The following is a 55,399-nucleotide window of genomic DNA, read 5'->3' as shown; positions in this document are numbered from 1 at the left end:
ACGGGCATCGCTAGCGCCTTCGAACTCGTCGCCGGCGTCCCGCGCTGGCAGACGGGCGTCCTCGTCGGTGGGTTCGTCCTCCTGTACACGAGTTACGGCGGCCTCCCGGCGAGCATCTTCACCGACGCGGTCCAGACGGTGCTGGTCGTCCCGCTGCTCGCGCTCAGTGCCGTCGGCGCCGTCGTCGCCCTCGGCGGCCCCGGGGCCGTCTACGGACAGGTCGTGGCGACGGACCCGACCCTCGTCGACCCGACGTTCTTCACCGGACTCCGCTTCGGCTTCTGGGTCGCGATCGCCATCCTCGGCGCGGAACTCGTCAACCAGACGTGGTGGCAGCGCATCTACGCCGCCCGGGACGCCGAGACGCTGCGGAAGGGGTTCCGCCGGGCCGCGGTCACCAACTTCTGTCTCGTGCTCGTGGCGGGACTGTTCGGCGTGGCCGCCCGCGGCGTGGCCGACATCGTCGTCTCGGGCGAGGGGTACAACGCGAGCATCGCCTTCTTCGTCCTCCTCGGAGAGGCGTTCCCCGAACCGCTCGTCCTCGGCGTCGTCCTCCTCGCGCTGTTGCTCGTGATGAGCACGGCCGACACGCTGTTCAACGCGCTGGCGAGCGTTGTCACGGCGGACCTCCCGCGCGTCCTCGCCGACGCCGACGACCGGACGCTGACGTGGGGGGCACGACTCCTCACCGTCGTCGTCGCCGTCGCTGCCATCCTCGTCAGCCTCCGGGCGCAGAGCGTCCTCCGACTGTTCCTCCTCGCCGACCTCTTCGGCGCGGCGGTGATGGTGCCGCTCCTCTACGGACTCTACTCCCGGCGAGCGACGGGGACGGGGATGCTCGTCGCCAGTCTCGCCGGGCTCGCGGTGGGTCTGGCGTTCTTCCCGGCCCCCATCGTCCGGTCGGTGACGACGGCGCTGCCCGTCGTCGGCCCGCTGCTCCCCCCCGCCGACTTCCTCCCGGCGTTCGTCGGTGCCGCCGGCGTCTCCGCGCTGGTGGCCGTCATCTCCGCCCGGTTCAGCGCCGCGACGTACGACCTAGAGCGACTCGCCACGACCGTCCGGCGGTTCGACACGGGCGCTCCCGAGACAGCCGACGACCCGACCGACTGAGCGACGACGGGGCCGACCCTCCTCCGCGAGCCGTGCTATCACCTGGTGATACAACGTGGTAAACACTTTGTACGGCGACGAGAAACGGGCAGGTATGACGGAGACTCTCTCGGGGAAGATCCGCTCGTGGACCGGCGAGATGGGGCCGGCCTGGGTCGCCGGCGCCATCGCCGCGGGGCCGGCGACGATGGCGTCGGTTATCACGGCGGGGGCGTCGTTCGGCTACGCGCTCCTCTGGGTGGTCGTCGCCTCCGCCCTCTTCGGCGCGACGGCGCAGTACTTCGCGATGCGCCTCGGCCTCCTCACCGAGCGCGGCATCGTCGGCGTCGTTGAGGACCACCTCGGCGAGCGGTGGGCGTGGATTCTCGTCCTCGACGTCGTCCTCGCGGCCGGCCTCGCACAGCTGGTCATCATGAAGGGACTCGCCGACGTCTCCGAGACGGTCACCGGCATCGACGCGCGCGTCTGGGGCGTCGGCTGGGCGCTCGTCCTCGCCGTGGGACTCGCCGGGCGAGGGTACCGCTTCGTCGAACTCGCCGCGAAACTGCTCGTCTCGGGCGTCGTCGTCGCGTTCGTCGCCTCGCTGTTCGTCGTCCCCATCGACCCGGGGGCAGCCGTCTCGGGCCTCGTGCCACGCGTCCCCGCCGGCGTCGACGGTGCGCTCGTCGCCGCGGGAGTGCTCGGCGGGGCGGTCCACATCACGCTCGTGACGATGCACTCGTACACGATGCGTGCGCGCGGGTGGACCCGCGACGACTACGGCCTCGCCGCGTTCGACGTCGGCAGTTCGATGCTCGGCGCGTTCGGCCTCTACAGCCTCGCCATCTTCCTCGTCGCCGCGAGCGTCCTCCACAGTCCGGGCATCGAGGCGAGCGAACTCACGGCGGTGTCGGCCGCCCAGACGCTCGGGCCGCTCGTCGGGCCCGCCGCGAAGTGGCTCTTCCTCGTCGGCCTCTGGGGCGCCGCCGTCTCGACACTCGGCGGGAACACCGTCGTGCCCCCGTTCCTCGTCGCGGACAAACTCGGCTGGGAGACCGACGTCTCCGACGCGAGATACCGGTGGCTCCTCGCGGGCTTCGCCGTCGTCTCGGCGGCCGGCCCGTTCGTCGGCGGGGCGTTCTTCCCGCTCCTCGTGCTGGTGCTCGCGTTCGGCCTCGTCGGCACGCCGTTCGCGCTCGTCGTCGTCCTGGTGCTCCTCAACTCCGACGCGGTGCCGGAGCCGAACTCGCGACTCGCGAACCTCGCGGGCGTCGTCCTCGTCGCCGTCACCGCCACCACGGCCGGGTCGTTCGTCCGGAGCCGTCTGTCGGGCGGTCTCGGGGACCCGATGACGCTCTTCGTCGTCGCGTTCGCCACCGTCCTCACCCTCGCGACAGTACTGCTCGTGGTGCAGTTCGTCCGGACCCGCCCCGCTCGGCGGGCACCCGCGAGTGGGTGACTGATGTCCGACCACGACTCCGACGTCGTCGAGGCGGGGGACGACGCGTCGCGTTCCGTTCCGCTCGCGGGGACGACGCTCGTCCTCGGCCCGTCGAACGTCGGGAAGACGACGCGGACGGCCCGGGCGCTGGAGCGGTGGGTCGCGGCGCACGGCTCCGACGGTGTCGTCGTCCTCGACTTCGCGCCGGAACTCGAACGGGACGGGCGACTCCTCGGCGGCCGACTCGACCGGTTCACCGATCTGCTCGTCGGCGGCGACGACGAGACGGCGTGGAACGACCCGGCCGAGCGCACGGCGGTCCGTCGACCGAACGGGCTCTGGTACGGCGTGCTCGACGCCCACGCGCCCCGCGCGGAGGGTTCGACCGAGGACGCCGCCGTCGCACTCGCCGGAGAAAACGCGGCCGGTGCTGCCCGACTGCTCGAACGCGCCCCGGCCGACCCGCGGGCGGTGTTCGTCAACGACGCCACCATCCCGCTCCAGCACCCGACGGGCGACGCCGACTCTCTCCTGGGGTACTGCGACGGCGCGGCTGTCGCCGTCCTCAATGCGTTCGAGAGCGACGAACTCGGCGTCGACGACGCCATCTCCCGACGGGAGCGTGACGCGCTGGAGACGCTCGTCGCCGGCGCCGACCGGGTCGTCCGACTCGCGTAGCCGCGACGCTCGTGTCGACGGTGAGAACCCGGGACCCGAAAGGGGGGACTCTGGGAGAGAGAGGGGACGAGTCCCGGCAACGTAATGCCGGGTGTGAAGCGACATAAATCCCACGTACGACTTACGTTCCATCGACGCCGAGGCCGGTACGAGCGTACGCCGGTCGGCGGCTCGCGCTCGGGTCCTCTCCCCCGTCGATGTGGTGGCAGTACCGTTCCGTGACGAGTCGCGTCTCAGGTGTACTGTTCGCAGATGCGCCGCAGGCCCTCGCGGAACGAAATCCGCGGCTCCCAGCCGGTCGCCTCCTTCATCTTCGAGATGTCCGCCATCGTGTCGTGGACGTAGACGTACTCCGGGATGGGGTTCTCGACGTAGGTGGGTTCCACGTCCGTCCCTAGCTCCTCGTTCAGCAGGTCGACCACGGTGTTGAAGTCGTAGCTCTCGCCCGTTCCCAGGTTGTAGATGCCGTCGAGTTCGTGCTCCGCGGCGGCGACGAGGCCGCTGACGATGTCGCTGACGTGTGTGAAGTCCCTGGTCTGGGTCCCATCGGCGTATATCTTCGGCGAGCGACCGTTGGCGATGTCGTCGGCGAACTGGGCGAGGATGTTCGCGTACTCGCCCTTGTGTTCCTCGTTGCCGCCGTAGCCCTGGTACACCGAGAAGAAGCGCATGCCGGCCATCGTCATGTCGTAGTGGTGTGAGAAGTACTCGGCGTACCGCTCACGACCCAGCTTCGACGCCTCGTAACCCGTCCGGGTCTCGACGTCCATCTCTTCGGGGGACGGCTCGGTCCGGTCGCCGTAGATAGAAGAGGTCGACGCGTAGACGACCGTATCACAGCCGTCGTCGCGTGCCTGGACCACCGTGTTGACGAACCCCTCGATGTTCACCCGGACGCCCAGCTGGGGGTTTTCCTCGTGCATCGCGTACGACGACAGCGCCGCGAGGTGAAACACCACGTCGACGCCCTCGGTCGGGAGGTCCTCGTCGAGCACGCTCTTGTCGACGTACTCCACCTCGTCGTTCAGGTTCTCCGGCGTCCCCAGATACTCGTCGTCCACTGCGATGACCTCGTTCTCCTCGGCCAGCGTGTTCGCGAGGTTCGAGCCGATGAACCCCGCACCCCCCGTGACCAGAACCGTCTTACCGTCCATACGAGGAGTGTCAGACGAAGGAGTAAAAATGGGACGGTTCGACCGACTCCCACACGGTCGTTCGTGCGCTTTCGTCCGGCGTCGCGGCCGTCACCCGTCCGGTCGCGACCCCTCGGCTGGGCAGTTCGTGCGGGCGGCCGGCGTCGCACGCCTCACTCCTCGGAGACGTGCTCGCTCGCCGCAGGCGCGGGCCGGACCGGGAACTGGACGTGGAGCGTCCCGTCCGCCGCCCGGGCCAGTTCGCCGCCGTTCGTCGTCGTCACCCACCGGAGGACCCAGACTCCGAGGCGGTCGGTGTGTCGCAGCGGCGTCTCCACGCCCGTCTCGACGACGTGCCAGTCCGACTCGGCGAGTCCGCCACAGTCGTCGGACAGCGCGATGTCGACGACGTCACCGTCGACTCGGACGACGACGGACACCCGTCGGTCGTCCGTCGCACACTCGTTGGTGTCGAGCAGCATCGACAGGTAGTCGAGACAGCCGAGCGAGAGGCGCTCGGCGTTGACGTACACCGGGTCCGCCGGCGTCTCGACGGTGACGGTCACGTCCGCGTACCGCTCCCGGAGTCCGGTCGCCACCTCCTCGACGACGGCCGCGACGGGCCTGATCCCGACGCTGCCGGGGTGATCGTCGAACACCTGTTCGATGTGGCTCGTCTCCTCGCTCAGTTCGACGAGGCGACCGACGGACGCGTCGATACGACGGAGCGCCGTCTCGCGGTCGACTTCGGCGTCCCGCGCCAGCGCGTCCCGGTAGCCGTCGAGGATGTTCAACTCGTTGCGGAGGTTGTGACGGAGGAGTCGGTTGAGGACGCCGACGCGCTGCTCGTGGAGCTTCCGAACGGTGATGTCCGTCTGGAAGCCGACGAAGTGCGTCACCTCGCCGTCGTCGTCGTGGATGGGGGCGATGTCGACCTTGTTCCAGAACTGTTCGCCGTCGCGCGTGTAGTTGACCAGGTCGACACTCACCGGTTCGGCCGCGTCGATTGCCTCACGCAACCGCCGGACGGTCGCCTCGTCGGTCCGCGGTCCCTGGAGGAACCGACAGTTGCGGCCGACGACCTCGGAGCGGTCGTACCCCGTCAGCGCGCAGAACGCGTCGTTGACGTAGACGAGCGGGGTGTCGGCCTCGCGAGCGCCGGCGATGGTGACGCCGATGGGCGCCTCCGCCATCGCCCGGTCGCGGACGCGGAGGTCGGCCAGGGCGGCCTCGAGCGCTGCCTCCTGTTCGACCAGCCGGCGGCTCGCCCGTCGCCGCGCGAGGAGGTTCCGCAGGCGCGCCCGGAGGAGGGGTTTCGAGACGGGCGTCCGGACCACCTCGTCGACGACCGACCAGACCGCCGCGTCGAGCGCGTCTCCCTCCGGCGCGAGGAGGACGACCGGGAACCACACGGGGTCGGCAGCCTCGCGCCGCGCGGCGAAGGCGGCTCGATGCGCCGCGAGGTGTCGCCGGTCGACGAGACAGAGGTCCACCGTCCCGTCGAGCGCGTCGGCGTCCGTCGTCGCTGTGACCGTCGCCGCGCCGGCGAGGAACTCCGCGAGCAGTTCGCGGTTCCGGTCCGCAGCGAGGAGCAACAGCGCGTGTGGCGTGTCCTGGCCGTCGGACAGACCATCGCCTAGGTCGAGTGCCCGGACCCGGTTCGTCGTCTCGCCGTCCTCCGAGCCGGTGCGCTCCGTCTCCTCACTGTGCCCGGTGGTACCCTCCCGCCCGGCCTCGGTGTCGGTCGACGGACGGCCGTCCGCTGGCGCGTCCGTCATCGCATCCAGTGGCCGTTCGGGCGACTGGTCTCGGTCATACGCGTTCTTTCCACCCGTCCGTCTCTTCGACGACTTCCGGCATCCCTCCGAGGATACCTCGCAACGACCGCAGCGGCGCGCCGACGCTGAGGCCGTACTCGGTGATTCGGAACTCCCGGAGGGTCCGTTCGTAGTCGCTGGTGCGCTTCTTCAGGACGCCGATGGCCTTCCGAAGTTCTCCGTGGACCTCGAGGTAGCGGAGGAAGAGGATGTTGTCCGCGATGTAGCTGACGCCGCCGTGAGTCGCCCTGAACTCGCCCGTCACGGTCTCCGAGGAGTCGACGAGCAGCGTCGTGACACCGCGGGACCGGAGATACCGACAGAGCGCACCGACCTCGCGGTGGAGCGAGTCGTCGTCCTCGCTGCGGACCGACAGCCGGTAGCCGTCGATGCCGTCGACGAGGACGACTCTCGCGCCTCGTTCCTCGACGTCCGCCCGGACCATCGACGCGAACTCCGCCGGCGACTGGGTGAGCGGCTGGACCTCCTCGACCCTGAGCGTCCCCCGGTCGACCATCGTGTCGACCGGGATGTCGACGGCGGTACACCGGGTGACGAACGTCCGGGTGGTCTCCTCGAACATGTAGATGACCGAGCGTTCGCCACGGCCCGCGGCCTCTTTCATCACCTGCGCCCCGAGCGTCGTCTTGCCGACCCCGCTCGGCCCGTTGATGATGGTGACGGTCCCCCTGGTCAGCCCGCCGCCCAGAAGCTGGTTCAGTTCGGGAATCCCAGTCGATATGGTTTCGTCGGGGAAGTCGACGACGTGGTCGTCCGGAATCAACACCGGGTAGACGGTCATCCCCTCGCCGGTGATGCGGACGCTGTGGGCCCCTCCCTGTGTCTGTGACCCCCGGAACTTCGTGACACGGAGCCGCCGCCCCTCGTCGCCCTGGGTGAGTTCGAGCGTCCCGTCGCTGAGGTACTGGAGGTCGTCGTCGGGGACGTCCGACGTCGACTGCGTGGTGAACAAGAGCGTCACCCCCTGCTCGCGGAGGAAGCGGAGGAGCGAGGAGACCTGCTGGCGGAGCTGGTAGGTGTCGGGCGCGAGGTGCTGCAGTTCCGACATCGGGTCGATGAACATCCGGGTCGGCTCGACGTCGCGAACCGCCTCGACGATAGCCGACCGTAGCGACGACCCCTCCACGTCGTCGGGGGTGAACACGTCGTACTCCTGCCGGTCGACGAACACCTCGGCGCCCGGGCTCAGGTCGAGGAACGTGACGTCCTCGGTGTCGAGACCGACCGCCGCGGCGTTCCGCGCAATCTCCTCTGCTGGCTCTTCGAGGTTGACGTAGAGCGCGCTCCCCTCGCCTGCGGTCAGGAAGTGCAGACCGATAATCGTCTTGCCCGTCCCCGGGTCGCCGCTCACCATGTAGCTCCGACTGGGGATGAGCCCGCCGAACAGCACGTCGTCGAGGCCCGAGACCCCCGTCGAGAGTCGGCCGTCGGGAGGAGATACCATGCATCCGGGAGGAAATCGACCGATATAGCTGTTTGTCCGTATACCGTGTGCTCGGGAGCCGACAGGCCTTCGGACCGTCTCGCTCGTGTCTGTGACCTGCCACGCTCGCGTGTCGTGCGTAACGTTATCATCGTACACGACGATACGAGTCATGGACTTCTGGGACGGGGCGTTCCGACTCGTCACCGCCGCGTTCCTCGTCAGCGTGGCACTCGGTGGGGGGGTGGCCGCGCAGCTAGACACACCGCAACCAGTCTGGGCGGCGGAGACGGAAGCGGCCCTCGAACGCGTCGTCGATGGCCACAACGCGCTGGTCGACGACACTAGCTCGAATCCAGTGAGCGGCCTCGCCGACGACCAGCGAGTCACGCTCGTCGTGACAGCACCCGACGACTCGGTCGCACTGTTCTCGTTCCGCACCGACGCCACCGTCCGAATCGTCGAGTTCCGGGCCGGTCCGCGCGACGACGCGACCCTCCGGATGTTCACCGACCCGGCGACGGTCGACCGTGTCGCCGATGCGCCCGACCGCAACGCGGCGTTCGAGGCCGCACTCAGGGCTGGCGACATCCGTCTGGAGGGCGTGAGTCCGTCGAATCGTGTGTCGGTGGCCCTCCTCGGCCTCGTGCTCTGGGTACTCGCTTCACCGGTGCAGGCGGCCGCAGTCGGGGCCGTCGCCGTCGTCGGTGCCGGCGTCGCCGCCGTCGCCGGCGCGAAGGCCGTCGGCGGCGCTGCCGCCGTGGGAAGCGCCGGAACGGCAGGCGCGTCGACGACCGGCGGTAGCGTCGGGGGGTCGAACGGGCCGTCCGGGACGACTGTCGGGTCGTCGGCCGCGGGCACGCCGGGGGACCCTGTCGCGGACGCTCCCACCGACCCGCTCGCACAGACCGGTGGCCGCACGGTGACCGCCGGCTCTTCGGTCGATCCCGTGAGACTCGCAGACCGGGTGCTGTCGGTCTTCGAGCGCGTGCTGTTCGTCGTCGCCCTCGCGAAGAAACTCGGAGGTCGACTCCGACGGCGGTTCGGGTCCCGGGCCGCGCGGTTCCTCGGCCGGTTCGGGGTCGGTCGTGCGCCGGACGAGCAGGTGGAGTCACCCGCCCTCGAGCGGGTGGGGGGGCTGCGTGCTCGGCGACGGCCGGCCCCGCGACGCCGACGTCGGTGAGGAGACTCGCCAGCGTCGAGGAGTGGCCCGTCTCCACGCCCGGGGTCACAGCGACGCGAGGAGGCCGACGGCCCTAGCTATAGAAATCCGGCCCCGACGCTTCATCCCTCCAGACAGCCGCTTAAGGTTTTTCTCGCCGCTCGTCGTCTACTCGGGTATGGTCGGGTTGAAGCGATGTTACCTCTGCGGCGAACCCTTCGGGCGGGGCGACGACATGGTGAAGTGTGAGCACTGCCACATCTGGTGCCATCGAGTGTGCCTGGCAGAGCGTGAGGAACACCGCTGTCCGCGCTGTGTCGACGACGCGTGGATCAGCGGTGCGGAGTTCTAACCCTACAGGTCGGGTTCGCTCGTAGAACGGTGCTCGAAAGCACGGGACAGTGACTGTCGAGCGACCCGGGCGAGTCGCTGTGCAGACACGTGAGCACGGGCAACGGGACCGCCGAGATACCCTCACGAGTATCTCTTCGACCCAGTTTCCTTCGGAAAAGTGGGACCGCTGAGATACCCTCACGGGCATCTCCTCGTCCCAGTTCTCTCCGAAAACATGGGACCGCTGAGAATCGAACTCGGTTCGTCCGATTCTCATCGGTGTCGTACAGACAGGCGGCGCACGCTCCTCACTCCGTTCGTCGGTGGTGTCGCGAGAACTGAAGTGGGACCGCTGAGAATCGAACTCAAGTCCTGCGGACCCCATCCGCAGAGGATACCACTACCCCACGGTCCCTCGTGGTGCATATCGACGAAAGCCCGTCCCGTGGTTAAACGCTTCGTTTCGGCGGCGGCGCGTGAGGGGGGCACACTCGTCACGCGTGTGACCGACTCAAACCAGGACCCGTTCGAGCGAGACGACCTCACCTCGCTCCGCGTCGGGGTCGCCGACCAGCCGACCGAGACAGACGGCGCTCCCGTCGGGCGTGTAGCAGGCGACGAGCGCGTCGGTCGCGACGTCTCCGGTCCCCGTCTCGACGACGGGGTCGCGGGCCGGTTCGACGCTGATGACACCCGGGGCGTACACGGGCGCACCGGTCGCGACCTGTTCCGCGGCGGAGGGAGCGATGGTGACGTGCGGGAGGTGGACGAGGGCGCGTTCCGCGGGCGCGACCACGTCACGGAGCGCCGACTCGTCGCCTTCGTCGGCGAACGCGACGGCGTCGACGAGGTCGTGCATCGTCACGAGCGAGGCGTCGTCGAACGGCGACGTCTCCGTCCGCCGGAGGTGGCCCATGTGGGCGCCCGTCCCGAGCGCGAGGCCGAGATCGTGACACAGCTTCCGGACGTACGTCCCGGACTCACACCGGATGCGGAGGAGGACCTGTCTGTCGTCGGTGTCGAGTACGTCCAGTTCGTATATCTCCCGCACCCGCAGGCGTCGGGTGACTGCGCTCTTTCGCGGCGGTTTCTGGTACAGCGGGCCCTCGAACTCCGAAATCACCTGCTCCGTGTCCGTCGGGGCGGGACCGTGGAGTTCGAGCACCGCCACGTACTCTTTCACCCCTTCGAGGAACACCTGTGCCATCCGCGTCGCGTCTCCCAGGAGGACCGGGAGACAGCCAGTCACCTTGGGGTCGAGGGTCCCCGCGTGTGCGGCCCGGTCGACGTCGGCGAGGTCACGGACCCACGCCGTGACCTGGTGTGCGGAGGGTCCCGGCGGCTTGTCGAGGTTGACGACGCCGAAACGCAGGAGGGAGTCGAGCGAGCGGTCGTCGGGCGGGGCGCGGTTCGGGGCCATCGGTTCAGAAGTCGTAGATGACGCCGTCGACTGGCGCCTTCCCCTCGTCGGAGTTCGGGTCGTACGAGTCCACGGCGGTGGTCAGCATCCCGAGCACTCCCTCTGGGCTCCACCGCGCGGTGTTGTAGACGAGGTCGTAGATGGAGCGGTCGTCGATGTCGATGTTGTAGTACTCGTCGTAGCGTTTGGCCTCACTGCGCTCGCGGCGGTGAGTCTCCTCGTAGGCTGTCTCGAACGTCTTGTCCTCGCGCTCGGCGATGCGCTCCGCCCGGATGTTCAGCGGGGCGTCGAGCCACACCTTGATGTCGGCGTCGTCGCCCGCGAGCCACCCGGCGAGGCGCGACTCGAGGAGGACGTCGTCGCGCTCTCTGGCGATTTCGTGGAGGCGTCGGTCGAGGTCGCGGTCGATCTGGTCGTCCTTCTCGGCGAGTTCGTTGAACTCGACCGGGGTGAGGCCGCGTTCGGCGGCGAGCGAACGGAAGATGTCGCCGCCCGAGATGTGTTCGAGTTCGAACGCCTCCGCCAGCGCCGCCGCAGTGGTACTCTTCCCACTGCCTGGAGGCCCCGAAACGGTGAGTAACATATCGATATTCCGCCCGGCGTGCTAAAAGAGACTGTCGGTCCCGCGGGCGCTGTCGTGGCCACGCGAGGGGTCGCAGCGGAACGGACGTGACGGACGGTCAGGACGCGGTGGGCGACATGTCGATGTTGAGCCCCTTCCGGATGATCTGAGTGAAGCCCATCGAACAGAGGAAGTACCAGACGATCCACGCCTGGATGGGGCCGAGGACCTGGTCGGTCCACGCGACTTCGCCCATCAGCGGCAGGACGAGGTTCTGCAGGGCGACGTGTGAGTCCGCGTTCGGTCCGATGCCGATGCCCCAGTACATCCAGAGGAACACCGGGATGGTGAGGAACATGATCCACACCATCGGACGGAACTGCTCTTTGAACATGCCCATCTGGTCGCCCATCGCCTCCATCTGCTCCTCCTGGATGCGGTCCAGCGCGTCGTCGTCGCCGGCCTCCTTGGCCTCCTTGCGCCGCTCCTGGATGTCTTTCATCTTCGACTGGTACTCGGACATCTTCTCCATGTCCATGAGGTTCGCCTGCAGGAGCGTCGAGTACAGCCCCGTCGCCAGCGCAAGCACCATCACGACGGCGTAGAAAGGCATCAACGTGGCCAGCGGGCCGAGGAAGACGTCCATCACGCCACCGATGACGTTCCGGAGCGGTGCCCACGAGTAGCCCGCGAACAGGGCGACGGTCACCACCGCCGCGCCCTTGTCGTACTTCGACCACGAGGAGCCTCCCCCGTCGCTGGACGCCGACTTCGATTTGGATTTCGCTTTCGCCTTCGACGACGTCGAAGCCGTCGACGCCTCGCCGTTGAGCCCCCTCCGTACCTCCTCGGGGTCGGCGAGGCGGAAGCCGGCGTTGCCCTCGACGAGGACACCGCGCTCGATGAGTCGCCCCCACTGTCCGCTCGTGAGTTCGCCCTTCACGTCGACCCACGCCACCTCGCCGGCGTCGTCGTCGTCGGCGTGCGCGAGAACGGTCTCGACCGCCTCGCGCATCTCGCCGTCACCGTCGACGAGGTCACGCACCTTCTGCTCTGTCCGTGCCATTGCGCCGTCATAAGCTATGAGCCGTTATGAAGCTTTTACTCTCGGGCGCGCAGGACGCCGTGGCGAACGGGCGGGAGAGCGTGTGGAGGGGGGAGCGCCAGCGGGAGAGCGTGGGGGTGGGAGGGGAAACGTCAGCGAGGGGAGAGTGCGGGTGAGCGGAGGCGCGCCAGCAGGGACGGCGCGTCTCAGCCGCGCAGTCGGCGGCTCAGCGCCGGTCCCTTCCACAGCAGGAGGCCCGAGACGACCAGCAGCGGGAAGGCGACGACCCGCGTGGCGAGGAGCACCCGCGCGTCCTCGCCGAGCGGCGAGTAGAGCACGACGCCGAGCCAACTCGCGAGGACGAGGTGGGCTGAGTGCTGGTGGCGCCGCCGCCACGCGAAGCCGCGTTCAGTCACGCTGTCCTCCCTCACCGCCCCGGTCGTCGCCGGCGGAGCGCGGCCGACGCACCCGGTTCGCCGCGTTGGCGACGGATTCGGTCTCCAGCAGTCGTTCGAGGCGTGTCTCGAACGCCTCGTCCGTCAGTTCGCCGCGAGCGTACCGCGCCCTGAGTGTCCGGAGCGCCTCGTCCTGTCCGGCGGCCGCGGGACTCGTCGTCTCGGCCGAGGCGTTCGTCGCCGACTCCCGGTCCCTGTCGGCGCCGTCGGTTCGGTGCCCGTACGCGACGACGAGGGGGAGGACGCCGCCGAAGCCGACGGGGAAGACGACCCAGAAGTACGAGACGCCGAGCGCCATCGCGCCGAACGCGACGGCGAGAATCGCCAGCGTGGTCAGTCCGATCAGGAGGACCGTCCGACGCTCCCCCGCCGGGGGGCTGGACCAGCCGTCGACCGGTGGTGTCGAAGCTCGCATTTCTGAGCGAACACTCAACGCCGGCCGTAATAACTCTTTTGAGTGAACACTCAGCCACGCCGGTGCGTCGTCGATGTTCCTCCCACGGTCGACCGGTCGGTGGTCAGAGTGGATACCCATATGTGAGCGGAGGCCCCACAGCCGACAGATGAGCGACAGCCCGTCCCCGACGGCCCGTGCGGAGGTCGTCCACGCGGTGAAGAACGCGCTGGCAACGCACGGCTACGCCGGGCTGACGACGAAGAAGGTGGCCGCCGAATCGGAGAAGAGCGAGGCGTTCTTCTTCTACCACTACGACACGAAGGACGACCTGGTCGTCGCCTTCTTAGACTGGGCCATCGAGCGCAACCGCGACCAGCTCTCCCGACTCGACGACGACCCCGTCACGCGCCTCTACGACGCGCTGGACTTCCTCGTGGGCGACCCGAGAGACGACGTCGCCCGCGGCATCAACGTGGCGATGATGGAACTGCTCTCACACGCCCCGCACAACGAACGCTTCCACGAGCGGCTCACGGCCTACGAGACGTCGGTCATCGACCTGTTCGTCGACATCGTCGAGGAGGGCATCGCGCAGGGGCAGTTCGTCGACGTCGACCCCCACGACGTCGCCAGCTACCTCGTCGTGACCGCGAACGGGACTGCCGGCGCGGCGATGGCCCTCGGGATGCACGACGTCGACGCCGGCGTGCGACGCGAACTCGACCGCTACCTCCGGACGAACGTGCTCGCGTCCGACGTCACGCCGCCGGAGGGCGTGCTCGTTCCCTGACCTGCCACACGGTTCGTGCGAGCCCCCGGGCGTGGCGGTCAGCGGAGTCGGGCCCGGTACAACGCAGTCGTCGTGGCCAGCGCGTCGTACGTCGCTGTGGCGTCGGCCAGCGTCTCCGGGACCGTCTCGACCGTCGCGGCCGGCGACGTGATGGCGGCGGTGACGGCTTCACGTCCCCGTTCGGAGAGGGTCACCGGCGTCACCTCGAAGACGACGTCATCCTCGCCGACCTGTTCGACCGGCTCCGCCCACGGGTTGTGTGGACGAGGAACCGGTCACCGTGGACCGTGAACGTCCAGTACGTCTCCCCCTCGAAGCGGAGGGAGTCCTCGTCGACAGTACGCGCGTCTGCTGGAGGGAATCTGCATCTCGCGCTTCGGACCCGGGTCAGAAGAGCGGTCGACCGGTGCGGGCGTTACTCGTCGTCGACGGCGTCGACGATATCGTCGAACACCTCGTCGGGCGTCCCCTCGCCGTCGATTTCGACGAGTTCGCCGCGCTCGCGGTAGTGCTCGACGACGGGTTCTGTGTTCTCGCGGTAGACGCGGAGGCGCTCGCGGACCGTGTCCTCGGTGTCGTCGTCGCGCTGGACGAGTTCGCCTCCACACTCGTCGCAGACGCCGTCCTCCTCGGGCGGGCTGAACTCGACGTGGTAGTTCGTGCCACACTCCGAGCAGATCCGGCGCCCGGTGAGGCGGTCGACGAGTTCCTCCTCGCTCACGTCGAGGAACAGCGCCGCGTCGAGGGCGGTGATGTCCGAGAGGTACTCCGCCTGGTCGAGGTTGCGCGGGTAACCGTCGAGGACGTAGCCATCGGCCGCCTGCAGCGCGGTCTTGACGATCTCGTTGACGACCGCGTCGGGGACGAGTTCGCCCGCCTCCATGTACGCTCGCGGGGTGTCGAACTCGGTGTCCATGTGGGAGATGTCCATGTCCTTGTTGCCGCGGAGCGCGTCGCCGGTCGTGACGTGTTCGAGGTCGAACTCGTCGGCGAGTCGCTTCGACTGGGTACCCTTACCGGCGCCCGGCGCGCCCAGAAGGAGAATGTGCTTGCTCATATCTCCCCCGACCGACTCCGGGCTTAAAGAACTAAAGAATCCGTTCTGCCGCGTCGTCGTGACGAGAGAGCGGCCGACGCGACGACTCACGGACACGAGACGCGTATACGGGCAAACTCAGCTGGTTCTATCGGCGTCTCTCGGACCTCGTCTCGGTTCGTCGGCGTTCTAGCAGCAGCTTCTGCCGCTACCTGCGACGCGAACCGACACGTTCAGCACCCACCGCCTGCGTGAGTGCGGTGTATGCGGTCGTTCCTCGCGTCGCTCCGTGCCGTCGCGCCCGGCGTCGCACTCCTCGTCACGCTCGCGCTCGTCGCTCACGGCGTCGCCGGCGTCGTCGGCACCAGTCCGTTGCTCGTCGCCGTCGCGTTCGGTGCGCTCGTCGGCAACGCCTTCGAACTGCCCGCGCGTTTCGAGGCGGGTACCGGGTTGCACTCGCGGTTCCTCGACGCCGGTATCGTGCTCCTGGGTGCGAACGTCGTGGTGGGCCAACTCCTGGACGCGGGCGCCGTCGTCCTCGGACTCGTCGTCGGCGTCGTCCTCCTCGGACTCCCACTCGGCGAGGTGCTCGGCCGGCGCCTCGGCCTCGACGCGACTCCCTCCTCGCTGCTCGCTGCCGGCGCGAGCGTCTGTGGCGTCTCCGCGGCGACGACCATCGCGGGCATCCTCGACGCCCGTGCGGAGGACCTCACCCCCGTCGTCGCGGCCATCCTCGTCTTCGACGCGGTGACGCTCGCGGCCTTTCCCGTCCTCGGGGGACTGCTGGACCTCTCCGCACGGCAGTTCGGCGTCTGGGCGGGACTGAGTATGTTCAGTACCGGCCCCGTCACCGCCGCCGGGTTCGCGTACGACCCCGTCGCCGGGCGGTGGGCGACCGTCACGAAACTCACTCGTAACGCCTTCCTCGGGGTGGTGGCGCTCGTCTACGTCGTCCGGATCACCCGGCAGACGGGACCGGACCGGGCACGCCTGACTCACCTCCGGGCGGGCATCCCCCCGTTCGTTCTCGGCTTTCTCGTCCTCGCGGCGGCGGCCAGTGCGGGCGTCATCGGCCCGGACCTCGTCGGGCTGGCCGACCGTGGCTCGACGGCGCTCTTCTCGCTCGCGTTCGTCGGCCTCGGCCTGGACATCCGTCTCTCGGCGATGCGACGAGTCGGCGTCTCGCCGCTGGTGGCGCTCCTCGGCCACCTGCTGGTCGTCAGCGTGGTGACGCTCGCGGCCGTCCTCGTGTTCCTCTGAGGTCCGGCGAGTCGACAGCCATTTGGGTCGCTTGCCTGTTGGTCGGAGTGATGAGTCGCCTCCCCCGCCGCTGGCTGGTCGTCCTCGTCGCCGCGCTGGTGATGGGCGGGGGCGGCACCTACCAGTTCGTCTGGTCGTCGGTCAGCGGCGTCGTCGGCGCTCGCTTCGGCGCCTCGGCGCCCGCGCTCGGCACCGTCTTCACCCTGTTCGTCCTCACACAGACGCTCACTCAACTCCCGGCGGGACGCATCCGGGACCGATACGGGCCGCGGAACCTCCTGCTCGTCGCCGCCGTCTGTCTCTTCGTCGGGTACGCCGGCGTCGGCGTCGCCCGCTCGTTCCCGCTCGTCGCCGCCGCGTACGCCGTCGGCGGCGTCGGCTCGGGCATCGCCTACACCGTCGCCGTCAACACGCCCGTGAAGTGGATTCCCGAAGACGGCCGTCGGGGACTGGCTACCGGCCTCGTCACGATGGCGTACAGCGGGACGAGCGTCCTGTTCATCCCGCTCCTCCGCGGGTCGCTCGACGACGCGTTCACCACCACGCTCCTCGCACTGGGTGCGGTGGTCGGCGTCGGTGGCCTGCTCGGCGCGTGGGCCGTCCGCGACCCCGCCCGGTTCGAGACGACTCGCAGAGCCGACACCGACGGGGGGAGAGACGAGTCCGACTCGGAGACGGGAGGCGCTCCCGACTCCCCGAGGCCGGGTGGTTCCGATTCGACGACACCGGACGACTCGGCCCCCGAGAGGGCGGAGCAGGACCCATCCTCCGGTGTCGGCTGGCGCACCGTGGTCCGGACGTGGCAGTTCTGGGTGCTCTACGCGGTGATGGTCGTCGTGAACGGCGTCGGCCTCATGCTCGTCGGCCAGTCCGTCGGCTTCACCACCGGACTCGACCTCTCGGCGTCCGTCGCGACGACAGTCGCCTCGGCTATCGCCCTCGCGGACGGGGCCGGCGTCCTCGTCGTGAGCGGCCTCTCGGACCGCTTCGGCGGCGAGCGGACCGCGGGCGTCTCGCTCGTCCTCTGTGGCGTCTCGCTCGCGGCCGGCGTCTTCGTCGGGGCGCGTGGACTCGCCGCCCCCTTCGTCCTCTGTGTCGCCGCCGCCGCCTTCTTCCGGAGCCCCGTCTTCGGCATCTTCCCGACGCTCGTCGCCGAGTACTACGGCGCGGCGCGCTCCTCGGAGAACTACGCCGCCGTCTACACCGCGAAGGTCCCCGGCGGCGTCGTCGGCGGCACCGTCGCGGGCGCACTCGTCGTGACGCTCGGCTGGTCGCAGTCGTTCTATCTCGGTGCGGGCCTCCTCGTCCTCGCGGGACTCGGGACGCTCGTCCTCCGCCCCGTCAGAGTCGACGCGGCGGGGCGGACGGGGACCACCGCGAACGACTGAGAACCCGGGCCCGCGAACTCACGGGCGGCGCGGTCAGCCCGGCGACGACGACGCCACGCCGGAACGCCATCGGTTTGTGTCCCGGCGTCGTCGGGTCGAGTATGACTCGCTTCGACGCCGACACGCCCGCGGAACGCCGAAAGCTGTTCGCGGAGGCCGTCACGGCACACCGCACCCGGGGTAGCGCCTTCCTCACGGTCGAAGTCGACGCCGACCCCGACGTCGACGGCACCGACGACGACGACCCTCTCCCCGGCCCGTGGGTCCAGTTCTCCGAGAAGACGTTCAACCTCGACGTGACCGACGACGAGCGGGCCCGACTCGAGGCGCTCCTCGAACAGTTCCGCGAGTTCCGCATCGACGAACTCTCCTCGCCGGAAGAGAGCGAAGGGACGAACGTCCGCATCACCGCCCGGTCGGACGCCAACCGCCTCGCGGCGTTCGTCGACCACGTCTTCCAGCACGTCTACGACCGCGACGAGGACTACCGGGCGTGGGTCACGCAGATATAGCGTCCGCGTCTCGGGTGCGACACCGCGCCCCCGGCCGGCGCGCCGCGAACTCGCGACCGGCCCCCGTGAGAACTCGACACACACTGGGTCGGAGGGGAACGACCTAAGACACATGCCCACATAGCGCCCGTCAATGACTCCGAGACCGAGCGACAGACAGTGGCAACTCGTACGACCCGTCGACCCGGGGGGACCAGGGCATGGATGACGAGACACCCCCGTCCGACCTGCTCTCCGCCGCGTTCGTTCCAGTCGCGAGCGTCGAGGACGCCGAAATCACACTCGACGCCGTCCTCGACCGCGTCGCCGCCGCCGGCGGCCGGATGACCGTCGCTCACGTCGTCGAGAAGGCCGGTGGGGCGCCCGACAAGGCCTCGATGGAACAGCGCGAGGGACTCGCCGAGGAGGCGTTCGACCTCGTCCGCGACCGTGCCGCGACCGCGGGCGTCGACGTCGAGACCGAACTCCTCTACGGCACCGACGTCGCCGAGACGCTGGTCGAGGGGGCACACGAGGCCGGCGCGTCGGCAATCGTCTTCACACCCCGCGGCCACAAGTGGTGGTGGGACCTCTTCAGCGAGGACGTCGCGGACGCGCTCGTCCACGAGAGCGACCTCCCCGTGGTGGTGTTGCCGAGTCCGCCCGCGGATGCCGACGACGGAGATGCGGTCACCGGGGACGCAGAAGATGAGTGACGCGGCCTCGCTACGCGGGACGGCTCACGCGGCGGTGAGCGGGGATGTGGATTCGGCCTCTTCGTCACCCTCGGCGGCTCACACGGCGGTGAGCGGGGATGTGGATTCGGCCTCTTCGTCACCCTCGGCGGCTCACACGGCGGTGAGCCAGGATGGGTGACGAAGAACTCGCCAAGGACCTCGGCCCCCTCGCCGCACTGACCATCGGCGTGGGGACCATGATCGGGGCCGGCATCTTCGTCCTCCCCGGCACGGCCATCCAGCAGGCCGGCTCGTTCGCCATCGTCTCGTTCGTCGTCGGCGGGGCCATCGCCCTCCTGACGGCGCTCTCCGCCTCCGAGCTCGGGACGGCGATGCCGCGCTCCGGCGGGGCGTACTTCTACGTCAACCGGGCACTCGGACCGCTCTTCGGCTCCGTCGCCGGGTGGGCGAACTGGATGGGGCTGGCGTTCGCGAGCGCGTTCTACATGGTCGGCTTCGGCCAGTACATCCAGAACATCCTCGGGCTTGGAGTCATCAACCTCGGCATCGTCGCCGTCGACCCGGTCAAACTCGTCGCGCTCGCCGGCGCGGCGCTGTTCGTCTTCGTCAACTACGTCGGCGCGAAGGAGACCGGGAAGCTCCAGAACGTCATCGTCGTCATCCTCGTCGCCATCCTCGCCGTCTTCACGTTCGTCGGCGCGCTCCGCGCGGAGCCGTCGAACCTCCCGCCGAGCAACGGGTTCGGCCCGATGATTACGACGACGGGACTCATCTTCGTCTCCTACCTGGGCTTCGTCCAGATCACCTCCGTCGCCGAAGAGATCAAAGACCCCGACCGGAACCTCCCCCGGGCCGTCATCGGGAGCGTCGTCATCGTGACGCTCATCTACGCGCTCGTGCTCGTCGTGATGAGCGCCGCGGTCGAACAGGGGTACATCGCTCAGCAGGAGGCCGCAGGCAACATCGCCGTCGTCGAGGTCGCACGACTCCTCCTCGGCCCCGTCGGTGCCATCGCCATGCTGTTCGGCGGCCTCCTGGCGACCGCCTCCAGCGCCAACGCGAGCATCCTCGCCTCCTCGCGGATCAACTTCGCGATGGGTCGTGACTCCATCGTCACGCCGTCGCTCAACGAGATTCACCCCCGGTTCGGGACGCCGTACCGTTCCATCGCTATCACGGGTGCGTTCATCCTCGTATTCATCGTCCTCGCGCCCATCAACACGCTGGCGACGATGGGGAGCGTGCTCCATCTGGTCATATACGGGTTGTTGAACATCGCGCTCATCGTGATGCGTGAGGCCGACGCGGCCGAGTACGACCCGTCGTACACCGTCCCGCTCTACCCCATCACGCCCATCGTGGGCTCCATCCTCTCGTTCGCGCTCATCGCGTTCATCGAACCGCGCATCACCGTCGCGTTCAGCGCGGCGTTCGTGGTCTTCGCGGCCGTCTGGTACCTCGGCTACGCACGCTCGCGGACCACGAAACAGGGCGTCCTCTCCGAGTACATCCTGAGCCGCTCCGACGAGATGCCCGAGGCGGCCGTCTCCGCGGCCACGAGCGTCCAGCCCGACGGCGGGCAGTACCGCGTGATGGTGCCGCTGGCGAACCCCGGCCACGAGAAGGACCTCATCACGCTCGCCTCCGCGATCGCCAAACAGCGGGGCGGGACGGTCGTCGCCACCCACATCGTCCAGGTGCCCGACCAGACGGCGCTCGAATCCGCACGCCAGCAGGACGACTTCGACGCCGCCCGCGGCCTCCTCGAACAGGCCCGCCAGGACGCCGAGACGTTCGGCGTGAACGTCGAGACTCACACCATCCTCTCGCACCGCTCGTTCGAGGAAATCTTCGACGCCGCCCGGACGTACGACGCCGACCTCACGGTGATGGGGTGGGGACCAGACGCACACGGGTCGCCCGGCCGCGCCGAGTCGGCCATCGACGAACTCGCTCACTCCCTGCCGTGTGATTTCCTCGTGATGAAGGACCGCGGCTTCGACGCCTCTCGCATCCTCGTCCCGACCGCCGGCGGCCCCGACTCCGACCTCTCCGCGGAGGTGGCGGCGATGCTCCGCGACGAGTACGGCTCGGAGATCGACCTCCTGCACGTCGCCGACGACGTCGCCGCCGGCGAGGCGTTCCTCGCCGAGTGGGCCGACGAGCACGACCTCTCGGACGCGAACCTCGTCGTCGAGAGCGGCGACGTCGAGGCCGCAATCGCTCGACACGCCGAGGACGCGTCGCTGCTCATCATCGGTGCCACGGAGCGTGGCCTGCTCAGCAGGCTGGTCCGTGGGTCGCTCGTCCTCGACGTCCTCTACGAGGTCGACTGCTCCGTCCTCCTCGCCGAGCGGAAGAACAAGCGGAGCCTCCGCGAACGGCTGTTCGGGTAGCCACGCCCCCGGTCTCCTTTCCGTGACTATTTGACCGTGACCTCCCACCCTCCGGTATGTCCCGCTCTTCACGTTCTGCGCCCGAGGGACTCACCGCGGCGAGCGTCGGCCTCGGCGTCGACGCCGAGAGTCGGTACGTCGACGTCGGCGACGCCACCCTGCACACCGTCGTGGCCGGTCCCGAGGACGGCACGCCCGTGCTCCTCCTCCACGGGTTCCCCGAGTGCTGGTACGGCTGGCACCGACAGGTCGAACCCCTCGCCGACGCCGGCTTCCGGGTGCTGCTGCCGGACCAGCGCGGCTACAACCTCAGCTCCAAACCGGGCGACGTCGACGCGTACGGCATCGACTACCTCGCGGGCGACGTGGCCGGTCTCCTCTCGGCGCTCGGCCACGACGAGGCGCGCGTGGTCGGTCACGACTGGGGTGCCGCCGTCGCGTGGTGGACGGCGCTGCACCACCCCGACCGGGTGTCACGGCTAGTCGCCGCGAACGTCCCGCACCCGACAGTGTTCCGCCGCAACCTCACGCGGAACCCGCGCCAGCAACTGAAGTCGTGGTACGTCCTCTTCTTCCAGCTGCCGTCGGTGCCCGAGCGCCTCGCGCGCCTGAACGACTGGGCGCTTCCCACCCGTGCCCTGCGCGACTCCGCGCGGCCGGGAACGTTCTCGGCTCGGGACGTAGAGCGCTACCGGACCGCGTGGTCCCAGCCGGGCGCGTACGCGGCGATGGTGAACTGGTACCGCGCCATCGTCCGCGAACGACCGGAGCCGAGGACGACACGGGTCGGCGTCCCGACGCGCATCCTCTGGGGGGCCGGCGACCAGTTCCTCGAACGGCAGATGGCCGAGGAGAGCCTCGACTTCTGCGACGACGGGTCGCTCCGGTACTTCGAGGAGGCTACCCACTGGGTCCAGCACGAGGAACCCGAGGCCGTCGCGGCGGAACTCGTCGCGTTCTGTGCGGGCGACGAATGAGAACGCTCAACAGTTCGCCCGGCGAACGGCGTTCGTGTTCGAGCGCCTCGCTGGTGACGACGCCTCCGTCCTGGCCGACCGGGGATTCCAGGTGGTCCTGCTCGCGAGCGTCGCCTCCCCGCTCGGCGCGAGCGTCGTCTCGCCGATTCTCGACTCGCTGACTGGCCCGCTCGGCGTCAGCGAGGCACGCGTCGGTCTGCTCATGGCCGTCTTCACCGCGCCCAGCATCCTGTTGATTCCCGTCGTCGGCGTCGTCTCCGACCGCCACGGCCGCAAACCCGTCCTCGCGACGGGACTCGCGCTGTTCGGACTCGCCGGTGTCGCCATCTCGCTGACGACGGACTTCACCACCGCGCTCGCCCTCCGACTGCTCCAGGGGGTCGGCTACGCCGGCATCGCACCGGTCCTCATCGCCAGCGTCGGCGACCTCTACCGGGGCCCCCGAGAGGCGACCGCACAGGGACTCCGGTTCACGACCGTCGGTGCCTCGCTGACGGTGTTTCCGCTCCTCTCGGGACTCCTCGTCGGGGTGGCCTGGCAGGCTCCCTTCTTCCTCTACGCCGTCGCGCTCGTCGCGAGCCTCGTCGTGGTGGTGGCGTTCGAAGAGCCGGGTCGAGGACGCCGGACCGACGGTGGCGGGGACGGCTGGAGCGTGAGCGCGCTCGTCGAACTCGCTCGCCGGCCGGCCGTCGCGGCGACGCTCGCCGGCCGGGCCGTCCCGTCGTTCCTCTGGTTCGTCTTCCTCACGCACAACTCGCTGCTCGTCGTCAGAGTGCTCGGTGGGACGGCCGCGCAGGCCGGTGTGGTCGTCGCGCTCGCCAGCGCCGCCTCCTCACTCGGCGGGACGCAGGTCGGTCGACTCACCGCTCGCTTCGACTCGCGGCGGCTGCCACTGCTCGGGTCGCTCGTGGCACTCGCCGTCGGGGTCGCGGCGGTCGGCAGCGCCCCGTCCGTCGTCGGCGTCGGCGTCGCCGCACTCGTCGCCGGGACGGGGTTCGGCGTCGTCCTCACGCTGTACCGGAGCACGCTCTCCGCAGTCGCTACGGACGACGTTCGTGGCGGCCTCGTCAGCGCCGGCGAGTCCATCGGACGGGTCGGGAGTACCGCCGCGCCGGTCGTGCTCGGTGTCGCAGTCGCCGCGACGAGGGCGGACGTCGGGTTCGCGGCCGCGGTCCGCCTGTCGACGGTGGCGTCGGCCGTGCTCGTGACCGTCGTCGGCGTCGGTGCGGTGGTCCTCGCGACGCGCGGTGACACCCGTGAACCCAGTCCGTAACTATAGTTCACTATTGTCGGGTTCGGTCGAATACCGACCAAACTTAGTGAGATTCATATCCCTCGGGTGACGAGTCGGCGATGGCGTAGGAGACGGACACCCACTGTTGGTCCACGGGGATACCGGGAGACCTGCGCCCTTCATGAGCGAAGCAGGACGAGGGCGGGACACCCCCCGCTCTCGGCCATCTCCTTAGACCACGAGGGCGTCGACTCGCTCCCGGAGAGCGCCACGACTTTGACCACCGCCCCGTCAGTGGAGCCATGGACGCGGACCTCGGCAAAGTCGACGCGGCGTTCTTCTCCGAGTACCTCTACCCGAACCTCGGAGCCGACCGCGACGACGTGACGCTCGGGCCGACCCACGGCGTCGACTTCGGCGTCGTCGACGTCGGCGACACGGCGCTCGTCGTCGCCACCGACCCCGTCTCGGTCCTCCCGCGACTGGGCTTCGACCGCGCCGCGCGCTTCGCGCTCGACATCGTCCTCGCGGACGTCGCCGTCTCGGGCCTCGCACCCACGCACCTCACCGTCTCGCTGTCGCTCCCGCCCGACTTCGGCGACGACGACTTCGCCACCTTCTGGGAGGCGTGGAGCGACGAGGCCCGGGACCTGGGCGTCGCAATCGCCGCGGGCCACACCGCCCGCTACTCGGACAGTTCGTTCCCCTGGGTCGGCGCCGCGACTGCACTCGCGGTCGGCGATCACGACGACGTGGTCCGGCCCGACGGCGCCCGTCCGGGCGACGACCTCCTCGTCACGAAGGGGCCGGCCGTGGAGGCGACGGGGTTGCTCACGTCGCTGTTCCCCGACGAGGTGCCGCTCTCGGGCGACGCCCTCGACACCGCGCAGTCCCGTCTCGACGAGGCGGGTGCGGTCCGCGACGCACGGGCGGTCGGCGAGGCCGCTCGCGGCGGGGTCCACGCGATGCACGACGCGACCGAGGGCGGCCTGCTGGGTGCGTTCTTCGAGATGGCCGGTGCCGCGGGCGTCCGGTTCGACGTCGACACCTCGCGGGTGCCGTGGCGTCCCGGGGTGCGGGAGGCGGCCGACGCGCTCGGGTTCGACCCGTGGACCGCCACCACCGCCGGAACGCTCGTCGTCGCCGTCGACCCGACGCGCACGGACGAGGTTGTCGACGCCCTCGAGCGACGGGGGACGCCCGTCGGCGTCGCCGGGACTGTCCTCGACGGGGAGGGGGTCACCCTCGATGGCGAGTGGGCGGCGCAGCCACAGGGGGACTCCTCGTGGCCGGTGTACGCCGCGCTCGCCGAGCGGGCGGGCGCGGACGACCGACAGACATAGACCGTTCCCGGGTCTGCGCTCGCCTACACCCTCCATGCCCTCCCTCTCACGCAGGACGTTCCTCGCCGGCCTCGCGGGCGTCGGGTCGACCACGCTCGCGGGGTGTGCGTCGCTCCCGCCCGGTCCGACCGACGGACTCACGCTCGCCCGGACGCGCCGCATCGGAGTCCCCGAGACGAGTCGGCCGTACCGCACGCCGACCGAGGCGCACGTGCTGGCGACGCGGGCGCACCTCGACGACCTGGTCACCGCGGCCGAACCGCTGTTCGCCGCCCTCCCCGACGGCACTCTCGGCGACCACACCGACCTGGACCTCCGACTCGGAATCCGCGAGGCCCGCGGCCTGCTGACCGAGACGGCCGACGACCCCGCGAGCGCAGACGCGTACGGCTCGTACCTCGCGGACGTCCCGTACGCGGGCGGTGCACTGGGCTTTCTCCAGTCGTGGCACGGTCACACCGACTTCGAGACCGAGCGCAACCGTCTCCGCCGGATGCGCGGAGCGATTGCCGAGACGGCGAGCGTGTTCGACTACCGCTGTGCCGACCCGCGTCGGCTACTGGCCGGTGTCGGCTGGGCCGAGCGGTGGCTGTACTTCGCCGACGTCGCCGACGTCGGGCCGCAAGAGTTCCCGGACGTCGATGGGCGCGTCGAACTGGCCGACCGAGTGGGACGGCTCCGCCACCACGCAGCGAAGATGCGCCGTGACCTCCGCTCGGGCCGGTACGTCTACCGGGCGTACGACGCCACCCGGTCGAAAGACCCCGACCCGTTCGCCGACGCGCTGGCGTCCAACCGCCAGACGGTGCGGGAGCGTCTCCGCTCCGTCGCTGTCGATCGCGAGACGGTCGAGCGACGTGCCGAGGCGGCCGACGACCCCGCGCTGGAGACGTTCTGGCACCGGGCCGCCCGTGGGGCGAGCGAGGCGACGGTGGCACGGTCCCGCGCCGAGCGCCACCTCGAGCGGGGCCGCGGCGTGCTGGCCGCCATCTCCGTCGCACGGGCCGTCTGCGGGTTCGAGGGGTATCGCGCGGCGGCAGCGACCGGCGAGGACGTCGCCACCGACCCCGCACCGGCACGCCTGTTCGACGCGAAGCGCCGGGCAGTCCGGGCGCTCGAATCGGCCCGCCGCGACGACGACCCGTTCCGTTCCTGGCTCCTCGACGTCCCGGCCGGCCTCGTTCGACAGGGCGACGGTTCGTTCGAGAACGACCTGCTCGACAGCGACGCCCAGCGACGGGCGTCCGCGCTCGCGTACTACCGTCGTGCCGCGGGTGCGGCGACGGCCGGCGGCGAGGTAGCCGAGACGCTGGAACGGCGGTGACCCCTCACTCGACGCCCGGTCACCCGTCGGTCCCGTCGAACGCGAACCCTCCTCGGAGCACGTCCGCCACCCGGCCGAGCGCGGCGTCGGCGACATCGACGTCGGCGGCGAGGCTCAGGAACCCGTGCGGCATCGCCGGTTCGTGGTCGTGTCGGGTCGGAACGCCGGCCTCGGTGAGTGCCGCCGCGTAGGCCGCCCCCTCGTCACGGAGCGGGTCGAACCCGGCCGTCACGACGAGCGCGGGCGGGAGACCGGCGAGGGAGTCGGTGCGGAGGGGTGAAACGAACGGGTTGTGTCGGTCGACCGGCGAGCGGAGGTACGTCTCGTACGCCCAGGCGATGTCGCGGCGGGTGAGCAACGGCCCGTCCGCGCGGTCGTCGAGCGAGGTGGCCTCGAGGCCGCTGTCGAGCATCGGATACAGCAGGAGCTGTCCCTCGACGTCGACGTCCAGACCGCCGAACTCCCGTGCGTACAGGCAGGTGGACGCGGTCAGGTTGCCGCCGGCACTCGTGCCACCGACCGCTACCCGGGTCGGGTCGGCACCGAGCGCCGCCCCGTGTTCGCCGACCCACGCCACGGCGGTCACGCAGTCGTCCAGTCCGGCGGGGAACGGGTGTTCGGGCGCGAGGCGGTAGTCGACGCTCACGACGACCCGCCGGGCACGGCGGGCGAGGCGGCGACAGACCTCGTCGATGGAGTCGAGCGTCCCCAGCGCCCACAGGCCGCCGTGGAAGAAACAGAGCGCGGGGAGCGTCTCACCCGGTGCGGGGTGGTAGACTCGAAGGGGGAGGTCGCCGTCCGGTCCGTCGATGGCGACGTCGGAGACGCGTTCGACCGTCGGCGGGTCGGTCGGTCCGAACAGTTCGTCCTCGAGACGGCGGGCGCTCTCGACGGAGAGCGCCGACCACCCGGGGAGGCCGAGGCTGGCCGCCTCGTCGACGACCTGTCGAACCTGAGGGTCGAGTTCGTCGGCCGCCCCGGCGTCGGTGTCGGCGTCGGTCATACGGGGTGCGTGCGCCGAACCGACAAAACAGCCACGGCGTCGAACGACCGTGTCGCGTGTGGACGGTGACTCGGCCCCACACTGACTCGGCAGCGTACCACCCGCACGTCGTGCGGTCAGTCCCGGCCGCTTCACACCGCCCGGGCCACCGTTCAAATACGAAGCCGCGGCCACGGGGACCTGTGACGTAACGCGGACCGCACGGTGGGACGCGGGTGTCCGGCACGACACCGTGCGGCCGACGAGTGCCGGCTGTTCGCCCGCTCCGACGGGTAGTGACGCGGCCGTCACCCCGGTCTAACACCAAGCTACTTCGGCGTTGCCGCCGCAGACGGGTCATGGACGAGTCCTCCCTCGCCGACGCTCGCGAGCGCGACGCGGCGGACCCGCTCGCCGACCTCAGAGACCGGTTCTATCTCACCGACGACCTGTACATGGACGGCAACTCGCTCGGCCTCCTCTCCGAAGACGCCGAGGAAGCCCTCGATAGAGTGGTGAGCGAGTGGCGTGACCTCGCCATCCGCGGGTGGACCGACGCCGACCCCGACTGGTTCACCTACGGCGAGCGACTCGGCGCCCGCGTCGCACCACTCGTCGGCGCTCGCGAGTCCGAGGTGGTCGTCGCCAACTCGACGACGGTGAACATTCACACCCTCGTCGGGACGTTCTACGACCCCGACCGAGGGTCGAAGATAGTCGTCGACGCGCTCGACTTCCCGACCGACCACTACGCCATCCGCGCACAACTCCGCGCCCGCGGCGTCGACCCAGACGAGGCGCTCCGGGTCGTCGAGAGCCGCGACGGGCGCACTATCGCCCGCGAGGACGTCCTCGACGCTATCGACGACGACGTCGGCACGGTGTTTCTCCCGTCCGTGCTCTACCGCTCGGGGCAGCTCTTCGACGTCGCGGCCATCACCGAGGCAGCACACGACGCTGGCGCGCTGGCGGGCTTCGACCTCGCACACTCCGTCGGAGTCGTCCCGCACGCGCTCGCCGACGCTGGCGTCGACTTCGCCGTCTGGTGCCACTACAAGTACCTCAACGCCGGTCCCGGGGCCATCGCGGGGCTGTACGTGAACGAGCGACACTTCGGCGTGACGCCGCACCTCGCGGGGTGGTGGGGGAACAACAAGGAGACGCAGTTCGACATGGCGATGGCGTACGACCCGGCGCCGAACGCGGGCGCGTTCCAAATCGGGACCGTCCCCGTCCTGGCCGCGGCCCCACTCGACGGCGCACTGGACGTCCTCGACGACGCCGGCGGGGTCGGCGCCGCCCGCGAGAAGTCGCTGGCGCTCACCGACTACCTCGTCGACCTCGTGGACGCACGACTCCCGGCGTGTGACGTCGGTACGCCGCGCGCGCACGAAGAACGGGGTGGGCACGTCGCCATCGAACATCCCGAGGCGGCGCGCGTGTCGGAGGCGCTCCGTGACCGTGGGGTCGTCGTCGACTACCGCCCGCCGAACGTCGTCCGCGTCTGTCCCGCGCCGCTGTACACGCGCTTCGAGGACGTCTGGCACGTCGTCGACCACCTCGAATCGGTGCTCGACGAGCGCGTCTACGAGGACTACTCGGTCGGCGGCGGCGTGACGTGAGCGGCGCCTCGACGGCCCTCACCAGTCGAGGACGCGCCGGTTCCGCCAGAACCGACCCGAGGGAGCGCCGGGTCTGAAGCGACAGAGCAACACCGGCGTCTCTGCCCCCTCTTCGACCGACTTCGACGCCTCCTCGCCGCCCATATCGGTCCGGACCCAGCCCGGACAGACCGCGTTGGCGACGAGGCCGTCGTCGCCGTACTCGCCGTCGAGGTAGACGGTAAGTCCGTTCAGACCGGTCTTCGAGATGCGGTAGCCGGGCGACCCGCCGCTCTGTCCCTCGCCGAGCGCGCCCATCCCCGACGAGAGGTTGACGACGCGACCGCCGTCGGTCTGCAAGAGGAGCGGCACCGCGTGCTTGCAGAGCAGCATCGGGCCGCGGAGGTTGACCGCGAGTGCTCGGTCGAGTTCCTGCGTGGACGCGGCGACGATGTCGCCGTCCGCGTCCATGACGCCCGCGTTGTTCACGAGGACGTCGAGCCGCGCCTGTTCCTCGAAGATGCCGTCGACTGCGGCCTCGACGTCGCCCTCCTGGGTCACGTCGAGGAGGACGCGCTCTGTCCCCTCGGGAACCTCGTTGTCGATGCTCCGACTCCCCGCGTAGACCGTCGCGCCGAGGTCACGCAGTTGCCGGGCGATTTCGGCGCCGATCCCCCGATTGGCACCCGTCACGAGCGCGACTTGCCCGTCGAGCGAGTCGTACAGCGGGGGGTCGTTCACGTCACCGACGTCTCCGTCACTCATACCGGGTCGGTCGGGGCCGGCAGGCAAAGGCGTTTCACTCCACGTCCGGTCGGCCGTCACGACACTCCGTGGCGGGGGCGGCTACGCCACTTCGACACGCAACGGGTCGAACCCGTCGCCGGTCCACCGCCACGCGTCGATGCGCGACTCGGGGAGGGAGACGATACAGTAGACGAACCCCGTCCAGGTCGCGTCGGACTCGTCGGTCGCGCTCGGTCGGGGCGGCCCCCGTGGGTGGGAGTGGTAGAAGCCGAGGTGGTCGCCGGCGTCCTCCACCCGTTCGATGGCGTCGACCGTCGCAGCCGGGTCGAGTTCGTACCGCGTCTCCGGCGTCGACGAGACGTTCGGGACGGGTTCGGCGCGCGTCACTCGCCCGTCCGCTCCGCCGAGGACGCCACACACCTCTGCGGGCGCACCCACTCGCGCGTGGTCGAGCAGGCGCTCGGCGAGCGCCGACTCGAAGACGAGGTCGGGGTCAGGCGAAGTCACGCCGCATCGCGATTTCGAACCACGGACAGAGTCGGAGCTGTCGGTACCACGCGGGGTGGTCGTGGAGGTGGTCGTAGTCGACCCAGAGCATCCCGCCGATTTCCTCCTCGTCGGGGTCGAGTGTCGTCTCCTCGAGCGTCACCTTCAGCACCGCACACACCTCCCACTCGAGGCCGGCGTTCTCGTAGTAACGTTTGTACTCGAACTTGTCCGTGACGCGCAGGTCGTCGTACTGGTCCGGAGTGACGCCGAGTTCCTCCTCGAGGCGCTGTCTCGTCGCGTCCTTCTGGCTCTGTCCCTCGACCGGGTGGGAGGCGACCGTCCCGTCCCAGTGGGTGTCCCAGAGGCGTTTGGTCGGCGCGCGCTGTGCCAGGAGGATGCGTCCCTCGTCGTCGAAGACGAGACAGGTGAACGCGCGGTGGCGGACGCCGTCGCCCGTGTGGGCTTCGAGCCGGTTGACGAGTCCCTGCGACTCGTCGTTCTCGTCGACGGCGATGACCTCCTGCCGTGCGTTCTTGTGAGGCGTCTCCGCCCCGGCACCCGCGGCGGACTCGGCCGATTCGGTCTCGGGGTCCGACTCCGTGGAGGCGGACCGACCCTCGTCGGTACTCATACACGTGTTGTGCGGAGAGGGGGGTCAAGGCCTCTTCGGTGCGCGGCGAGGCCGGCCGCCGGTGCGAGTCGGTCGACGCGCGCTGCCGCCTCACCCGTTGCTCTCTGACTCGCAGAATCAACGCTGATATTCGAGGGCGAACGGTTATGTCAGGTGCTGCCCTGCTCCGAGTATGGTACTCCGACACCGCGCTGTCCACCGACTCACCGGTCTCATGGTCCGCTGGGGAATGCTCGACCACCCGTACGGACAGGAGTACGTCAGAGAACGCTACACGGTGACTGGCCGCCGCCGCTCCGACTCGGCGTTCGAGTCGGGCCGTGACACCCCACGACTCGGGGCGGGTCTCGTCGTCGCCGCACTGGTCCTCGCGAGTCTCTTGGCGACCGGTCTTCTGGTCTCGTTCTAGCCGAGACGCTCGTCGAGGATGAGCCGCGTCTTGGTGCTCTTCACCTCGTCTAGCTCTCGCGCACGCGTGATGAGGTCGTTGACGGCGGCGGTGTCCGCCGTGTCGACGATGAGGACGATGTCCTGCTCACCCGACACCTGCCAGACGAAGTCGACATCGTCCCACTCGGCCATCCGCTTCGACACCTCGCTCGTGTTCACGTCCACCGCCACCGACACCTCCACCATCGCCTTGATGTTCCCCGTGCGCGTGGCGACGGTGAACCGTTCGATGACGCCCTCGTTCGTCATCCGGTCGACGCGGTTCCGCACCGTGCCCTCCGACGTCCCGACGCGGTCGGCGATCTCGGTGTACGGCGTCCGGGCGTCCCGTCGGAGGATCGAGAGGATCTCGTGGTCGAGGTCGTCCATACCGGGGGTAAGACCGTGTCACCTCTTACCGATTACGAATTTCGTAACTCGGCTTCGAAAGCAAGGCTTATTATGCTCTCCTACATGTGATTCTCGTAATGTCGGACGCCTATCTGGCACTGGAGGACGGTCGCGTCTTCGAGGCGCGTGGCCGTGTTCCGGGGCGCACCCGTGGCGAGCTAGTGTTCACGACCGCATACACCGGTTACGAGGAGAGCCTGACCGACCCGTCGTACGAGGAGCAGGTCCTCACCTTCTCGTACCCACTCATCGGTAACTACGGCGTCCGAACCGAACGGTTCGAGTCCTCGCGGGTCCACCCGCGCGCCGCCATCGCTCGCGAGTTCACCGACGAGGTCGTCGAGTGGCTGGACGACGAGTCGGTGCCGGCCATCGACCATCTCGACACGCGCGAGGTCGTCACCAGCGTCCGCGACCAGGGCGCGATGAAGTGCGGTATCGCCGTCGGCGACGACGTCACGCCCGAGGACGCGAAGGCGGAACTGGAGCAGTGCAAGGGGATGTCCGAACACGTCGACATCGGCAAGCAGGTCAGTACGCCCGAGCCGAAGTTCTTCGCGGGTGAAGAGGGTGGCTCCGATGTGACGGTCGCCCTCGTCGACTGCGGTGCGAAGGGGTCAATCACGGACTCGCTCGTCGCCCGCGGCGCGGACGTCCACCTCCTCCCGTACGACGCTTCGGTAGAACAGGTCGCAGCGACCGACGCGGACGTGCTGTTCGTCTCGAACGGCCCCGGCGACCCCGAGAACTTCGAGGCGGCGCAGGCGCTCGTCGAGCACTTCGCCGGCGACCTCCCCATCGCGGGCATCTGCCTCGGTCAGCAGGTCGTCGCCAACGCGTTCGGCGGCGCGACGGAGAAGATGACGTTCGGGCACCGCGGCGTCAACCAGCCGGTGCTCGACCTGGAGAGCCAGAAGGTCGTCATGACCACGCAGAACCACGGCTACACCGTCGCCGACCCGGGCAACCTGGAGGTGACACAGGTGAACGTCAATGACGACACCGCCGAGGGTCTCGAACACGAGGAGATGAACGTCCTCACCCGGCAGTACCACCCCGAGGCCAACCCCGGCCCGCACGACTCGCTCGGCTTCTTCGACGACGTGCTCGCGATGGCCGCGGACCAGAAGAAGCCCGCGCTCGCGGACTGATCCGCGCTCCGCGTCGTATCCCCTTCGCTCCGTTCTTCGTGTTCTCGCTCGGCCCAGAGCGACGGCCTTCGACGTCGAACGCGACAGACACCGACACTCCTGTTCGGAGTCGTACGTCAGCGGCGAGTAGTGTGCTGTGGCACCACCCCGCATATTGATGTGAGGACGGGCCGTCTTCGGCCACGCTCGCCATGCACGTCGAATTCGAACACCTGACCGTCGAGACGGAGGGACAGATCGCCCACGTCACCCTCGACCGAACCGAGCGGCTGAACGCCTTCCACTACGACGGCGTCCGGGACCTCGACGCCGTCTCGCAGTTGCTCGCCGACGAGGAGGACCTTCGACTGGTGACCATCCAGGGTGCCGGCCGGGCGTTCTGCACCGGCATCGACCTGAAGGACCTCTCGGCCGACGAAATCGACATGAGCTACCACCGCCCGTGGGAACGGGCACTCCGTCGGTTCGAGACGATGGAGCCGCTCGTTCTCTGTCTCATCCACGGCTACGCGCTCGGGGGTGGGCTCCAGCTGGCGCTCGCCTGTGACGTCCGCGTCTGCACCCACTCGGCCGAGATGGGGCTGCCGGCCATCAACGAGAGCATCATCCCGGGGCTCGGCACCCTCCGGCTCCCACGCTACATCGGTCTCGGGCGGGCGAAGAAGATGGTCATCCTCGGGAACAACGTCGACGGCGACGAGGCCGAACGCATCGGACTGGTCGACCACCTCGTCGACGAGGAGACGATGCAGGAGGAGTTCGACGATCTCGTCGAGCGGTACATGCGGGTCAACTCACAGGGGGCGCGTCTCTCGAAGCAGGCGATGCTGACCTGTTTCGACCAGGACTTCGACGCGTTCCTCGACCGCTACCTCGACCTCCAGACGGAGGCGATGACCGGCGAGGACTTCGAGGAGGCGACGGCCGCCTACCGCGAGGACCGTCAGCCCGAGTGGCAGTAGGATGCGCGAGACGGCCCGCCCCGACGACGCGCGCGCGCCGACGGTCGAGGGGCTCTCACAGACGGACCTCGCAGTCGAGACGTACCGGGTGGTCGCGCCGGACGGCACCGTCGATGCCGAGGCGGTGCCAGACCTCTCCGACGAGCAGTTTCGCGACCTCTACCGGTGGATGGTCCTCCAGCGGACGTTCGACGACCGCATGACGAAACTCCAGCGTCGAGGACAGCTAGGGACGTACGCGTCGGGTCGCGGTCAGGAGGCCAGCATCGTCGGGAGCGCGTTCGCCCTCGACGACCGCGACTGGATCTTCCCGTACGGACGGGAGGCGGGTGCGCTGCTGATGCACGGGCTGTCGATGCGGGACCTCGTCATGTACTGGCGGGGCATCGAGGACGCCTCGCGCATGGAGGGGGCGAACGTCTTCGGCGTCGCCATCGCCATCGGCTCGCACGTCCCGCTCGCGACGGGGAAGGCCTGGGGAATGCAACTGGACGGCGACGACACCGTCGCGTTCGCCAACCTCGGCGACGGTGCCACCTCGACGGGCGCGTTCCACGAGGGGCTCAACCTCGCAGGCGTCCTCTCCGTCCCCGCGGTGTTCTTCTGCCAGAACAACCAGTACGCCATCTCCCTGCCGTTCGAGGAGCAGACCGGGGCCGACACCGTCGCCCAGAAGGCGCTCGCCTACGGCGTCGACGGCATCCGGGTCGACGGGAACGACGTCCTCGCCGTCTACAACGCGGTGGCGACGGCGCGGCGGCGGGCGCTCGAAGGGCGCCCGACGCTGGTCGAGGCCGTGACGTACCGGCGGGCGGCCCACACGACGAGCGACGACCCCTCCCGCTACCGCGAGGACGAGGAGGTCGACGAGTGGGCCGACCGCGACCCGCTCGACCGCTACCGCGAGTTCCTCGCCGGCCGTGACCTCCTCTCCGACGTCGACGAGGAGGCGGTGCAGGCGGACGTCGACGACCTGTTCGACGAGGCCGTCGCCGCGGCCGACGACTACCCCCACCGGGACGTGGAGGAGGTGTTCGCGCACCTCTACGCGGAGCCGACACCCGAACTCGAACGCCAGTTGCGGTGGTACCGCGAGTTCCTCGAGACGCACCCCGAGATGAGCGAGTACATCCACCAGCGGGAGCGTGGATGATGAAGGCGACCATCGTCGAGGCGGTCAACGACGCGCTCCACACGGAGCTGGCTCGCGACGACCGGACGCTCGTCTTCGGTGAGGACGTCGCGCGGTCCGGGGGCGTCTTCCGCGCCACGGACGGACTCCTCGACGCGTTCGGCGCGCAGCGCGTCCGCGACATGCCGCTCTCGGAGATCGCTATCGTCGGGGCCGCCGTCGGCCTCGCGACCCACGGCTACCGACCCATCGCCGAGATACAGTTCTCGGGCTTCCTCCCGCCCGCGTTCGACCAGCTCGTCTCGAACGCCAGTCGCATCCGCTGGCGCACTCGCGGGCGACTCACGGCCCCGATGGTCGTCCGGACGCCGTACGGCGCGGGCGTCCGGGCGCTCGAACACCACTCAGAGAGCCTCGAAGCCGCCTACGCGCACGTCCCGGGTCTGAAGGTGGTCGTCCCGTCGACGCCGTACGACACGAAGGGGCTGCTCGCCGCCGCGATTCGCGACCCCGACCCCGTGCTGTTCATGGAACCGAAACGCGTCTACCGGTCGTTCCGCGCGGAGATTCCCGACGAAGCCTACACGGTCCCGCTCGGGGAGGCCGCGGTCAGGCGGGAGGGGACGGACGTGACTGTCGTCTCGTGGGGGGCGACGATGCATCCGACGCTGGAGGCCGTCGACGCCGTCGACGCGAGCGTCGAGGTGGTCGACCTCCGCTCTGTCTCGCCGTTCGACCGCGAGACGGTCGTGGAGTCGGTCAAGAAGACCGGTCGCTGTGTCGTCGTCCACGAGGCGGCGAAGTCGGGGGGCTTCGGCGCGGAGGTGGCGGCGACTGTCGCCGAGGAGGCGCTCGTCTACCTCGAAGCCCCGCTCCGACGAGTCACCGGGTTCGACACGCCGGTCCCCCTGCTGGCGATGGAGGACTACTACCTGCCGCACCCGCCGCGCATCGCGGCGGCCATCGAAGAGACGGTCGAGTTCTGAACGACGCGAGGGCTCGACTCAGGCGAACCGCGTCTCGTCAGTCAGGTCCGCCGCCAGCACGAAGTCGGGTTCCTCGGCGACGGCGACCCGGGCGGCGGCGACGTCGCTGACGTGGCGGGCCGTCTCGGGGACCAGCACGCGGGTTCGGTCGGCACCGCGCTCCCCGGCGTCCCGTGCGATTGCACGCAGGAGCGACTCGCACGCCTCGGGGCCGTCCCACGCGGCGACGCCGTACTCGGCGAGCCGAACCGACTCGCCGTCGTCGCCCACGACGTCTGTCTCCCGCGTCCGGAACGCCACGCCGCGCGTCCCCCGTCGGGCGAGGACGAACAGGCCGTCGTCGGCCGCCGCCTCCTGCAGGGTCTCGCGCGTGAGTTCGCACAGCGCCCACGACTCGGTCGTCGAGAGCGTGAGGCCCCCCAGATGCGACCGCGCGTCGCTGTCGGTCCAGAACCGCCACGCCGCCGCGGGGTCCGCACTCTCGGTGAACTCGGGCGTCGCCGTCTCGTCGGGCGTCGGGTGTGCCCACCGGAACTCCGTGACGGCCTCGAAGCCGTTCGCACGGGCGTGTCCGAGACCCATCACGTTCCACGAGAACACCATCCCGCGGGCGACGGTGGCCCCCTGCTCGCGCGCCCACGTCTGTGCCGCCCGACTGAGCGTCGACCCGACCTCCGCTCCACGGACGTCGGCATCGACGCGCAGTCCCTGGGTCCACGCCTCGTCGACGGAGAGCAACACCGCCTGAATCAGGCCGACGACGCGACCGTCCGTCTCTGCGACGAACGTCCGCTGGTCGGGACCGTCGGTCCGGACCCACTCGTCGAACACCCGCGGGATGTAGTCGCCCACCTCGCGGTCGGCCCAGGTGTCACGCGTGAACGACTCGACGGCCGCCGCGTCGCTCGCGCGTGCCTGTCTGACGGTCACCGACGCGTTCATGCACACGTACTCCACACCCGCAGCGTGCGCTGGCGGTCGGTGTTGGCCACGGTGCGGTCATCCGGCCGGGCGGAGCGAGGAGGTGAACCAGTCACGTCCGTGGGTGAGCAACGAGCGGACTTATATCGTGTACCCGTCTCCCGATCCGCCTCCCGCGTTCGCGGCGCAGTCAGGACTCGCTCGCGTCTGTGTCTCCGTCCCCGTCCGCCTTCGCCTCGTTCAGTAGCCGCCGACAGGTCGACACGGAGTACGTCACGCCGAACCGGTCGGCGACGTAGTCGCGGACGAGGCCGGCGGTCCACGTCTCCTCGCCGAGACCGACCGCCGTGGGCGGGTCGCGCAGGGCGGCGTACAGCGCCGCTCGCTGTGTGGGGTCGAGCTTTCGCGGTCGACCGGGCCGTTTCGCGTCGGAGACGGCCGCCTCGATGGGCCGGTCGTCGAACCGGGAGAGCCAGTTGTAGATGGTCCGCCGCTGGACGCCGTACCACGTGGCGAGTTCGGTCTGCGTCACGCCGTGCTTGTAGGCGATGGCCGTGATGAGTCGCTGAGTGGGTTTCTTCTCCTCGACGCGCTCGAGCGCCCGCTGGAGGTCGGCGACTGAGACGTCCTCGAGGTGTCCCATGCGTGCTCTGGCCCGGCCGAGGAAAAAGTTCTGCCGCCGCGTACCCCTGTCGCTCCGGCCGACCGCTACTCCCAGGGGACCGACCGTTCCTGGAGTTCGCCGACGAGGTTCTCGCCCATCGCCGCCCGCGGGTCGTCGTGGTTCGCCAGCGCCCACATCAGCTTCACCTTCGCCGTCCCCGGGAGCGTGTCGCCGCACTCGACGACGCCGGCGTCGAGGAGGTCACGGCCGGTGTCGTAGACGCGGTCACACACCCGCCCGTCGAGACACTGACTCGTCATCGCCACGACGGTGCCGTCGTCGACCAGTTCGCCCAGCGTGGGGATGAGGTCGGTGTGGACGTGGCCGAGGCCCGTCCCCTCGACGACGAGGCCGTCGAGGCCCGAGTCGCGGAGGAAGTCGGCGTACCGGTCGAGGTCCATCCCGGGCGTGAACTTCAGGAGGTCGACGTCCTCGTTCAGCGCCTCGGCGAGCGAGAGGTCCCGCTCGCCGCGGGCAGTGTACGGGCGCCGCCACTCGATCTCCTCCGTCTCGTAGTCGATTTCGCCGAGCGGCCGCGCGCCGACAGTCTCGAAGGCGTCGCGCCGCGAGGTGTGGTTCTTCCTGACCCTGGTGCCGAGGTGCAGCGCACACGTCGTGTCGGACTGGGAGGCGTGCATGCAGACGAGCACCTCCGCGCAGTCGCTCTTCGCCGCCTCGACCGCACAGACCGCGTTCATCACGTTGTCCGACGAGGGCCTGTCCGCCGAGCGCTGACTCCCCGTGAAGACGATGGGGACGGGCGTGTCGAGCATCAGCGCCATCGCCGCCGCCGAGAACTGCATCGTGTCCGTGCCGTGCATCACGACGACGCCGTCCGCGCCGGCTTCGATTTCGTCCCGGATGGCCCGCGCCAGTTGCTGCCAGATGCCCGGCTCCATGTTCTCCGAGAGGATGTTGGCGACGACGCGCCCGCGGTAGTTCGCCCGGCCCGCCAGGTCGGGGACGGCCCGGAGGACGTCCTCGGCGTCGAACTGCGCCGTCACCGCGCCCGTCCGGTAGTCCACGGTCGAGGCGATGGTCCCGCCCGTCGAGATGAGCGACACCGTGGGGAGGTCGTCGTCGAACTCGATTTCGGACACCGAGTCGCCGTCCTGTGCGCTCTCGATGTCGTGGACGTCGCGTTCGAGGATGTCGACGTCCGCCTCGTCCCTGTCGATGCCGACGTTGTACCCGCCGTCGAGTTTGACGACGAGGTGCTCGCTCGTCGAGGAGGGCAGGAGGACGCCCTCGTTCGTCGTGCCCGCGCGCGTGACGCGGACGCGGTCTCCGGGGTTCATACGCCCGGGTTTCGCGGCGGCGGACTTGAATCCCGGCCTTCCGGTCGGCGGAAGGCTCGTGCGCCGTACCCGTCTCGACGTGACGAGCCTGTGAGCGTGTCACCTACGACTACGACTGGTTCGGGGTCTTTCTCCCGGTCACGACCTCGTACGGGAGCATCATCTCCTGATCCTCGTGTTCGAGGATGTGGCAGTGCCAGACGTACCGCCCGGTAAAGTTGCCGAACTGTGTGATGATTGCCACCGCCTCGTGCGGATCGACTCTGACCGTGTCCTTGTCGCCTGCGTAGTTCTCTGGAATCGGCTTCTTGTCACCGAGATACTCCGTGACTGATGGGTCATCGTCTCGGTAACGAGCCTGGATGAAGCCATCGTGGTCCGGGTCGTCTTCCTCGTAATCTGCACCCGAGTTGAACTGCCGGATCTCGTGGACTTGGAACTCGACGAGGTGCAGGTGAATGGGGTGTGTGTCCCCCGTCGTGTTCGCCAGCCACCAGACCTCCGTCGTCCCGAGCTGTGGCTTCACCACCGCGCTCTCGTCGTCCCACAGCGAGTCGTTGAGGAAGTGGGTGTCGATCCCGTCGTGTTCGCCCGTGTCGAGGGTGTGGTACCGCGTCTCTCGTACATTCTGGGCGCGGAACTCCGGTCCGGACGGGAGTCTGAGAGCCGTCGGGTTGGCGCTCGTGTCGGGCTCCGCGAGCGACTTCGTCACCCTGAACTGCATAATCTCCGGAAGTCCAGGGAAGTCCTCGGTGTCCACCGAGCCGCTGTCCTCCCCGGCGTAGGGCATCTCGGCGTAGTTCTTGAGGGTGAACGTCTCACCCTCGTGGCCCGAGAAGTCGACGACGACATCACCCCGCTCGGCCGGCGCGAGGACGAGATACTCGAGGGAATCGTTCGGAATCGTGACCGTGTTCGGCAGGAACCCCAGGTCGACGCCGATCTGGTGAACGGGCAGCGCCTCGCTGTCGGTGTTCCGCTCCAGCCTGAGACTGAACGTCCGCCCGTTCGAGCCGTTCAGGAACCGGAACCGGTACGTCCGTGGTTCGACTTCGAGGTGGGGCCACACCTTTCCGTTGACGACTGACGTGTCGCCCGCGAACTCGGGCGCGAACGTCTCCGGGTAGTACAGGTCGCCCGACCCGTCGTCTTTGAACGTCCGGTCCTGGACGAGGATCGGAACCTCGTAGTCGCCGCTCGGGAGGTTCAGTCGTTCCTCTCGTGCGTCGCGGATGAGGTAGAAGCCGGCGAGTCCCGCGTAGACGTTCAGCCGCGTGATGCCGAGCGCGTGGTCGTGATACCACAGGGTCGCCGCCGGCTGACGGTTCGTGTAGTCGTACACGGCCTTCTCCCAGAACGGACCCTTCACTTCACCTCCCGGTGACTCCCACGCCTCGGGATAGCCGTCGCTCGCCGCTTCGACGTGCAGGCCGTGCGCGTGAGTCACGGTCCTGATCTCGGGGAACTGCGCGGGTTCCTCGCCGGGCGGCCAGTCGTAGTCGTCAGCCGTCGTTCCGTGGACCCGGCCGTCCACCCCGAGGAGGTGTCCGTCGACGGTTGCCAACGGCGAGTTGTCGAACCGAACCTTGATCGGTTCGTTTCTCTGGGCCTCGATGGTCTTACCGGGGAACAGCCCGTCGTAGCCCCACAGTGTCGTCTCGGGAAGATCTCTGTGTAACTTCTGAGAGAACTGTTCCAGCGGTATCTCGTAGTAGTCACTGCCGTCTATCGTCCCGTCGGGCTCGCGCACCGCCGGAATCGGAAGCGAGTCAACGTACTTCTCCAGCGATGGTGAACTCGCCGCTGCCACCCGCTGCGCTCCCATCGGTAGCGTCGACGCCACCCCCAGGGCGCCGGCCGCTTTCAGCACCGCCCGCCGCGTCGTTCGCCCCACTGTTCCCCTCTCTTGTTGCTTGTTGTTCTCTGACACGGCCCACATACCAACGTGTTCCTGGCAAATAGTTGTTATTTTTACTTACACTGTTATCTTGTGTGTATATTACGATACTCACAGTTCCGTCTCCGTGGCATCAATTGATACAAATCCCTGACTGGGTCGTTTCCCGTCTTGTGCGATACATCACCCTCTTCGCCGTGGGAAAGTCTCTTACCTGTGAAAGCTCAGCCGACACAACCCTAAACACAACCGTCCGCACTAACCGTGGTCACAAGAGCCATACCCCGGGCGCACCCACACCCACTCATGCAACGGAGCGACGAGTCCGAGCAGTCGGTCGACGACCTGCTCGCTGAAGTCGAAGGACTGACCGAGGGCGACGCTCGATCCGAGGCGCGTCGTCAGTCAGCTGATCGCGGCTCGTCCGACGCCTCGGCGGCGTCGACCAGCCGACAGTCGTCGCTCCGCGCTCGACTCGGCGGGCTCTTCTCGCTCCGGACGTTCCTCGTCGCGCTGGTACTCTCCGTCGTCGCCGTCGTCGCCGGCGGCCTCGTCCCGCTCGTCGGATTCGTGGGTCGGCTGGTCGGCCTGTTCGTCGTCGCGTTCGCCATCGGCCTCGTGGGACGGGAGCGCCACTACGTCGAGGTCGGTCTCGCGGGCGCGCTCGCGTCCGGGATGGGGTTCGTCGTCGGTACGCTCACCTCGGCGTTCTTCCCCTTCGCGGTCCGCCTGCTCTCGGAGTACGGCGTCGCAATCGCGGGCGTCGGTGCCGGCGTCGGCGCGCTCGCGGCGCTCGTCGGCCACTACTTCGGGCGGGACCTCCGCGACGGTGTCACCCGCGACCTGTGACTACTCCGTGAGGTACCACTCGTCGTGTCGTTCTTCGAGGAGGCCGCGCTCCGCGAGCGCACCGAGCGCGCGTTCGACGGCCGCGGGTGGCGCGTCCACCTCGCTGGCAACGCTCTCTGCGGTCCGCTCGCCCGTGGCGACGGCGGCGAGCACCTCCGCGTAGAAGCGCGAGTCCGAGTCCGCCCCGATTCGGTCGTTGAGCCGGTCCAGCACGTCGGTGAGACGGCCGTGGACGTAGCGCTGGGCGAGCGAGAGTTCGTTTTCGAGGTCCTCGAGCGTCGCGAGTTCGCGGGCGAGGGTCCCGAGCGAGTCGTCCGAGTCGGTCGGGACGTCGATGGAGACGTGCGGGCACCGCCCCGACATGTCGAGACTCGGGCTCGCCGGATAGGCGCTCTTCGCTCCGAAGCCGTAGCGAGAGACGTTCACCTCCAGGCGGATGTCGCGGGAGATGTGGAAGTACTTCCGTCGCTGGTCGTCCGTCCGTGACTCGACGAGGCCGGCGTCTTCGAGTTTGCGGAGGTGGTCGATGACCGCCTTCGGCGAGACGCCGAGGTACTCGCTTATCTCGGTCACGTAGCAGGGCTTGTGGGCCAGAAGCTGGAGGATGCGCCGACGGTTCTCGTTCCCGAGGAGGTCTAGAAGAACCGCGGAGTCCATTACTCGGTCGTAGGCGACTGAAGCTGAAAAGGTTGACTCAATCGCTGTCCGGGGCGGACGGACCGCCGGACGGCGGGCGAACCGGGCTCAGGCCGGTTCGAGCCGGTCGAAGACGCGAGCGGCGAGCGCCACCGCGCCGACCGACAGGGCGACGGTGAGTGCTGGCAGGACGAGGCCGGGTTCGTACCGGAGCGGCGGATAGTAGCCGAAGCCGTAGTCGAAGACGTCGTTCGCGAGGAGGGCGACGAGCGAGAACGCGAGCGCCCCGCGCGTCGTCTTCCCGTAGTGGGGGATGAGGAACGCCTCGACGACGAACCCCAGGTGGGTGAACATGATGCCCCAGTAGTCCCACAGCGCCGCCGCAGAGAAGCCGACGTACAGTTCGGGCCGGAGGTTCAGCGCGACGGCGGTCCACAGGCCGTACTTGACGAGCCAGACGAACGCGAGCGTGTGGAGATACGCCAGCGGGCGGTTGACCGGCGCCTCCCGGACCGGACGGCCGACGTTCGGGAGAAGCGTCGCGAACGAGAGCGTCGCCAGGGCCAGCGCCGCCGGGGAGTCGCCGAAGAGCGGGTAGAGGAACGTGGGGAGGTCCGCGAGCGAGGGCTCGGAGTGGACGTAGAAGCTCACGCCGACCAGGAAGGCGCTCGCGTTCAGCGCGAGGAACGTCACGAGACTGGGGCCGTTCCCCAGATACTCCTGGACGTATCGCTCGGGGACGAGGTCCGTCGCCATCGGTTCGACTCTCGGACCCACCGGAAAAAACCGTGCCGTTCTCGTCGCCCTACTGCAACGCGTCGAGCGCCCGTGCCGCCCGCCGGTCGGCCGTCTCCGCTCTCCGGGCCGCGATACGCGCTGCGGGCTGGGGGGCGTCCTCGCGCCCTCCGAACGACGACAGCCGTTCGAGGACCGCTCGAAGCGCCCGGAGCGCCTCGGCCGTCGCCGCGTCGTCGTTCGCGAGCGCCGACTCGTTCGCCGCCTGCGCCTGCGAGACGGCCTCGTCGAGCGCCGACCGGAGCGCGTCCCGGGACGCCGTCCCGCGCCGACCGGTGGCAGACGGGTCGGGCGTCGGTGTCGGCGTCTCCGTCTCCGTCGGTGTCGACGTCGACGTCGACGTGGCCGTCGGCGTCGCGTCGGGTGTCGCTGTCGACTCGGGTCCGGCCGTCGGCGTGGCCGTTCTGTCGTCCTCGTCTTCCGGTTCCTCCTCGCTCGACTGGACCTCGAGTTCGATGGTCGCGTCGGCGTCGGCATCGGCGCCGGTGCCACTGGCCGGCGTCGCCGTGCCGTTCGGTGACGGCGTCGACGTCGTTCGTTCGTCCCCGTCGCCCCCGTCGCTCCGGCCCGTCTCGGCCTCCCCGTCGTCGGGTCCCCGGGCGGTGTCGCCTCCGCCCCCTCCACGGTCGAGGAGGCGCTCGACCGTCTCTCGCGTCTCGATCAGATGCTCCACGAGGAACCGGGTGATTCCGGAGACGCCGGTCCGGGCCTTCGCCACCTCGGCGGCGTTCTGGTTCGGCCCGGGGTTGACCCGTTCGACGCTCGTCTCCCCCCGTTCGTCGGTGACCTCCACGGTGTAGCCGCCCGCCCGGTGGACGTAGACGCCCGCCCGTCCCTCGCTCTCGACCGGCGGCGCGTCGAAGACGCGGCCGGCGGCGTCGTCCTCGACACGGACCCGGCGAGCACCGCCGCGTTCCGCCGCGTCGACTTCGAGTTTCACCGCGTCCTCGCTGGGCACGAGGCCGATTCGGCCGTCGGCACCGACACGTACGGCCTCGTCGGGTCCCGCCGCCCCGTCCGGCGTGTTGCGCTCCGTCGTCGACTCCGCCTGGGTCACTGTCGCCGGCTCCGTCTCCGTCTCCGTCGCTGTCGCCGTCGTCGTCCCCGCTCCGGTCGTCGTCCCAGCCCCCGTGTCGGTCGTGGCCGACCCGCCACCGACCCGCACCTGCTGGGCGTACGGCGCGTAGCCCGGACCGTTGACCGTGAGAGTGTGGTCGCCGGACGGGACGTCGACGAAGGCGGCCACACCGGCGAACGTCGGCGCGGCCGTCGGGTCTGACGCCAGTCGGACGACGGCCTCGACGGGCGGCGTGGTGAGCGTGACGCCGACGTCGACGTCGTCGCTCGGCCGGAGTTCCGCGATACGACCGACGACGGTCTCCCCCCACGAACCGGCGTCGACGTCGTACCGCTCGCGGATGGCCTCGCGGTGGGACCCGTCGGTCACGTCCGCGAGCGGGTCGCGGTACCGCGACTGGGTCCACGGCGTCGACGTCGTCGTGATGTGTGACGAGAGGGCGTCCTCGACGAACCCCGGAACGGCGAACTGGAAGCTCAACTGCGGGCCGGTGAACGCGGCGATGTCCTCTACCTCGGCCGTCGGGACGAGCGCGTAGTACTCGTCCGCCTCGGCGTCTGCCGCCCGCGACTCGGGTTCGAACACCGCACCCCGCTCCCGCGTGGGCAGGTCGGTCGGCGGCGTCGAGCGGTCGGTGAACGACCCCACGGTCAGGTCCGTCGGGACGAGGTCCTCGGCGGCGACGTTCGGGAGGTCCGGGTGGTCGGTGAGCGGCGCCCCGTCGAGTTCCGGGACGACGTACGGGAGGCGGAAGCCCTCGTCGCGCGGGAGGCCGTACGCGAGCGGGAGGCCCTCCTCGCCCGACGCGACGGCGAGGACGCCGTTGGTGACGTCGGCCGTGAGGCCGCCGGTCGGGACGCGCTGGAACGTGTCGCGGCGCTCGTTCATCCCCAGCGCCGAGGAGTGCGAGCCGACCTCGCTGATGATGGCCGGGGTCGACTCGGGGTCGAGGTACTCGTTGTTCGGCACCCGCCGCGAGTGCGCGCGGGCGGCGTACAGCACCGGGTCGCCCGACTGGCGGTCGACGAACGCCTGGAGGAGTTCCCAGTCGTGCCAGTGGAAGTTGACCGAGAACTGGTCGAACGCGGAGTAGAGCCAGTACTGCACGACGACGAGGCGCTCGGTGTACTCGCGGACGTGGTAGAACACCGTCGGGTCCGGGGCCATCGTCTCGCGCGCCGCGGCCGTGTACCCGTCGAGCGCGTCGAAGCCGTCGACGACCGTCTCGCCGTCCCGCTCGGTTGTGTACGGCCGCGGGTCGGTCGGGAACCACCGCTCGCGCCGCCCGAAGTACAGCGTCGGGGCGAACCGCTCGGCCAGTCGGCGGGCCTCGTCCTCGGCCACCGGGGTGGTCTGCCGCGGACTCGTGTCGGTGGTCGCCCCGTCGCCGCCTCCGTCGCCGCCTCCGTCGCTGCCGTCGGTCCCGCCGAACCCGACGGCACCGACTCCGACGGCACCGGCGACGGCGGCACCGGCGACGAGCGCGCGGCGGCTGACGGGCAGACGGGACTCCGAATCGGCGTCGGTGTCGGGGGGCGGCGAGACGTCGTCACCCGGCCCCTCACCGTCGTGGTTCTCGGGTTCGGAGGGCATCGGTAGCACGCGGGTTAGCGTCCGTCCACAAGTCTCTGTTGGCTCCGGTCGGCGACTCCGGCGAGTCGCGGCCGCTCGTCTCCGCCAAACGACACGTAATTAGGCGTCGGTGGCGACCACTCGGGTATGCAGGCAGCGCTCGTTGTGCTCGACGGCTGGGGACTCGGTGACCACGACCGACGCGACGCAGTGAAGGCGGCGTCGACGCCGAACTTCGACCGGTTCGCCGAGGCCGGTGCGTACACGACGCTCGACGTCTCCGGGCGGCGGGTCGGCCTCCCCGACGGGCAGATGGGCAACAGCGAGGTTGGCCACCTCAACATCGGCGCCGGCCGCGTCGTCAAACAGGCCTACACTCGTATCGAGGACGCCATCGCCGAGGGGACGTTCGCGGAGAACGAGGCGCTCACGACGGCGTTCGACCACGCCGAGGAGACCGGAGGGCGGGTCCACTTCATGGGTCTCGTCTCCGACGGCGGTGTCCACTCCGAGCAGGGTCATCTCCACGCGCTCGTCGACATCGCCGCCGACCACGGCATCGAGGCGGTCACCCACGCGTTCATGGACGGGCGCGACACCGACCCCCACGGGGGGCGGCACTACCTCGCCGACCTGGAAGCTCACGTCGCCGACCGTGGAACGGGCGACGTGGCGACCGTCTCCGGGCGGTACTACGCGATGGACCGCGACCAGAACTGGGAGCGGACGAAACGCGCGTACGATGCCATCGTCGAGCGCGAGGCCGAGCACACGGCGACGACGGCCGTGGAGGCGGTCGAAGTGTCGTACGACCGCGGCGACACCGACGAGTTCGTCGAACCGACGCTCGTCGAGGGCGGCCCCGCACTCGAAGACGGCGACGCGGTAATCTTCTTCAACTTCCGTCCGGACCGCGCACGCCAACTGGTGCGGATGCTCGCCGACCTCGACCCCGTCTGGGAGTTCGACACCCATCCCCCCGACGTCGAACTCGTCACGATGACCGAGTACGACCAGACGTTCGACTTCCCCGTCGCGTTCCCGCCGCAGGAACCCGAGGACACGCTGGGCGAGGTGCTCTCGGAAGCGGGCAAGACACAGCTCCGACTCGCCGAGTCCGAGAAGTACGCCCACGTCACCTACTTCCTCAACGGGGGGAGAGAGGTGGAGTTCGAGGGCGAGAAACGCGAGATCATCGAGTCGCCGGACGTCCCGACCTACGACCAACAGCCCGAGATGAGCGCCGAGGCGGTCACCGACACGGCAGTCGAGACCATCGAACGCGACGACCCCGACGTCCTCGTGTTGAACTACGCCAACCCCGATATGGTCGGGCACACCGGCGACTTCGACGCCGCCGTCGCCGCCGTTGAGGCCGTCGACGAGCAACTCGGCCGACTCGTCGAGGCCGTTCGAGCCGCCGGCGGGCACGTCCTCGTCACGGCCGACCACGGCAACGCCGACGACATGGGCACGCCGGACCAACCACACACGGCGCACACGACCAGCCCGGTTCCCCTGGTGTACCTCGCCCCCGACGGCTCCGACGGCGGGCGCTCGTTGAGAGCCGGCGGGTCGCTCTGTGACCTCGCCCCGACCCTGCTGGAACTCGTCGACGTCGACCAGCCGGCGACGATGACTGGCGAGTCGCTCCTCGAGTAGGTGTCTGCGCCGTCGAGCCCTTCTCGGCGCCGTCGAACCCCACGAGCTACGCGACCGAGAGCGAACGCGACTCGCTCGTGACCCGGACCACGGACGGCGATCGGGCTGCACGGGGCTTGTCCAGGCAAGCCGGTTCCTGATGCGCCGACGGTCGCTACCGGGTCTACGATGGCAGAACGAACGAGCTACGATACCGAGACCAGTCGCGGCGAGACGGCCGACTTCCTGCGGACGATCGCCGACGAACTCGACGGTGAATCCCAGGTCGTGACGGTCGAAGTGGGGAACAAACGAGTCGAACTGTCGCCGCCCGAGACCGTCGACGCGTCGGTCGAGGTGACCGAGCGATCACGCGTCCTCCGGAAGGACGTCGAGGAGCTGAACCTGAACTTCCGGTGGAATCCGGTGACGAACACCGTCGAGACGAATCGTCGCACGAACGGCTCAGCCGAGACGGAGTCGGAGTCGGACCGGCAGGCCGAGACCGAGGCGACGGTGGAGCGATGACGACGGCGCTCCTCGACGCGTTCGCGGGGACGGTCCTCCAGGCGTCCACTGACGTCGAGGCCGTCGCGAGCGCGGTGTTCGTCTTCCTCGTGAGTTTCCTCGTCGGGACGGCCGCCATCCACGTCGGCGCGCAGTTCATCATCGACCGCGACACGGGCTACCGCCGCGCGGCACTGACGGCACTCCTCGGCGCACTCGTCTACTCGGTCGTCGGCTTCTTCCTGGGCTGGATTCCGCTGCTCGGCCCGGTGCTCATGCTGCTGGCGTGGGTCTTCGTCGTGAACTTCCAGTACCCCGGCGGCTGGGGCACCGCAGCCGGCATCGGCGTGACGGCGTGGGGGGTCGCACTCATCCTGCTGTTCGCGCTCGCCCAGGTCGGACTGGTCACCTCGGACGCGTTCGGCGTCCCGGGTATCTGACACCGCTCACGACCGACCGTCTCACTCCGCGTCGACGTCCGGGACTGGTTCTTCACGTCCGAAGGCCACGCGGTACAGTGGCCCGGCGAGGAGCAGGACCGCCGCGAGCCCACACGCCGCGACGAGTCGCCAGTCGACGGCTCCGAGCGACGCCTCGGCCAGCGAGTCGAGCGACGAACCCGCGAGGATGCCGACGACCATCCAGGGGAGTTCGCCGACGGCCGTGCCGAGGAGGAACGTCCGGAGGGAGACGCCGGAGACGCCCGCGGCGACGGAGACGACGTCCGACGGGGCGGGCAGGAGGCGCGAGGCGACCACGCTCCGGAGGTCACCGGCCTCGTAGACGACGCGTTCGCCGGCGGCAGCGACCCACGACTCCCGGCGCAGTCGACGGGCGACGAGAAAGGGCGGGACGCTCGTGAACGTGATGAGCGCGAGCGCGTACGGCCCCCCGACTAGTCCGTACCCGTAGCCCGCGGCGACAGCGAGAAGCGTCGTCGGCCAGGCGACGAGCGGGCGGAGGCAGGCGACGACGAAGAGCGCGAGGCCGAACCGGAGCGGGTCGGCGGCGAGCCACGCCAGCCACCGGAGGGCGGGCCCGGGTGCCGCGAGGACGGCCGCGGCGACCACCGCAAGGAGCGCGAGTCCGAAGACGAGCCGTGACCGTCGCATACGCGGTCCGTCTCTACGGCTGGGTATACGTCTTGTGTTCAGCCCGGGCCTCGGTGTCGCAGTCACCTCGCCGGGTCCCACCGCTCGCGTTCGACGGGCCGACGGTTCGACCGGCCACCCTTGCCTCACAAGCCCGTCGCTTATGGCTCCACGTCGACCGATATCCGCCGTATGACAGCGACTTCCGAGCGACTGGACGCGGCGGTGAGTCGCCGATGAGCGACGTCGGCTACACACTCTCGAGCGAGGAGTTCGGGCCGAACGAACTGGTCGATCTGGCCTCGCGCGCGGAGACGACCGGGTTCGACTTCCTCGGCATCTCCGACCACTTCCACCCGTGGCTCGAAGCACAGGGTGAGTCGTCGTTCGTCTGGAGCACACTCGGCGGCGTCGCCCGGGCCACGGACGACATCGACGTCGGCGTCGGCGTCACCTGTCCGACGTTCCGTATCCATCCGGTGAACGTCGCACACGCGGTGGCGACGGTGGCGTCGATGTTCGAGGACCGGCGGTTCTCCTTCGGTGTCGGCACGGGCGAACTGCTGAACGAACACGTCACGGGCGACCACTGGCCGCCCCACCACGTCAGACTGGAGATGCTGCGAGAGGCGGTCGACCTGATTCGACAGCTGTGGGGGCCCGGGCAGACGAACCACCACGGCACACACTACACGGTCGAGAACGCCCGGATATTCACCCGTCCCGACGAGTTCCCGCCCATCTGCGTGTCGGCGTTCGGCGAGCAGACCGCCCGGGCGGCGGCCGAGTTCGGCGACGGGTTCTGGTCGGTCGGTCCGCAGGGTGACCTCCTCGACGCCTACCGGGAGAACGACGGCGACGGGGAGGCGATTACCCAGGTACACGTCTGCTACGCCGAGACGGAAGCGGAGGCCGTCTCGACCGCCCACGAGTACTGGGCGAACTCGGCGCTCCCGGGCGAACTCGCACAGGTCCTGCCGACCACCGCCCACTTCGAGCAGGCGACCCAGGCGGTCACCGAGGCGGATATCCGCGAGGGGTCCATCGTTACGGACCCCGACCCGGAGGCACACGTCCAGGCCATCCAGTCGTGTCTCGACGCCGGCTACGACACGGTGTACGTCCACCAGATCGGCGAGGACCAGGCGTCGTTCTTCGAGTTCTACGAGGAGGCGGTCCTCCCGACGTTCGACTGAGGGCGCGGAACGTTTATCGATGGCCACCCTGAACTGAGCGACGTGACCGAGCGAACCGACCGGGTCGAACTCGCGCTCGACCTGCTCGCACACCTCGAGACCGACGAACTCGCCCTCGCCGACGTCGTCGACCGCATCGAGACGGTGACGACCGACCCCTCTCTCACCCGCGAGATACTCGACACGGCGGAGATGCGCGGCATCATCGACCGCGACGGCGCGCGGGTCCGGACCCGCCGGGGGGGCACGTTCGTCCGCTTCGACAGTCAGGTCGTGACGCGGGAGGGGAAGTTCGAGTGCCGCCGCTGTGGGGCGGGGCTCTCCACGGGCCACTTCGTCCAGTTCGACGCGGGCGAACTCGGGCCGTTCGGCTCCTCGTGCGTTCGAAAGGTGCTCGGACGGGAGTGAGCCGGGTCAGAGCCGCCGGCGGAGTTCGGCGATGAGCCGTTCGAGGAGTTCCTCCTGCCGAGCGATGCGTTCGTTCTGTGCTTCGACGGTCTCGCGGAGCGCCTCAACCTCGGCGACGAGCGCGGCGAGTTCGTCGTCGCCGGCCTCGTCCGGTGTCACCGCGAGGTCGGCCGGTTCGTCGCCGGGGGGGCCGAGGAGGTCACCCGTCCCGATGGCGTCGAGCCCAGTCGACTCGCCGGCCGCCGTCGCGCTCGTCTCGTCTCCCGGTGGCGCCGACGCGTCGGCGGACGACCCCTCTCCGCGAGCCTCCGCCGACCCGGCCTCGTCCGTCGGGGCCGGGGACACGCTGTCGACGTCCGTCGTGTCCGTCGCGGACGCACTATCGGCGTCCGTCGTGCCCGTCGCGGACGCGCTGTCGACCCCGCCGACGTCAGTCGACCCGCCGTCGCCCCCTGCAGCGTCCCCCGCGGAGTCGGCGCGTTCGCTCGGCGTCGCCGAGAGCGGCGTCGGTCCCTCCCCGAACGACATCGTGGCGGACGGCGACTCCTCGTCGTCGACGGTGAACCGTTCGCGGAGCGTCTCGAGGCTGTCGGCGTCGTGGTGCGTCAGGAGCGCCTCGGTGAGGCGCTCGCTCACCTCCCGGGAACGGTCGCTCGGCGCCTTGAACCGCTCTTGTCGGCCGTCGTGGGTGAGGACGAGCGTCGTCGCGACGTTCCCCTCCTCGACGGCGAAGTCGGTAACGTCCGCGAAGTGGTACTCATCGAAGTCCTCGTCCCACACGGCGCTCCCGACGTGTTTCACGAGGCGGTCGCTCGTGACGACGAGCGTCAACTCGGAGAAGCGGAACGTCTCCTTCACCGTCTCGCCGGGGTCGGTGACGCCCGAGGCGTTGAGCGTACCGGCGAGCACCGGATGCAACGCCCGGTCGAGGGCCTTCGACGGGACGGTGAAGGAGCGCTCGCCGTCGAGTCCGTAGTCGAGTGTGATGCTCGCCTTGCGGCGACCGCTGGAGACGTCGATGCGCTCCGCACCGTGGGGGAACTCCTCGACCGATTCGTCCGAGAGCAGCGAGTCGGCGCGGTACAGCAGCGTCCGCGTCGGCGTGACGAACAGGGCATCGTCGCCGAGAGAGACGCGTGCGGCGACCGACTCGTCGCCGAGCGCCGACTGGACGATGTCCGGGTGTGACATGGCTCTCACGTCCCGGCCGTCCAGCATAAATCCGCGGATGAGTTTATCACTCTTGACACGACGGACACGAGCGTGGCCCGGATGCGGCCGCCATCGGCGCGTGATGACACGCGTCTCACCAGTGACGGATAGGAAGGTTGAAGGGCAGGACCGCAATACAGCAGTGTGAGGCCGGGTGGCTTAGCTGGACATAGCGCCGCACTCATAGGGTTCTGAGATTCGGTGCGGTACCGCCTTGGAAGCCTCCGTCAGCCTTACGGGGCCTGCCGAGCCTCGGACCTGGGCCATGCGGAGATCGCGGGTTCGGAGCCCGCCCCGGCCACTCTTCGGACGAAACCGAACGTGAGTGAGTGTCGAGTTTCCACGGAAGGGGCGTGGAGCGGGCGGAGAGCCCGGGACGGTCAGTTCCCCCGGAGCGCCTGTACAGGGTCGAGCGTCGCCGCCTTCCACGCGGGATACGCGCCGCTGACCAGGCTCGACCCGACGCCGAAGGCGACGGCGACCGTGAGGTAGAAGACGCTGAGCGTGTCGAACGCCAGCGGGTCCCCGAGGAACAGTTCGTTGACTCCCAGTCCGACGAGAACGCTCACGACGGCCCCGACGGTGCCACCGACGATGCCGAGGATGCCCGCCTCGGTCAGGAGAATACGTAGCACCGCCCGCTTCTCGAAGCCGACCGCCCGGAGCACCCCGATCTCCTCGCGGCGTTCCACCGTCGACATGAGCATCACGTTGAGGATACTCGTCCCGGCGACGACGAGCGACACCGCGCCGATGCCGACGAGGAAGAGGTTCAGCTGGAGGAAGAGCTGGTCGACCTGTTCGGCGAGACGGCCGAACTCGAACACCTGGACGCGCTCCTGGCGGCCATTCATCGTCTCTCGGATGCGCTCGGCCGTCTCGTTCGCCTCGGCCGTCGACGCCGACAGAACGACGACCTGCGCGTAGGTGTCCTCGTCGAACCGCTCGGGCGGGAGGAGGACGGCGTCGTCCGGGTCGACGACGACGGCCTGGCCGGTCTCGTCGAGGACGGCGACGACCCGGTAGGTCTGCTCGTCGACCGTCAGCGCGTCGCCGGCGCGGATACCTTCGTCGCGGGCGAGCTGGTCCCCGACGACAGCGCCACTGCGCCACTGGTCGGGGACGAACCCCTGTCGGACGTCGTACAGCGCGTTCGGGTCGGCGAGGCCGTATACCGTTCGGTTCTGGGTCTCCCCACGATAGCCCACCTCCCGACTGTCGCGCTTGACGGCGACGAGTTCCGCCCCGCCGGCAGCCCGACGGATCTCTCGGAGCTGCGTCTCGGTGAAGTTCTGTCTCCCGAGGTCCTCGCCGGGGACGACCATCACGTCGTTGCCGATGGCCCCGATGTTCTCCATCTGCGAGCGCTGGAACGCCGAGCCGAACATCCCGAGCGAGGCGATGGCCACGACGCCGATGGCGATGCCGAGCGCCGCGAGCAGCGAGCGCGTCTTCGTCCGCGTCAGGTTGCGCCCGGCCAGCGAGAGCACGGGGAAGCGGTCGGCGAACGTCGGCGTTCCGTCCGGTACGGCCTCCGGGTCGCCCTCACGAGACATGCTGTGTCTCCCGTGAAGACTCGCCGAGTCGGCCGTCGACGAGTTCGACGACACGGTCGGCGTGGTCGGTCACGAGTCGGTCGTGCGTGACAGCGATGACGCTGACCCCCTCTTCGGTGATGTCCTGAAACTCCCGGAGAATCTGCGTACCGGTCGCCTGGTCGAGATTCCCTGTCGGCTCGTCGGCGAGCAGGACGCCGGGGTCGTTGACGAGCGACCGGGCGATAGCGACGCGCTGTTGCTGCCCGCCCGAGAGCTGTGGGGGTCGGTGCTCGGTCCGGTCGCCGAGGCCGAACTGCGTCAGCAACTCGACCGCCCGGCGGTTCCGTTCGGCGGCGGACCCGACGAACAGCCGCGGGAGCGCGACGTTCTCGCGGGCCGTCAGCGTCGGGATGAGGTAGAACTGCTGGAAGATGAAGCCGATGGTCTCGCGTCTGAGTGCCGTCCGCTCCGCGTCCGAGAGCGTGCTCGTGTCCACCTGGTCGACGAGGACCGTCCCCTCCGAGGGCGTATCGAGGAGGCCGAGCACGTTGAGGAGTGTCGACTTGCCCGACCCCGACGGGCCGACGACGGCGACGAACTCGCCGGACTCGACGCGGAAGTCGACGTGCGAGAGCGCGGTCACGACCTCCGCACCGACGTCGTACCGCCGGGTGACGTCCTGTGCCTCAAGCAGCACGGCGACGCCTCCACAGGAACACGCCGGCGACGACCACTGCGAGGACGGCCCCGAGCCCGACGAGTGGGAACCCGGAGCCACCCTGTTCGGGTGTCTCCGGCGGGTCGTACGTGGCCTCGACCGTCCGCGTCCGCTCGTCGCCGTCGACGAGGTAGGTCACTTCGAGCGGAATCGTGGTCTCGTTGTCGGCGTCGACCCGGGCGTTCAGCGCGAACGACGCGAAGTCGCTCGCGTCGACGGCGCCGACGAAGTACTCCGTTCCGGGGTCGACCGGGCCGACCGCGTCGCCGGAGCGGACGCGGACGGTGACAGCCTGCACGTCGGTCGTGCCGACGTTGCTCGCCGTCCCGGTGATACGGACCGTCCCGGCGTCCGTCCGTGCGACCTCGATGCCGGTGAGGTCGATCCGTCCGGGGACGAACACCCCGCGCACCGTCCGTGTGGCCTCGTGGCGCTCGCCGGCGACTTCGTACGCCGCACGGACGGTGAGTTCGGGACCGACCGCGGCGAGGTCGGTCACGTTCAGCCGGACCGTCTCGGTGTCACGCGGCCCGACCCGGTCGACGAGGGCCGTCGAGAGCGTCGCGTCCCCACTCGCGCCGGTGACGGCGACGTCCTCGACCCGCGTGTTGCCGAGGTTGACGACGGTGACTTCGACGGCCGGGTCGCCACCTCTGACCGTCGCCACGTCGAGTCGGATGTCGCGTTCCAGGGGGTCGACGGCGTAGCGGAACGTCTCCTCCGTGGTCCGTCGCTCGCCGCTGGCGTCGGTGTACGTGAGGCGCGCGGTGAGTCGCTGGCCGCCGGCGCGCGTCGGTGTCACGTCGAAGGTGTAGTTCGTCTCCGCGCCGCCGTCGAGGGCCGACCGGACGCGCCGTTGGCGGTCGATACGCACGTTCTCACCGGTCAGTTCGAGCTGGACGTTACGGACGGCGGTCGTGAGTCCGTTCGCCACCGTGAGGTTCACCCGCGACTCGGCCCCGACGACGCCGTCTTCGAACTCGGCGTCGAGCTGTGGGCGCTGTGGTTCGACGACCTGGACGGTGACGGGGTACGTCACGCGGACGGCCCGGCCCGTCGCGGTCTGTCCGTAGACGAGGACGCGAAGCGTGTGCCAGCCGGGTTCGTCGACGGTCGCCGGCAGGCCGACCTCCATCGACGTCCCGGGCGACAGGACGCCGAGGTCGTCCGCGCTCGACCACCCCGCCGGCCCGCGTCCGGGGACCTCGACGGCGACTTCGTTGACGGTGAACGGCCCGGCGGCACCAGCCTGGTTCCGGACCGTCGCGCGGACCTCGAAGGTGTCGCCGGCGGCCGGCGTGGTCGGGGTGTGTGTCGCGTTCGTCACGACGACCGAGGACGACTGCGCGGCGGCCGGTGGCGCGAGCGCGGCGAGGCTACACGAGAGGAGGAAAACGACGAGGGCAGTGGCTCCGACGGCGGAGCGGCGGTTCGGGGACATCGTAGCTGGTCGATGCACTCCCGGCGGGGGTATATCTATTTCTCTCCGAACACGACGAGACCACTGTGAGATGGTGGCATCGTCCGTCGAGTCGGGGACTCGCGGCCACGGACGCGCTCTTTGCACGTGACTCACCGGTGGTCGTCACGTGACGACCGACCGGTGGTTCCAGTGACCTCCCTGTAGATACGCGACCCATCAAGACACAGTTTGTCTGGGAGGTAGTCGAAGGTGGACGAGTGACAGATAAAAACGTGTCGGAGGTTGTATGACGTTGCCGACCCCCCGTGCCGTCGTCGCTGGACTCCTCGCCGCCCACTCTGCGTGACGTGTGGCACCCCTCCCCACGGAACCTTTATGATAGTTCGTGAAAGTCGTTCGAGTGAACGACGATGCCCGAAGTACGCGTACGCGACTGATTCTCCTCTCCCTCCCGGCGCGCATCGTCACCAGACCGTCCCGTTCCGATCCCCCACGAATGAGCACAACACCCCACCCGACCG

54 protein-coding genes and 2 tRNA genes (1 of these 56 cut by a window edge) are annotated in these 55,399 nt (G+C 69.4%); 28 read left to right on the top strand and 28 right to left on the bottom strand.

What is annotated here, in order from left to right:
• The 3 genes from ACESK5_RS01935 to ACESK5_RS01925 all read left to right on the top strand — a co-directional run.
• Window positions 1–1,110 carry the 3' portion of a sodium:proline symporter gene (locus tag ACESK5_RS01935; protein WP_372909858.1) on the top strand. Its footprint begins 429 nt before the window's first position, so only the last 1,110 of its 1,539 coding nucleotides appear in the window; its start codon lies off the left edge, out of view; the stop codon is at window positions 1,108–1,110.
• 139 nt (window positions 1,111–1,249) lie between these two features.
• Window positions 1,250–2,548 carry an NRAMP family divalent metal transporter gene (locus ACESK5_RS01930; RefSeq protein WP_372909876.1) on the top strand — a complete coding sequence of 433 codons (1,299 nt, stop codon included), beginning with the start codon at window positions 1,250–1,252 and terminating at the stop codon, window positions 2,546–2,548.
• A 3-nt stretch (window positions 2,549–2,551) separates the two neighbouring features.
• Window positions 2,552–3,208 (top strand): hypothetical protein, encoded by a 657-nt coding sequence (locus ACESK5_RS01925; protein ID WP_372909857.1) that lies wholly within the window; start codon window positions 2,552–2,554, stop codon window positions 3,206–3,208.
• A 233-nt stretch (window positions 3,209–3,441) separates the two neighbouring features.
• Here ACESK5_RS01925 and ACESK5_RS01920 read toward each other — a convergent pair whose 3' ends face one another.
• The 3 genes from ACESK5_RS01920 to ACESK5_RS01910 all read right to left on the bottom strand — a co-directional run bounded on the left by ACESK5_RS01920 (window position 3,442) and on the right by ACESK5_RS01910 (window position 7,623).
• Window positions 3,442–4,362 carry an NAD-dependent epimerase/dehydratase family protein gene (locus tag ACESK5_RS01920; RefSeq protein ID WP_372909856.1) on the bottom strand — a complete coding sequence of 307 codons (921 nt, stop codon included), beginning with the start codon at window positions 4,360–4,362 and terminating at the stop codon, window positions 3,442–3,444.
• Window positions 4,363–4,514: 152 nt separating this feature from the next.
• Window positions 4,515–6,119, bottom strand: coding sequence for a PAS domain-containing protein (locus ACESK5_RS01915; RefSeq protein WP_372909855.1), 1,605 nt, complete (start codon window positions 6,117–6,119; stop codon window positions 4,515–4,517).
• A 34-nt stretch (window positions 6,120–6,153) separates the two neighbouring features.
• Complete coding sequence (locus ACESK5_RS01910) at window positions 6,154–7,623, bottom strand: ATPase domain-containing protein (RefSeq protein ID WP_372909854.1); 1,470 nt, start codon at window positions 7,621–7,623, stop codon at window positions 6,154–6,156.
• A 151-nt stretch (window positions 7,624–7,774) separates the two neighbouring features.
• On the opposite strand from ACESK5_RS01910, the gene ACESK5_RS01905 reads away from it, so the two are divergent.
• Together ACESK5_RS01905 and ACESK5_RS01900 are read left to right on the top strand one after the other, a co-directional pair.
• Window positions 7,775–8,785 carry a hypothetical protein gene (locus ACESK5_RS01905; RefSeq protein ID WP_372909853.1) on the top strand — a complete coding sequence of 337 codons (1,011 nt, stop codon included), beginning with the start codon at window positions 7,775–7,777 and terminating at the stop codon, window positions 8,783–8,785.
• Between the two features lie 157 nt (window positions 8,786–8,942).
• Entirely contained in the window at window positions 8,943–9,116 is a 174-nt protein-coding gene (locus ACESK5_RS01900; RefSeq protein WP_372909852.1) for a hypothetical protein, read from the top strand.
• A gap of 325 nt (window positions 9,117–9,441) precedes the next feature.
• Here the strand turns inward: ACESK5_RS01900 and ACESK5_RS01895 are convergent.
• From ACESK5_RS01895 to ACESK5_RS01870, 6 genes are all read right to left on the bottom strand, one after another.
• Window positions 9,442–9,512 (bottom strand) — tRNA-Pro (locus ACESK5_RS01895).
• 96 nt (window positions 9,513–9,608) lie between these two features.
• Entirely contained in the window at window positions 9,609–10,517 is a 909-nt protein-coding gene (locus ACESK5_RS01890) for an RNA-guided pseudouridylation complex pseudouridine synthase subunit Cbf5 (RefSeq protein WP_372909851.1), read from the bottom strand.
• 4 nt (window positions 10,518–10,521) lie between these two features.
• Window positions 10,522–11,100 (bottom strand): (d)CMP kinase, encoded by a 579-nt coding sequence (gene cmk / locus ACESK5_RS01885; protein WP_372909850.1) that lies wholly within the window; start codon window positions 11,098–11,100, stop codon window positions 10,522–10,524.
• A 97-nt stretch (window positions 11,101–11,197) separates the two neighbouring features.
• Entirely contained in the window at window positions 11,198–12,145 is a 948-nt protein-coding gene (locus ACESK5_RS01880; protein WP_372909849.1) for a DUF106 domain-containing protein, read from the bottom strand.
• A gap of 185 nt (window positions 12,146–12,330) precedes the next feature.
• Window positions 12,331–12,540 (bottom strand): hypothetical protein, encoded by a 210-nt coding sequence (locus ACESK5_RS01875; protein ID WP_372909848.1) that lies wholly within the window; start codon window positions 12,538–12,540, stop codon window positions 12,331–12,333.
• Window positions 12,533–12,994 carry an SHOCT domain-containing protein gene (locus ACESK5_RS01870; RefSeq protein ID WP_372909847.1) on the bottom strand — a complete coding sequence of 154 codons (462 nt, stop codon included), beginning with the start codon at window positions 12,992–12,994 and terminating at the stop codon, window positions 12,533–12,535. The genes ACESK5_RS01875 and ACESK5_RS01870 overlap by 8 nt, the downstream gene beginning before the upstream one ends.
• Window positions 12,995–13,142: 148 nt before the next feature.
• Between ACESK5_RS01870 and ACESK5_RS01865 the strand changes: the two genes are divergently transcribed.
• Complete coding sequence (locus tag ACESK5_RS01865) at window positions 13,143–13,766, top strand: TetR/AcrR family transcriptional regulator (RefSeq protein ID WP_372909846.1); 624 nt, start codon at window positions 13,143–13,145, stop codon at window positions 13,764–13,766.
• 38 nt (window positions 13,767–13,804) lie between these two features.
• On the opposite strand, the gene ACESK5_RS01860 is transcribed toward ACESK5_RS01865, so the two are convergent.
• A complete protein-coding gene (locus ACESK5_RS01860; RefSeq protein ID WP_372909845.1) occupies window positions 13,805–13,960 on the bottom strand; it encodes a hypothetical protein in 156 nt (51 codons plus the stop codon).
• 221 nt (window positions 13,961–14,181) lie between these two features.
• Window positions 14,182–14,823, bottom strand: a complete 642-nt coding sequence (locus ACESK5_RS01855; RefSeq protein ID WP_372909844.1) for an adenylate kinase — start codon at window positions 14,821–14,823, stop codon at window positions 14,182–14,184.
• 243 nt (window positions 14,824–15,066) lie between these two features.
• Between ACESK5_RS01855 and ACESK5_RS01850 the strand changes: the two genes are divergently transcribed.
• From ACESK5_RS01850 to ACESK5_RS01810, 9 genes are all read left to right on the top strand, one after another.
• Entirely contained in the window at window positions 15,067–16,062 is a 996-nt protein-coding gene (locus ACESK5_RS01850; RefSeq protein ID WP_372909843.1) for a YeiH family protein, read from the top strand.
• A 50-nt stretch (window positions 16,063–16,112) separates the two neighbouring features.
• The gene (locus tag ACESK5_RS01845; RefSeq protein ID WP_372909842.1) at window positions 16,113–17,450 is read left to right on the top strand and encodes an MFS transporter; all 1,338 of its coding nucleotides are present in this window, start codon (window positions 16,113–16,115) and stop codon (window positions 17,448–17,450) included.
• Between the two features lie 101 nt (window positions 17,451–17,551).
• Window positions 17,552–17,962: a hypothetical protein gene (locus tag ACESK5_RS01840; protein ID WP_372909841.1), complete on the top strand. Its 411-nt coding sequence runs from the start codon at window positions 17,552–17,554 to the stop codon at window positions 17,960–17,962.
• A 200-nt stretch (window positions 17,963–18,162) separates the two neighbouring features.
• Window positions 18,163–18,657, top strand: coding sequence for a universal stress protein (locus ACESK5_RS01835; protein WP_372909840.1), 495 nt, complete (start codon window positions 18,163–18,165; stop codon window positions 18,655–18,657).
• A gap of 152 nt (window positions 18,658–18,809) precedes the next feature.
• Window positions 18,810–21,035: an amino acid permease gene (locus ACESK5_RS01830; RefSeq protein ID WP_372909839.1), complete on the top strand. Its 2,226-nt coding sequence runs from the start codon at window positions 18,810–18,812 to the stop codon at window positions 21,033–21,035.
• A 56-nt stretch (window positions 21,036–21,091) separates the two neighbouring features.
• On the top strand, window positions 21,092–22,012 hold the full coding sequence (locus ACESK5_RS01825) for an alpha/beta fold hydrolase (RefSeq protein ID WP_372909838.1): 921 nt from the start codon (window positions 21,092–21,094) through the stop codon (window positions 22,010–22,012).
• Between the two features lie 34 nt (window positions 22,013–22,046).
• A complete protein-coding gene (locus ACESK5_RS01820) occupies window positions 22,047–23,285 on the top strand; it encodes an MFS transporter (RefSeq protein ID WP_372909837.1) in 1,239 nt (412 codons plus the stop codon).
• A 263-nt stretch (window positions 23,286–23,548) separates the two neighbouring features.
• Window positions 23,549–24,589 carry an AIR synthase family protein gene (locus ACESK5_RS01815; protein ID WP_372909836.1) on the top strand — a complete coding sequence of 347 codons (1,041 nt, stop codon included), beginning with the start codon at window positions 23,549–23,551 and terminating at the stop codon, window positions 24,587–24,589.
• Between the two features lie 34 nt (window positions 24,590–24,623).
• On the top strand, window positions 24,624–25,913 hold the full coding sequence (locus ACESK5_RS01810; RefSeq protein ID WP_372909835.1) for a hypothetical protein: 1,290 nt from the start codon (window positions 24,624–24,626) through the stop codon (window positions 25,911–25,913).
• A gap of 19 nt (window positions 25,914–25,932) precedes the next feature.
• On the opposite strand, the gene ACESK5_RS01805 is transcribed toward ACESK5_RS01810, so the two are convergent.
• Entirely contained in the window at window positions 25,933–26,916 is a 984-nt protein-coding gene (locus tag ACESK5_RS01805) for an alpha/beta hydrolase (RefSeq protein ID WP_372909834.1), read from the bottom strand.
• Window positions 26,917–27,254: 338 nt separating this feature from the next.
• Between ACESK5_RS01805 and kynU the strand changes: the two genes are divergently transcribed.
• A complete protein-coding gene (gene kynU / locus ACESK5_RS01800) occupies window positions 27,255–28,517 on the top strand; it encodes a kynureninase (protein WP_372909833.1) in 1,263 nt (420 codons plus the stop codon).
• An 18-nt stretch (window positions 28,518–28,535) separates the two neighbouring features.
• Here the strand turns inward: kynU and ACESK5_RS01795 are convergent, their stop codons facing one another.
• The 3 genes from ACESK5_RS01795 to ACESK5_RS01785 form a co-directional block, all read right to left on the bottom strand.
• On the bottom strand, window positions 28,536–29,261 hold the full coding sequence (locus tag ACESK5_RS01795; RefSeq protein ID WP_372909832.1) for an SDR family NAD(P)-dependent oxidoreductase: 726 nt from the start codon (window positions 29,259–29,261) through the stop codon (window positions 28,536–28,538).
• Between the two features lie 81 nt (window positions 29,262–29,342).
• A complete protein-coding gene (locus tag ACESK5_RS01790) occupies window positions 29,343–29,750 on the bottom strand; it encodes a desampylase (protein WP_372909831.1) in 408 nt (135 codons plus the stop codon).
• Window positions 29,737–30,363 carry an NUDIX domain-containing protein gene (locus tag ACESK5_RS01785; protein WP_372909830.1) on the bottom strand — a complete coding sequence of 209 codons (627 nt, stop codon included), beginning with the start codon at window positions 30,361–30,363 and terminating at the stop codon, window positions 29,737–29,739. The genes ACESK5_RS01790 and ACESK5_RS01785 overlap by 14 nt, the downstream gene beginning before the upstream one ends.
• Window positions 30,364–30,535: 172 nt before the next feature.
• On the opposite strand from ACESK5_RS01785, the gene ACESK5_RS01780 reads away from it, so the two are divergent.
• Complete coding sequence (locus tag ACESK5_RS01780; RefSeq protein WP_372909829.1) at window positions 30,536–30,772, top strand: hypothetical protein; 237 nt, start codon at window positions 30,536–30,538, stop codon at window positions 30,770–30,772.
• On the opposite strand, the gene ACESK5_RS01775 is transcribed toward ACESK5_RS01780, so the two are convergent.
• Complete coding sequence (locus ACESK5_RS01775; RefSeq protein ID WP_372909828.1) at window positions 30,769–31,182, bottom strand: Lrp/AsnC family transcriptional regulator; 414 nt, start codon at window positions 31,180–31,182, stop codon at window positions 30,769–30,771. The two genes, ACESK5_RS01780 and ACESK5_RS01775, sit on opposite strands and share 4 nt — an antisense overlap.
• Before the next feature lie 98 nt (window positions 31,183–31,280).
• Between ACESK5_RS01775 and carA the strand changes: the two genes are divergently transcribed.
• From carA to ACESK5_RS01755, 4 genes are all read left to right on the top strand, one after another.
• A complete protein-coding gene (gene carA, locus ACESK5_RS01770) occupies window positions 31,281–32,354 on the top strand; it encodes a glutamine-hydrolyzing carbamoyl-phosphate synthase small subunit (protein WP_372909827.1) in 1,074 nt (357 codons plus the stop codon).
• Between the two features lie 191 nt (window positions 32,355–32,545).
• Complete coding sequence (locus ACESK5_RS01765) at window positions 32,546–33,316, top strand: enoyl-CoA hydratase/isomerase family protein (RefSeq protein WP_372909826.1); 771 nt, start codon at window positions 32,546–32,548, stop codon at window positions 33,314–33,316.
• A gap of 1 nt (window position 33,317) precedes the next feature.
• Complete coding sequence (gene pdhA / locus ACESK5_RS01760; RefSeq protein WP_372909825.1) at window positions 33,318–34,469, top strand: pyruvate dehydrogenase (acetyl-transferring) E1 component subunit alpha; 1,152 nt, start codon at window positions 33,318–33,320, stop codon at window positions 34,467–34,469.
• The gene (locus ACESK5_RS01755; protein WP_372909875.1) at window positions 34,469–35,434 is read left to right on the top strand and encodes an alpha-ketoacid dehydrogenase subunit beta; all 966 of its coding nucleotides are present in this window, start codon (window positions 34,469–34,471) and stop codon (window positions 35,432–35,434) included. The genes pdhA and ACESK5_RS01755 overlap by 1 nt, the downstream gene beginning before the upstream one ends.
• An 18-nt stretch (window positions 35,435–35,452) precedes the next feature.
• Here ACESK5_RS01755 and ACESK5_RS01750 read toward each other — a convergent pair whose 3' ends face one another.
• From ACESK5_RS01750 to ACESK5_RS01735, 4 genes are all read right to left on the bottom strand, one after another.
• Window positions 35,453–36,376, bottom strand: coding sequence for an N-acetyltransferase family protein (locus tag ACESK5_RS01750; RefSeq protein ID WP_372909824.1), 924 nt, complete (start codon window positions 36,374–36,376; stop codon window positions 35,453–35,455).
• Window positions 36,377–36,545: 169 nt separating this feature from the next.
• The gene (locus ACESK5_RS01745; RefSeq protein ID WP_372909822.1) at window positions 36,546–36,998 is read right to left on the bottom strand and encodes a helix-turn-helix domain-containing protein; all 453 of its coding nucleotides are present in this window, start codon (window positions 36,996–36,998) and stop codon (window positions 36,546–36,548) included.
• 65 nt (window positions 36,999–37,063) lie between these two features.
• Window positions 37,064–38,317 carry a Glu-tRNA(Gln) amidotransferase subunit GatD gene (gene gatD / locus ACESK5_RS01740; RefSeq protein ID WP_372909821.1) on the bottom strand — a complete coding sequence of 418 codons (1,254 nt, stop codon included), beginning with the start codon at window positions 38,315–38,317 and terminating at the stop codon, window positions 37,064–37,066.
• A gap of 109 nt (window positions 38,318–38,426) precedes the next feature.
• Complete coding sequence (locus tag ACESK5_RS01735) at window positions 38,427–40,247, bottom strand: multicopper oxidase family protein (RefSeq protein ID WP_372909820.1); 1,821 nt, start codon at window positions 40,245–40,247, stop codon at window positions 38,427–38,429.
• 273 nt (window positions 40,248–40,520) lie between these two features.
• On the opposite strand from ACESK5_RS01735, the gene ACESK5_RS01730 reads away from it, so the two are divergent.
• Window positions 40,521–41,063 (top strand): hypothetical protein, encoded by a 543-nt coding sequence (locus ACESK5_RS01730; protein WP_372909819.1) that lies wholly within the window; start codon window positions 40,521–40,523, stop codon window positions 41,061–41,063.
• Here the strand turns inward: ACESK5_RS01730 and ACESK5_RS01725 are convergent, their stop codons facing one another.
• The 3 genes from ACESK5_RS01725 to ACESK5_RS01715 form a co-directional block, all read right to left on the bottom strand.
• Complete coding sequence (locus ACESK5_RS01725; protein ID WP_372909818.1) at window positions 41,064–41,720, bottom strand: metalloregulator ArsR/SmtB family transcription factor; 657 nt, start codon at window positions 41,718–41,720, stop codon at window positions 41,064–41,066.
• Between the two features lie 87 nt (window positions 41,721–41,807).
• Window positions 41,808–42,455, bottom strand: coding sequence for a DUF1405 domain-containing protein (locus tag ACESK5_RS01720; RefSeq protein WP_372909817.1), 648 nt, complete (start codon window positions 42,453–42,455; stop codon window positions 41,808–41,810).
• 49 nt (window positions 42,456–42,504) lie between these two features.
• The gene (locus ACESK5_RS01715; protein ID WP_372909816.1) at window positions 42,505–45,165 is read right to left on the bottom strand and encodes a hypothetical protein; all 2,661 of its coding nucleotides are present in this window, start codon (window positions 45,163–45,165) and stop codon (window positions 42,505–42,507) included.
• A 126-nt stretch (window positions 45,166–45,291) separates the two neighbouring features.
• On the opposite strand from ACESK5_RS01715, the gene gpmI reads away from it, so the two are divergent.
• From gpmI to ACESK5_RS01700, 3 genes are all read left to right on the top strand, one after another.
• Window positions 45,292–46,806: a 2,3-bisphosphoglycerate-independent phosphoglycerate mutase gene (gpmI, locus tag ACESK5_RS01710; protein ID WP_372909815.1), complete on the top strand. Its 1,515-nt coding sequence runs from the start codon at window positions 45,292–45,294 to the stop codon at window positions 46,804–46,806.
• A gap of 168 nt (window positions 46,807–46,974) precedes the next feature.
• The gene (locus ACESK5_RS01705; RefSeq protein ID WP_372909814.1) at window positions 46,975–47,313 is read left to right on the top strand and encodes an amphi-Trp domain-containing protein; all 339 of its coding nucleotides are present in this window, start codon (window positions 46,975–46,977) and stop codon (window positions 47,311–47,313) included.
• Window positions 47,310–47,732, top strand: a complete 423-nt coding sequence (locus ACESK5_RS01700; RefSeq protein WP_372909813.1) for a hypothetical protein — start codon at window positions 47,310–47,312, stop codon at window positions 47,730–47,732. Before ACESK5_RS01705 ends, ACESK5_RS01700 begins: the two co-directional genes overlap by 4 nt.
• A 21-nt stretch (window positions 47,733–47,753) precedes the next feature.
• On the opposite strand, the gene ACESK5_RS01695 is transcribed toward ACESK5_RS01700, so the two are convergent.
• Window positions 47,754–48,404, bottom strand: coding sequence for a TVP38/TMEM64 family protein (locus ACESK5_RS01695; RefSeq protein ID WP_372909812.1), 651 nt, complete (start codon window positions 48,402–48,404; stop codon window positions 47,754–47,756).
• 215 nt (window positions 48,405–48,619) lie between these two features.
• On the opposite strand from ACESK5_RS01695, the gene ACESK5_RS01690 reads away from it, so the two are divergent.
• Complete coding sequence (locus ACESK5_RS01690; RefSeq protein WP_372909811.1) at window positions 48,620–49,579, top strand: TIGR03557 family F420-dependent LLM class oxidoreductase; 960 nt, start codon at window positions 48,620–48,622, stop codon at window positions 49,577–49,579.
• Window positions 49,580–49,621: 42 nt separating this feature from the next.
• Entirely contained in the window at window positions 49,622–49,987 is a 366-nt protein-coding gene (locus ACESK5_RS01685; RefSeq protein WP_372909810.1) for a DUF5830 family protein, read from the top strand.
• A gap of 6 nt (window positions 49,988–49,993) precedes the next feature.
• Here ACESK5_RS01685 and ACESK5_RS01680 read toward each other — a convergent pair whose 3' ends face one another.
• Complete coding sequence (locus ACESK5_RS01680; RefSeq protein WP_372909809.1) at window positions 49,994–51,178, bottom strand: hypothetical protein; 1,185 nt, start codon at window positions 51,176–51,178, stop codon at window positions 49,994–49,996.
• Between the two features lie 169 nt (window positions 51,179–51,347).
• On the opposite strand from ACESK5_RS01680, the gene ACESK5_RS01675 reads away from it, so the two are divergent.
• Window positions 51,348–51,500 (top strand) — tRNA-Met (locus tag ACESK5_RS01675).
• A 79-nt stretch (window positions 51,501–51,579) separates the two neighbouring features.
• Here ACESK5_RS01675 and ACESK5_RS01670 read toward each other — a convergent pair.
• The 3 genes from ACESK5_RS01670 to ACESK5_RS01660 are packed head-to-tail and all read right to left on the bottom strand — an operon-like array spanning window position 51,580 to window position 54,896.
• Complete coding sequence (locus ACESK5_RS01670) at window positions 51,580–52,755, bottom strand: ABC transporter permease (RefSeq protein ID WP_372909808.1); 1,176 nt, start codon at window positions 52,753–52,755, stop codon at window positions 51,580–51,582.
• Window positions 52,745–53,434 (bottom strand): ABC transporter ATP-binding protein, encoded by a 690-nt coding sequence (locus ACESK5_RS01665; protein ID WP_372909807.1) that lies wholly within the window; start codon window positions 53,432–53,434, stop codon window positions 52,745–52,747. The genes ACESK5_RS01670 and ACESK5_RS01665 overlap by 11 nt, the downstream gene beginning before the upstream one ends.
• Window positions 53,424–54,896: a hypothetical protein gene (locus ACESK5_RS01660; RefSeq protein ID WP_372909806.1), complete on the bottom strand. Its 1,473-nt coding sequence runs from the start codon at window positions 54,894–54,896 to the stop codon at window positions 53,424–53,426. The genes ACESK5_RS01665 and ACESK5_RS01660 overlap by 11 nt, the downstream gene beginning before the upstream one ends.
• Window positions 54,897–55,399 lie beyond the last annotated feature (503 nt).

Source organism: Salinigranum sp. (assembly GCF_041641895.1).
Classification (GTDB): Archaea; Halobacteriota; Halobacteria; order Halobacteriales; family Haloferacaceae; genus Salinigranum.
Note: the sequence above shows the minus strand (reverse complement) of the source record. Positions and strands in the feature narration are given on the sequence as shown.

Coding starts and splice junctions, on each gene's coding strand:
- ACESK5_RS01930 (WP_372909876.1), top strand. CDS start 1,250: ATGGGGCCGGCCTGGGTCGCCGGCGCCATCGCCGCGGGGCCGGCGACG.
- ACESK5_RS01925 (WP_372909857.1), top strand. CDS start 2,552: ATGTCCGACCACGACTCCGACGTCGTCGAGGCGGGGGACGACGCGTCG.
- ACESK5_RS01920 (WP_372909856.1), bottom strand. CDS start 4,362: ATGGACGGTAAGACGGTTCTGGTCACGGGGGGTGCGGGGTTCATCGGC.
- ACESK5_RS01915 (WP_372909855.1), bottom strand. CDS start 6,119: ATGACGGACGCGCCAGCGGACGGCCGTCCGTCGACCGACACCGAGGCC.
- ACESK5_RS01910 (WP_372909854.1), bottom strand. CDS start 7,623: ATGGTATCTCCTCCCGACGGCCGACTCTCGACGGGGGTCTCGGGCCTC.
- ACESK5_RS01905 (WP_372909853.1), top strand. CDS start 7,775: ATGGACTTCTGGGACGGGGCGTTCCGACTCGTCACCGCCGCGTTCCTC.
- ACESK5_RS01900 (WP_372909852.1), top strand. CDS start 8,943: ATGGTCGGGTTGAAGCGATGTTACCTCTGCGGCGAACCCTTCGGGCGG.
- ACESK5_RS01890 (WP_372909851.1), bottom strand. CDS start 10,517: ATGGCCCCGAACCGCGCCCCGCCCGACGACCGCTCGCTCGACTCCCTC.
- cmk (WP_372909850.1), bottom strand. CDS start 11,100: ATGTTACTCACCGTTTCGGGGCCTCCAGGCAGTGGGAAGAGTACCACT.
- ACESK5_RS01880 (WP_372909849.1), bottom strand. CDS start 12,145: ATGGCACGGACAGAGCAGAAGGTGCGTGACCTCGTCGACGGTGACGGC.
- ACESK5_RS01870 (WP_372909847.1), bottom strand. CDS start 12,994: ATGCGAGCTTCGACACCACCGGTCGACGGCTGGTCCAGCCCCCCGGCG.
- ACESK5_RS01865 (WP_372909846.1), top strand. CDS start 13,143: ATGAGCGACAGCCCGTCCCCGACGGCCCGTGCGGAGGTCGTCCACGCG.
- ACESK5_RS01855 (WP_372909844.1), bottom strand. CDS start 14,823: ATGAGCAAGCACATTCTCCTTCTGGGCGCGCCGGGCGCCGGTAAGGGT.
- ACESK5_RS01850 (WP_372909843.1), top strand. CDS start 15,067: ATGCGGTCGTTCCTCGCGTCGCTCCGTGCCGTCGCGCCCGGCGTCGCA.
- ACESK5_RS01845 (WP_372909842.1), top strand. CDS start 16,113: ATGAGTCGCCTCCCCCGCCGCTGGCTGGTCGTCCTCGTCGCCGCGCTG.
- ACESK5_RS01840 (WP_372909841.1), top strand. CDS start 17,552: ATGACTCGCTTCGACGCCGACACGCCCGCGGAACGCCGAAAGCTGTTC.
- ACESK5_RS01835 (WP_372909840.1), top strand. CDS start 18,163: ATGGATGACGAGACACCCCCGTCCGACCTGCTCTCCGCCGCGTTCGTT.
- ACESK5_RS01830 (WP_372909839.1), top strand. CDS start 18,810: ATGGGTGACGAAGAACTCGCCAAGGACCTCGGCCCCCTCGCCGCACTG.
- ACESK5_RS01825 (WP_372909838.1), top strand. CDS start 21,092: ATGTCCCGCTCTTCACGTTCTGCGCCCGAGGGACTCACCGCGGCGAGC.
- ACESK5_RS01815 (WP_372909836.1), top strand. CDS start 23,549: ATGGACGCGGACCTCGGCAAAGTCGACGCGGCGTTCTTCTCCGAGTAC.
- ACESK5_RS01810 (WP_372909835.1), top strand. CDS start 24,624: ATGCCCTCCCTCTCACGCAGGACGTTCCTCGCCGGCCTCGCGGGCGTC.
- ACESK5_RS01805 (WP_372909834.1), bottom strand. CDS start 26,916: ATGACCGACGCCGACACCGACGCCGGGGCGGCCGACGAACTCGACCCT.
- kynU (WP_372909833.1), top strand. CDS start 27,255: ATGGACGAGTCCTCCCTCGCCGACGCTCGCGAGCGCGACGCGGCGGAC.
- ACESK5_RS01795 (WP_372909832.1), bottom strand. CDS start 29,261: ATGAGTGACGGAGACGTCGGTGACGTGAACGACCCCCCGCTGTACGAC.
- ACESK5_RS01785 (WP_372909830.1), bottom strand. CDS start 30,363: ATGAGTACCGACGAGGGTCGGTCCGCCTCCACGGAGTCGGACCCCGAG.
- ACESK5_RS01780 (WP_372909829.1), top strand. CDS start 30,536: ATGGTACTCCGACACCGCGCTGTCCACCGACTCACCGGTCTCATGGTC.
- ACESK5_RS01775 (WP_372909828.1), bottom strand. CDS start 31,182: ATGGACGACCTCGACCACGAGATCCTCTCGATCCTCCGACGGGACGCC.
- carA (WP_372909827.1), top strand. CDS start 31,281: ATGTCGGACGCCTATCTGGCACTGGAGGACGGTCGCGTCTTCGAGGCG.
- ACESK5_RS01765 (WP_372909826.1), top strand. CDS start 32,546: ATGCACGTCGAATTCGAACACCTGACCGTCGAGACGGAGGGACAGATC.
- pdhA (WP_372909825.1), top strand. CDS start 33,318: ATGCGCGAGACGGCCCGCCCCGACGACGCGCGCGCGCCGACGGTCGAG.
- ACESK5_RS01755 (WP_372909875.1), top strand. CDS start 34,469: ATGAAGGCGACCATCGTCGAGGCGGTCAACGACGCGCTCCACACGGAG.
- ACESK5_RS01750 (WP_372909824.1), bottom strand. CDS start 36,376: ATGAACGCGTCGGTGACCGTCAGACAGGCACGCGCGAGCGACGCGGCG.
- ACESK5_RS01745 (WP_372909822.1), bottom strand. CDS start 36,998: ATGGGACACCTCGAGGACGTCTCAGTCGCCGACCTCCAGCGGGCGCTC.
- gatD (WP_372909821.1), bottom strand. CDS start 38,317: ATGAACCCCGGAGACCGCGTCCGCGTCACGCGCGCGGGCACGACGAAC.
- ACESK5_RS01730 (WP_372909819.1), top strand. CDS start 40,521: ATGCAACGGAGCGACGAGTCCGAGCAGTCGGTCGACGACCTGCTCGCT.
- ACESK5_RS01725 (WP_372909818.1), bottom strand. CDS start 41,720: ATGGACTCCGCGGTTCTTCTAGACCTCCTCGGGAACGAGAACCGTCGG.
- ACESK5_RS01720 (WP_372909817.1), bottom strand. CDS start 42,455: ATGGCGACGGACCTCGTCCCCGAGCGATACGTCCAGGAGTATCTGGGG.
- ACESK5_RS01715 (WP_372909816.1), bottom strand. CDS start 45,165: ATGCCCTCCGAACCCGAGAACCACGACGGTGAGGGGCCGGGTGACGAC.
- gpmI (WP_372909815.1), top strand. CDS start 45,292: ATGCAGGCAGCGCTCGTTGTGCTCGACGGCTGGGGACTCGGTGACCAC.
- ACESK5_RS01705 (WP_372909814.1), top strand. CDS start 46,975: ATGGCAGAACGAACGAGCTACGATACCGAGACCAGTCGCGGCGAGACG.
- ACESK5_RS01700 (WP_372909813.1), top strand. CDS start 47,310: ATGACGACGGCGCTCCTCGACGCGTTCGCGGGGACGGTCCTCCAGGCG.
- ACESK5_RS01695 (WP_372909812.1), bottom strand. CDS start 48,404: ATGCGACGGTCACGGCTCGTCTTCGGACTCGCGCTCCTTGCGGTGGTC.
- ACESK5_RS01690 (WP_372909811.1), top strand. CDS start 48,620: ATGAGCGACGTCGGCTACACACTCTCGAGCGAGGAGTTCGGGCCGAAC.
- ACESK5_RS01680 (WP_372909809.1), bottom strand. CDS start 51,178: ATGTCACACCCGGACATCGTCCAGTCGGCGCTCGGCGACGAGTCGGTC.
- ACESK5_RS01670 (WP_372909808.1), bottom strand. CDS start 52,755: ATGTCTCGTGAGGGCGACCCGGAGGCCGTACCGGACGGAACGCCGACG.
- ACESK5_RS01660 (WP_372909806.1), bottom strand. CDS start 54,896: ATGTCCCCGAACCGCCGCTCCGCCGTCGGAGCCACTGCCCTCGTCGTT.